The sequence below is a fragment of the Paraprevotella sp. genome, from assembly GCF_986071375.1.
Map to the genome: position 1 here is coordinate 1 of NZ_CFQRNQ010000011.1, position 57671 is coordinate 57671.

The 57671-nt window shown below is 47.7% G+C and carries 42 protein-coding genes and 1 tRNA gene (1 of these 43 running past the window's edge); 11 read left to right on the forward strand and 32 right to left on the reverse strand.

Features of this window, described 5'->3' with window-relative positions; translation table 11 throughout:
* Positions 1-137 precede the first annotated feature (137 nt).
* Positions 138-211, reverse strand: a tRNA-Met gene (locus tag AC5RDV_RS07305).
* A 278-nt stretch (positions 212-489) separates the two neighbouring features.
* Here AC5RDV_RS07305 and AC5RDV_RS07310 point away from each other — a divergent pair.
* The 8 genes from AC5RDV_RS07310 (at position 490) to AC5RDV_RS07345 (ending at position 14813) form a co-directional block, all read left to right on the forward strand.
* Positions 490-2391: an LptF/LptG family permease gene (locus tag AC5RDV_RS07310; RefSeq protein ID WP_282747953.1), complete on the forward strand. Its 1902-nt coding sequence runs from the start codon at positions 490-492 to the stop codon at positions 2389-2391.
* Between the two features lie 14 nt (positions 2392-2405).
* A complete protein-coding gene (locus tag AC5RDV_RS07315) occupies positions 2406-3620 on the forward strand; it encodes a bifunctional 3,4-dihydroxy-2-butanone-4-phosphate synthase/GTP cyclohydrolase II (RefSeq protein WP_282747952.1) in 1215 nt (404 codons plus the stop codon).
* 25 nt (positions 3621-3645) lie between these two features.
* Entirely contained in the window at positions 3646-4359 is a 714-nt protein-coding gene (locus AC5RDV_RS07320) for a Bax inhibitor-1/YccA family protein (protein WP_008628386.1), read from the forward strand.
* A gap of 137 nt (positions 4360-4496) precedes the next feature.
* Positions 4497-5690, forward strand: coding sequence for a pyridoxal phosphate-dependent aminotransferase (locus AC5RDV_RS07325; protein ID WP_021981455.1), 1194 nt, complete (start codon positions 4497-4499; stop codon positions 5688-5690).
* Positions 5691-5827: 137 nt separating this feature from the next.
* Entirely contained in the window at positions 5828-8431 is a 2604-nt protein-coding gene (locus tag AC5RDV_RS07330; protein WP_282747951.1) for a zinc-dependent metalloprotease, read from the forward strand.
* Positions 8432-8451: 20 nt separating this feature from the next.
* Positions 8452-11709 carry a SusC/RagA family TonB-linked outer membrane protein gene (locus tag AC5RDV_RS07335; RefSeq protein WP_282747950.1) on the forward strand — a complete coding sequence of 1086 codons (3258 nt, stop codon included), beginning with the start codon at positions 8452-8454 and terminating at the stop codon, positions 11707-11709.
* Positions 11710-11724: 15 nt separating this feature from the next.
* Entirely contained in the window at positions 11725-13065 is a 1341-nt protein-coding gene (locus AC5RDV_RS07340) for a RagB/SusD family nutrient uptake outer membrane protein (RefSeq protein ID WP_282747949.1), read from the forward strand.
* 56 nt (positions 13066-13121) lie between these two features.
* Entirely contained in the window at positions 13122-14813 is a 1692-nt protein-coding gene (locus AC5RDV_RS07345; RefSeq protein WP_282747948.1) for a T9SS type A sorting domain-containing protein, read from the forward strand.
* A 223-nt stretch (positions 14814-15036) separates the two neighbouring features.
* Here the strand turns inward: AC5RDV_RS07345 and AC5RDV_RS07350 are convergent, their stop codons facing one another.
* The 3 genes from AC5RDV_RS07350 to fdxA all read right to left on the reverse strand — a co-directional run bounded on the left by AC5RDV_RS07350 (position 15037) and on the right by fdxA (position 17080).
* Positions 15037-15255 carry a DUF6722 family protein gene (locus AC5RDV_RS07350; RefSeq protein ID WP_494222147.1) on the reverse strand — a complete coding sequence of 73 codons (219 nt, stop codon included), beginning with the start codon at positions 15253-15255 and terminating at the stop codon, positions 15037-15039.
* A 716-nt stretch (positions 15256-15971) separates the two neighbouring features.
* The gene (locus AC5RDV_RS07355) at positions 15972-16820 is read right to left on the reverse strand and encodes an urea transporter (protein WP_282747946.1); all 849 of its coding nucleotides are present in this window, start codon (positions 16818-16820) and stop codon (positions 15972-15974) included.
* Positions 16821-16915: 95 nt separating this feature from the next.
* The gene (gene fdxA, locus AC5RDV_RS07360) at positions 16916-17080 is read right to left on the reverse strand and encodes a 4Fe-4S ferredoxin (protein WP_008628372.1); all 165 of its coding nucleotides are present in this window, start codon (positions 17078-17080) and stop codon (positions 16916-16918) included.
* Positions 17081-17262: 182 nt separating this feature from the next.
* On the opposite strand from fdxA, the gene porT reads away from it, so the two are divergent.
* Positions 17263-17967 carry a type IX secretion/gliding motility protein PorT/SprT gene (gene porT / locus AC5RDV_RS07365; RefSeq protein WP_008617315.1) on the forward strand — a complete coding sequence of 235 codons (705 nt, stop codon included), beginning with the start codon at positions 17263-17265 and terminating at the stop codon, positions 17965-17967.
* 3 nt (positions 17968-17970) lie between these two features.
* Here the strand turns inward: porT and AC5RDV_RS07370 are convergent, their stop codons facing one another.
* Complete coding sequence (locus AC5RDV_RS07370) at positions 17971-18846, reverse strand: bifunctional metallophosphatase/5'-nucleotidase (protein WP_282747945.1); 876 nt, start codon at positions 18844-18846, stop codon at positions 17971-17973.
* The gene (locus AC5RDV_RS07375; protein ID WP_282747944.1) at positions 18843-19598 is read right to left on the reverse strand and encodes a 5'-nucleotidase C-terminal domain-containing protein; all 756 of its coding nucleotides are present in this window, start codon (positions 19596-19598) and stop codon (positions 18843-18845) included. The genes AC5RDV_RS07370 and AC5RDV_RS07375 overlap by 4 nt, the downstream gene beginning before the upstream one ends.
* Before the next feature lie 200 nt (positions 19599-19798).
* Between AC5RDV_RS07375 and rplS the strand changes: the two genes are divergently transcribed.
* Positions 19799-20164: a 50S ribosomal protein L19 gene (rplS, locus tag AC5RDV_RS07380; protein WP_008628369.1), complete on the forward strand. Its 366-nt coding sequence runs from the start codon at positions 19799-19801 to the stop codon at positions 20162-20164.
* 95 nt (positions 20165-20259) lie between these two features.
* On the opposite strand, the gene AC5RDV_RS07385 is transcribed toward rplS, so the two are convergent.
* Genes AC5RDV_RS07385 through AC5RDV_RS07400 form a run of 4 tightly spaced genes read right to left on the reverse strand, consistent with a single transcriptional unit; the run spans position 20260 to position 24722 of the window.
* Positions 20260-21093, reverse strand: coding sequence for a CvfB family protein (locus AC5RDV_RS07385; RefSeq protein WP_130893960.1), 834 nt, complete (start codon positions 21091-21093; stop codon positions 20260-20262).
* On the reverse strand, positions 21090-21761 hold the full coding sequence (locus AC5RDV_RS07390) for an ABC transporter ATP-binding protein (protein WP_130893959.1): 672 nt from the start codon (positions 21759-21761) through the stop codon (positions 21090-21092). Before AC5RDV_RS07390 ends, AC5RDV_RS07385 begins: the two co-directional genes overlap by 4 nt.
* A 7-nt stretch (positions 21762-21768) precedes the next feature.
* A complete protein-coding gene (locus AC5RDV_RS07395; RefSeq protein ID WP_282747943.1) occupies positions 21769-22485 on the reverse strand; it encodes a tRNA threonylcarbamoyladenosine dehydratase in 717 nt (238 codons plus the stop codon).
* The gene (locus tag AC5RDV_RS07400) at positions 22482-24722 is read right to left on the reverse strand and encodes a cation:proton antiporter (RefSeq protein ID WP_302442613.1); all 2241 of its coding nucleotides are present in this window, start codon (positions 24720-24722) and stop codon (positions 22482-22484) included. The genes AC5RDV_RS07395 and AC5RDV_RS07400 overlap by 4 nt, the downstream gene beginning before the upstream one ends.
* A 24-nt stretch (positions 24723-24746) precedes the next feature.
* Here AC5RDV_RS07400 and AC5RDV_RS07405 point away from each other — a divergent pair, with 24 nt between their 5' ends.
* A complete protein-coding gene (locus AC5RDV_RS07405; RefSeq protein ID WP_008628364.1) occupies positions 24747-25757 on the forward strand; it encodes an aspartate-semialdehyde dehydrogenase in 1011 nt (336 codons plus the stop codon).
* Positions 25758-25850: 93 nt separating this feature from the next.
* Here the strand turns inward: AC5RDV_RS07405 and AC5RDV_RS07410 are convergent, their stop codons facing one another.
* The 22 genes from AC5RDV_RS07410 to AC5RDV_RS07515 all read right to left on the reverse strand — a co-directional run.
* Complete coding sequence (locus tag AC5RDV_RS07410; protein WP_494222148.1) at positions 25851-27248, reverse strand: family 43 glycosylhydrolase; 1398 nt, start codon at positions 27246-27248, stop codon at positions 25851-25853.
* Between the two features lie 52 nt (positions 27249-27300).
* Positions 27301-28701: a glycoside hydrolase family 28 protein gene (locus tag AC5RDV_RS07415; protein ID WP_008625836.1), complete on the reverse strand. Its 1401-nt coding sequence runs from the start codon at positions 28699-28701 to the stop codon at positions 27301-27303.
* Between the two features lie 35 nt (positions 28702-28736).
* A complete protein-coding gene (locus tag AC5RDV_RS07420) occupies positions 28737-30326 on the reverse strand; it encodes an MGH1-like glycoside hydrolase domain-containing protein (protein WP_232038446.1) in 1590 nt (529 codons plus the stop codon).
* A 53-nt stretch (positions 30327-30379) separates the two neighbouring features.
* Positions 30380-31966 (reverse strand): hypothetical protein, encoded by a 1587-nt coding sequence (locus AC5RDV_RS07425; RefSeq protein ID WP_008625843.1) that lies wholly within the window; start codon positions 31964-31966, stop codon positions 30380-30382.
* Positions 31944-32369 carry an ExbD/TolR family protein gene (locus AC5RDV_RS07430; protein ID WP_008625844.1) on the reverse strand — a complete coding sequence of 142 codons (426 nt, stop codon included), beginning with the start codon at positions 32367-32369 and terminating at the stop codon, positions 31944-31946. The genes AC5RDV_RS07425 and AC5RDV_RS07430 overlap by 23 nt, the downstream gene beginning before the upstream one ends.
* On the reverse strand, positions 32347-32811 hold the full coding sequence (locus tag AC5RDV_RS07435) for an ExbD/TolR family protein (protein WP_276787132.1): 465 nt from the start codon (positions 32809-32811) through the stop codon (positions 32347-32349). Before AC5RDV_RS07435 ends, AC5RDV_RS07430 begins: the two co-directional genes overlap by 23 nt.
* A 2-nt stretch (positions 32812-32813) precedes the next feature.
* Positions 32814-34151 (reverse strand): MotA/TolQ/ExbB proton channel family protein, encoded by a 1338-nt coding sequence (locus AC5RDV_RS07440; protein WP_282747940.1) that lies wholly within the window; start codon positions 34149-34151, stop codon positions 32814-32816.
* A 107-nt stretch (positions 34152-34258) separates the two neighbouring features.
* Complete coding sequence (locus AC5RDV_RS07445; protein ID WP_494222149.1) at positions 34259-34555, reverse strand: hypothetical protein; 297 nt, start codon at positions 34553-34555, stop codon at positions 34259-34261.
* 213 nt (positions 34556-34768) lie between these two features.
* Entirely contained in the window at positions 34769-35431 is a 663-nt protein-coding gene (locus tag AC5RDV_RS07450; RefSeq protein ID WP_197730276.1) for a hypothetical protein, read from the reverse strand.
* 35 nt (positions 35432-35466) lie between these two features.
* Positions 35467-36042 carry a hypothetical protein gene (locus tag AC5RDV_RS07455; protein ID WP_282747939.1) on the reverse strand — a complete coding sequence of 192 codons (576 nt, stop codon included), beginning with the start codon at positions 36040-36042 and terminating at the stop codon, positions 35467-35469.
* Between the two features lie 139 nt (positions 36043-36181).
* Positions 36182-37894, reverse strand: coding sequence for an alkaline phosphatase family protein (locus AC5RDV_RS07460; RefSeq protein WP_282747938.1), 1713 nt, complete (start codon positions 37892-37894; stop codon positions 36182-36184).
* A gap of 13 nt (positions 37895-37907) precedes the next feature.
* Positions 37908-40028, reverse strand: coding sequence for a M60 family metallopeptidase (locus AC5RDV_RS07465; protein WP_282747937.1), 2121 nt, complete (start codon positions 40026-40028; stop codon positions 37908-37910).
* 12 nt (positions 40029-40040) lie between these two features.
* Positions 40041-41849 carry a hypothetical protein gene (locus AC5RDV_RS07470; RefSeq protein ID WP_130893949.1) on the reverse strand — a complete coding sequence of 603 codons (1809 nt, stop codon included), beginning with the start codon at positions 41847-41849 and terminating at the stop codon, positions 40041-40043.
* Positions 41850-41866: 17 nt separating this feature from the next.
* On the reverse strand, positions 41867-43588 hold the full coding sequence (locus AC5RDV_RS07475) for a DUF5124 domain-containing protein (protein WP_282747936.1): 1722 nt from the start codon (positions 43586-43588) through the stop codon (positions 41867-41869).
* Positions 43585-44367, reverse strand: coding sequence for a fasciclin domain-containing protein (locus AC5RDV_RS07480; protein WP_282747935.1), 783 nt, complete (start codon positions 44365-44367; stop codon positions 43585-43587). The genes AC5RDV_RS07475 and AC5RDV_RS07480 overlap by 4 nt, the downstream gene beginning before the upstream one ends.
* Before the next feature lie 25 nt (positions 44368-44392).
* Positions 44393-45910 carry a RagB/SusD family nutrient uptake outer membrane protein gene (locus AC5RDV_RS07485; protein WP_282747934.1) on the reverse strand — a complete coding sequence of 506 codons (1518 nt, stop codon included), beginning with the start codon at positions 45908-45910 and terminating at the stop codon, positions 44393-44395.
* Positions 45911-45947: 37 nt separating this feature from the next.
* Positions 45948-49157, reverse strand: a complete 3210-nt coding sequence (locus AC5RDV_RS07490; RefSeq protein WP_282747933.1) for a SusC/RagA family TonB-linked outer membrane protein — start codon at positions 49155-49157, stop codon at positions 45948-45950.
* Positions 49158-49177: 20 nt separating this feature from the next.
* Positions 49178-50230 (reverse strand): DUF5007 domain-containing protein, encoded by a 1053-nt coding sequence (locus AC5RDV_RS07495; RefSeq protein WP_282747932.1) that lies wholly within the window; start codon positions 50228-50230, stop codon positions 49178-49180.
* On the reverse strand, positions 50211-51005 hold the full coding sequence (locus AC5RDV_RS07500; RefSeq protein ID WP_130893944.1) for a hypothetical protein: 795 nt from the start codon (positions 51003-51005) through the stop codon (positions 50211-50213). The genes AC5RDV_RS07495 and AC5RDV_RS07500 overlap by 20 nt, the downstream gene beginning before the upstream one ends.
* A 12-nt stretch (positions 51006-51017) precedes the next feature.
* On the reverse strand, positions 51018-52565 hold the full coding sequence (locus AC5RDV_RS07505; RefSeq protein WP_276787123.1) for a RagB/SusD family nutrient uptake outer membrane protein: 1548 nt from the start codon (positions 52563-52565) through the stop codon (positions 51018-51020).
* Positions 52566-52603: 38 nt separating this feature from the next.
* The gene (locus AC5RDV_RS07510) at positions 52604-55576 is read right to left on the reverse strand and encodes a SusC/RagA family TonB-linked outer membrane protein (protein ID WP_282747931.1); all 2973 of its coding nucleotides are present in this window, start codon (positions 55574-55576) and stop codon (positions 52604-52606) included.
* 297 nt (positions 55577-55873) lie between these two features.
* Positions 55874-57671, reverse strand: partial view of a hybrid sensor histidine kinase/response regulator transcription factor gene (locus tag AC5RDV_RS07515; protein WP_276787127.1) — the 3' portion only. It continues 938 nt past the right edge of the window; the window shows 1798 of its 2736 coding nt (coding positions 939-2736); the start codon falls outside the window, past its right edge; it ends in the stop codon at positions 55874-55876.

Here is a 57671-nt window from a genome sequence, read left to right on the forward strand (position 1 = left end):
AATACTGTATTACCTTACGATTTCATTGATTATCCGTTATTTATCGGGAAAACCATGCAAAATCTGTGCAAATACCCATAAAAATAAAAAAAGCACTCAAGAGTGGAAGCCTCTCAAATGCCCATAAACTTTAGAAGTAGCGGGACCCGGGATTGAACCGGGGACCTCATGATTATGAATCATGCGCTCTAACCAGCTGAGCTATCCCGCCATCCTTGCGTTTGCGGTTGCAAAGGTACGCATTATTTTCATTTCACCAAAAGAAAATTCTACTTTTTTTCATTTTATCTTCAAAGAGCCTTTTAAAAAGCACTTTGTACAGTCAGATTCCATTCTGTTTTCTCTCAGCACAGTAAAGTTTAACCCACTTGTAGGAGCCACCGAAAAGTCTCTTTTATAGAACACTGTTCCATAAAAACATCTAAAATATAAGGCTACAATATTTTTTTATACTAACTTTGTCCGTTAATTCGTACGAACAACAATGGGATGAAGTTCATTAAGAAAATAGACATATTCGTATTCAAAGCCTATTCTTTGCTCTTCGTTGGCACGTTTTTCATCTGCCTTTTCATTTTCCTGATGCAATTCATGTGGCGATACGTGGACGAGCTCATCGGGAAAGGTTTGACATTGGACGTCCTCGCACACTTCTTTTATTATGCCAGCCTGACACTCATCCCCATGTCCTTACCTTTGGCCATTCTTTTAGCCTCGCTCATTACTTTCGGTAACCTCGGCGAGCGTTTCGAACTGCTTTCCATGAAAGCTGCCGGCATTCCGCTCGTCCGCATACTGCAGCCCATTATCATCTTTAATATCCTACTTTGTATCGGTTCATTTTATTTCCAGAACATAACCGGCCCGGAAGCCCAAAAGAAGTTTTATACGCTCATCTATTCCATGAAACAAAAATCGCCTGAACTGGAAATCCCGGAAGGTATTTTCTACAGTGAGATTCCTGGATATAACATTTTCGTGGAGAAGAAAGGAAAGGAAAACGGTATGCTCTACGGAGTCATGATTTATAGTACGACCGACGGGTATGAAGATGCACAAATCGTATTGGCCGACTCCGCAGAACTCAAAACGACGGCTGACGAAAAGCATCTTATGCTGACGATGTACGCCGGAGAACGTTTTCGTAACATGCAAGCCCAAGGCAACATGATGGCTCGTGCCAACGTGCCTTACATGAGGGAGACATTCATCCAAGAAACCGACCTGATTCCGTTCGACAACAATTTCAACATGATGGATGCCAACGTATTCAGCGGAAGCGCACAAACCAAAAATTTGCGGGAGATTGAAACCGGACTCGATTCTTTGGCACATAAAAGCGACAGTATCGGCCGCTCGCTTTTTGCCTATTTGCAGAATACGACTTATCGGAGGAAAGTAAACATAGCCTCACAAGACTCCGTCAAGATAGCCCGCCAGACGTTGAACTTCGACACCTTATACAGCAAACTGACCGTCAGCCAACAACAGGGCGTATTACGGAACGCCATGCAAAAAAGTACGATAGCCACTAACGAATATGAATTTCGCGGTTTGATTTCGAAAGATATAGACCAGTCCACCCGGACACACTGGGTGGAATGGCACAAGAAGTTCACACTCTCATTAGCCTGCCTGTTCTTCTTCTTTATCGGTGCCCCTCTTGGAGCCATCATCCGTAAAGGTGGTTTGGGTGTACCGGTTGTCATATCCGTCACCATTTTCATCTTCTATTATATCATCAACGTGTCAGGAGAGAAAATGGCAAAAAGCGGGGAATGGATTCCTTGGTTCGGCGAATGGCTTAGCTCCATGGTACTCTGCCCTATCGGCATTTTCCTGACTTACAAAGCCAATAAAGACTCGGCCGTATTCAATATCGAAGCATATATCAATGTGATACGCAAGATTCTGGGACTCCGCATATCCCGTCATATCGCCCGTAAAGAAGTCATCATACACGACCCGGATTATCCCGTTGTAAAAACGGAACTCACGGCCTTGTCGCAAGAATGGCAAGCATACGCACAAAAGAGCAGGTTACGTCTGCCGCCCAACTACCTGCACATTTTCTTCCATAATATAGATGACCATGAGGTTATCAGCCTGAGCCGAAAAATGGAAAACCTCATCACCATACTGTCCAACAGCTGGGACGCGGCAATCTTGGATGCCCTGAACAAGCTTCCTATCGTGCCTACACATGCACATACGCGCCCCTTCCATAATTATAAATGGAATATGGTGTTAGGCATCATATTCCCTGTGGGCATATTCTTTTATTTCCGAATCTGGCGATACAGGTTGCGTCTTTACAAGGATATACAACAAATAAAAAAATACAGCGCGTTTATCGCCAAACGAATCGAGAAAATATCAGAAATCGAATAAAACATCATAAAGTCATGGATACATTTAAACTGAACACAATAGAAGAAGCCATTGCCGACTTCAAAGAAGGCAAGTTCATAATAGTAGTGGATGACGAAGACCGTGAGAATGAAGGCGACTTCATCACGGCTGCGGAAATGATTACGCCTGAAAAAGTAAATTTCATGCTTCAGGAAGGAAGAGGCGTGCTCTGTGCACCGATTACCATTTCACGTAGTGAAGAACTGGACTTACCTCATCAGGTCAGCACCAATACTTCTATCTTAGGAACCCCTTTCACCATAACCATAGACAAACTGGAAGGCTGTACCACCGGGGTTTCCGCACATGACAGGGCCGCCACCATCCGCGCATTGGCCGACCCGTCTTCCCGCCCGGAAACCTTTGGCCGCCCGGGACATATCAACCCGCTGTATGCGCAAGACAAAGGCGTACTGCGCCGTGCCGGACATACAGAAGCCGCTGTCGACCTGGCACGTCTGGCCGGCCTGCAACCGGCTGCCGCCCTCATCGAAATCCTGAACCCGGACGGTACCATGGCCCGCATGCCTGAATTACAAAAGGTGTCCACACGCTTCGGAATCAAAATCATAGCCATACGCGACTTGATTGCCTATCGGCTCAAACAGGAATCGATGGTGGAACGAGGCCCGGAAGTAGACATGCCTACCGACTACGGGCACTTCCGCGACATCACTTTCCGCCAGATCAGCAACGGACTGGAACACGTGGCGCTTATCAAAGGAGAATGGGAACCGGACGAACCGATTTTAGTGCGTGTACATTCCTCGTGCGTCACCGGAGACATATTCGGCAGCCAGCGTTGTGATTGCGGAGCACAACTCCACAAAGCCATGCGCATGGTAGAAGAAGCAGGAAAGGGCGTTATCCTCTACATGAACCAGGAAGGGCGCGGCATAGGTCTTTTCAACAAGATGAAAGCCTATAAATTGCAAGAAGAAGGTATGGACACCGTAGATGCCAACGTACATCTCGGTTTCTTGCCCGATGAACGCGAATACGGCGTCGGAGCTCAAATCCTGCATGAATTGGGCGTACATAAAATGCGCCTGTTGACGAACAATCCGGTCAAACGTGTAGGTTTGGAGGCCTACGGACTCGAAATCGTGGAAAATGTTCCCATCGAAGTTCCGGTCACCCCTTACGACGAAAAATACATGCGAACCAAAAAAGAACGCATGGGACACACATTGCATTTCAATAAATAACCCTACTCTCAACAACAACGACATAATGGAAACTAAAAACATATATGCTTATAACCCGGAAGAGACGGTACAGGCTTCCGTGTTTTCCAAACTCATGCGCAATGTCTATCGGTGGATGACATTCGCTTTGGCCATTACCGGACTGACAGCCGCATGCGTGGCAGGCAATGCCACACTGATGCAATTCATATTGGGGAATCAGGCCGTTTTCCTCGGACTTATCATTGCCGAACTCGTCGTAGCCTTTACCCTGATAGGCCGTGTCAGCAAGTTGTCATTCACCAACGCCTCTCTATTGTTTATTCTGTATTCCATCCTTACCGGTGTTACTCTGTCTACCATTTTTCTGGTATACGAAATAGGTTCCATCGCCTCTACTTTCTTTGTCACGGCCGGCACATTCGGAACCATGTCCTTAGTAGGATATTTCACTCATAAAGACTTAAGCAAAATGGGAACATATCTCATCATGGCACTTATCGGACTTATCATCGCGACCATTGCGAACTGGTTTATAGCCAGCACTACGCTCGACTGGGGCATCACGTATGCCCTTGTACTCGTTTTTGTCGGACTGACGGCATACGACACCCAGAAAATCAAGGCCATGTTGCGTGAACACGGAATGGGACTGGACGAAAGCACGCAAAAGTTGGCTTTAATGGGTAGTTTCACTTTGTATCTGGATTTCCTGAATTTGTTTCTCCAACTGCTGAAAATCCTTGGAAAAAGAAAATAACAGCAGGGAATAAGATTGATTTTACACCAAAAAGTCACCTTTTTCATCGAAAAGGAGTTAAAAGTGTAGCACATATCCGCAGAATTGCCTAACTTTGCAACATCAAGCCACGAGAATCAATAAATTAAGAAACATATATGAATCAACTATCAGACCGTTTGAACAGACTTTCTCCCTCTGCAACTTTAGCTATGTCTCAAAAAAGCAGCGAGCTGAAAGCACAAGGTGTAGATGTAATCAATTTAAGTGTCGGCGAACCGGATTTCAACACCCCGGACCATATCAAAGCGGCTGCCATCAAAGCCGTAGAAGAGAATTATTCACGCTATTCTCCCGTACCGGGCTATCCCGCACTGCGCGAAGCCATCTCTGCCAAGCTGAAAAACGAAAACGGCTTGGACTATGCACCGGCACAGATTCTTTGCTCCAACGGCGCCAAACAATCTGTATGTAATGCCATCATGGCATTGGTCAATGCCGGCGATGAGGTGATCATTCCGGCTCCTTATTGGGTCAGCTATCCCCAAATGGTCAAATTGGCCGAAGGAGAACCCGTCATTGTAGAAGCGGGCATAGAACAAGATTTCAAGATTACACCCGAACAGCTGGAAGCGGCCATCACGCCGAAAACACGTGCGTTGATTCTCTGCTCTCCCAGCAATCCTACGGGTTCGGTATATTCCAAAGAAGAGTTGGCCGGTCTGGCTCGCGTCCTCGCACGACATGAACGCGTGATTGTCATTGCCGACGAGATTTACGAGCACATCAATTATATCGGCAAACATGAAAGCATCGCCCAGTTCGCGGAAATAAAAGACCGCGTAGTCATCGTCAACGGAGTATCGAAAGCATACGCCATGACGGGATGGAGAATCGGTTTCATTGCTGCTCCCGAATGGATTGTAAAAGGCTGTAACAAGCTACAGGGCCAGTACACTAGCGGTCCTTGTTCCGTTTCGCAAAAGGCAGCCGAAGCCGCTTATACGGGTTCACAACAGTGCGTAGAAGATATGCGCCAGGCTTTTGAACGCCGTAAAAACCTGATTGTCAAATTGGCTAAAGAAATCCCCGGATTGGAGGTGAACAGCCCGGAAGGCGCATTCTATCTGTTCCCCAAATGCAGCTCGTATTTCGGTAAGAAAGACGGTGAACGTGTAATCAACAACTCCACCGATTTTGCCATGTACCTGCTTGAGGTGGGTCATGTGGCTACAGTGGGCGGTGACGCTTTCGGCTCTCCCGAATGTTTCCGCATGAGCTATGCCACCAGTGACGAAAACATTGTCGAGGCCATGAAACGGATTAAAGAAACTCTGGCCCGTCTGAGATAAAAAGAAGTACGTCTTTAAATAATCTAATGCAAAGTATCTCGTCGGAAAACACTGTCGGGGTACTTTTCTTTTTGCACAAAAAATGAATAGTATTTTGGATTAAGACATAATTATAAGTATTATATAGAACACAAGGAATGAGAAAAAACATAATATGGATAAGCCTGTTTTCTTTCGCTATGACCACGATAGCGGAATCTTCTATTGCATCTGCAAATACAGGCATTTTTCCCCTTCTGGCAAAAAACAGAAAGAAAGCAGAGCCCAAAGACTCGGTTGCATCTGATTATAAAAAGCTGACAGGAAGAGACTCGGTTGCCCTCAAAGGAATTGCCAATATCATAAAGAAAAACGGCAGTTTCTATCTGGAATTCCCGACCCGACTGTTAGGACGTGAATTTCTGGTTACCAACCGCTTGCAGAAAGTGCCTTTGGAATTGAACGAGGCCGGAGTGAACAAAGGCATCAATTATGAGAATCAAACCGTCACTTTCGAATGGCAACGCGAAGGGAAGAAATTATGTATCCGCCAACAACGTCTCACTCCTGAAGTTCCTGCGACGGATGCTTTAGCCTCATCTGTAGCGGACAACTATATCAACCCGCTTATTGCCAGTTTGAAAATAGAGGCCGTAGCACCGGACTCCAGTACAGTGGTGGTCAAAATAGACGAGTTGTTCAATGGGAAACAGACCGGTCTTAATGATGTATTCAACAATATCAATCTTGGCACATCCGCTAATTCCGACCTTTCGCGCATTCTGGACATCAAAGCATTTGAAAGCAATATCACGGCCACTTCGGAACTGACTACCATCGTAAGGGAAGGCATGAGTAAAGTAAACGTGACCGTAGTGGTCAGTTCATCACTCAGCCTTTTGCCTGAAATCCCGATGAGAGGACGCAAAGAGAGCAAAAAGGTCGGATATTTCACGAGCCACCGCCTCAGCTATTCCGACCGCCAACAAGAACTTGAAACCCGCCACTACATCACGCGTTGGCGTTTGGAGCCAACAGACGAAGCGGCTTATTTACGCGGTGAGTTGACCTCCCCGAAGAAACCGATTACATTCTATATCGACCCGGCTACGCCGAAGCAACTGCGTCCCTATATCCGTAAGGGTATTTTGGATTGGAACACGGCTTTTGAACAAGCCGGTTTCAAAGATGCCGTACGGGTGGAGGAATATACCGACAGTATGGCAGCAGAAGGAGACGATTTGAAATATTCCTTGTTCACCTACGCTGCCTCGGAAAAATCCAATGCCATGGGGCCGTCGGTCATCGACCCACGTACAGGCGAAATCATCGAAGCCGACATCATCTGGTGGCACAACGTCGTATCTTTATTGCGCGAATGGATTGTCATACAGACCGGTGCTGTCAATCCGGCCGTACGGAACCCGGAACTGCCCGACAGCCTGATGGGAGATGCAGCCCGTTTCGTGGCTTGCCATGAAGTTGGACATTCTTTGGGTCTCAAGCATAACATGATTGCATCCTGGGCCTACCCGACCGACTCCTTGCGTTCCCCCGGATTCATGTCACGGGTCGGAGGCACGGCATCTTCCATCATGGACTATGCCCGCTTCAACTATGTGGCCCAACCGGAAGACCACGTACCTTACGTCTCCCCACACATCGGTCCCTACGACCGCTTTGCCATCGAATGGGGATACCGTTGGTATCCGGACGAGGAAACGGAAAAAAGACAGCTCCGTGCACTGTTGGACAGCCATACGGAGAAAATATACAAATATGGAGAGGAACAATCGGCACGCGAAGCGGTGGATCCCCGTTCCCTCAGCGAAGATTTGGGCGACGACGCCATGAAATCGGCAGGCTACGGTATAGAGAACCTGAAACGTATCGTTCCGGATATCGTCAAATGGACCACCACCGGAGAAGAAGGGCAGACCTATAAAGACGCGGCCAAGCTTTACGCCGGAGCCGTCTTCCAATGGGGTCTATATCCTTATCATGTCATGGCCAATGTAGGTGGAATCTATTTGGAAAATACGGAAGTCGGTGACGGCCAAAAGACTTATACTTTTGTGGAAAAGGAAAAGCAGAAAGAAGCCGTACAATTCCTAATCGATCAGTATATCACCTATCCGGCTTGGTTGTTCGACACCTCTATCTCGGACTATACCTATATATTAAAAGAGACTCCGCTCGGCACATTGGAACAAAGCCCTAACGCCATGTACAAGAACACGCTGAACTACTTGTTGTGGGACTTGCTGGACAACAAACGTATGGTTCGCATGTTTGAAAATGAATTCCAGAACGGCGAGAAAGCCTTTACCCCCGTGGAAATGGTAGGCATGTTGCACAAACACATCTTCAAGCCCACCATAGCCGGACAAAAACTCGACGTAATGACCCGAAATCTGCAAAAGTCGTTCGTCGATGCACTCATCACGGCTGCCGCCGAAGAGGAAGGTGTGAAAATCAACAAACGCCTCCACGCCCCCCTGCCGGCTTTGAATACCACGGCCTTACCCTGTGCCCACGGATGCTCTTCTGCCATGAACGGCGATAATCGCAATGCCCGCCTCATCGACATGTATAGTACGCAAATCAACCGTGTCAGCGACGCTATCAGTGTCAAACGCGGAGAATTGATGAGCATCCTGCAATTGCTGAAAAACAAACGAAACATTTCCGACCCCGCCACCCGTTTCCATTACGAGGACATGATCCTGCGTATCCAAACGGCACTTGGGTTGACTAAATAAAAACAACGAAAGGAATGAATATGAGAAGAATTGAATGTATCCTCTTGTGTCTGTTCATCGGGATTCTGTCCATGGCGGCACAGACCCGCACCGTCACCGGCTCTGTCTTCGACAAGGCAGACAACCAACCGGTTATCGGTGCCACCATAGCGGTCATGAGCGCACAAGGTACTGTGGCGCATGGCACGACAACCGACTTGGACGGTAAGTTCAAACTGGAAGTACCCTCAGGAACCCAAAACCTGACTTGCCGATTCATGGGTTATACAACGGCCACGATTCATCTTCAGGCCGGAAAAGACAACTATACAGTCTACATGGAAAATGATTCCAAACAGCTGAATGAACTGGTCGTCACGGGTTATCAGGCCATTGACCGCCGCAAGCTGACCTCGGCCGTCACAACGATAAAGATGTCCGATGAGATTATCGGTGGAGTCAACAACATAGACCAGGCTTTGGCCGGACAGATTGCCGGACTGTCCAGCGTGACCTCTTCCGGCTCACCCGGCGCACCGGTCAAGTTACGTATCCGCGGTACGTCCTCCATCAACGGGACGCAAGACCCGCTCTGGGTGCTCGACGGCATTCCATTGGAGGGCACAGACATCCCGTCCATGGAAGATTTACAAGACATAGACAACATCTATCAGACTTCCATCGCAGGTATTAACCCACAGGACATTGAAAGCATCACGGTACTGAAGGATGCAGCAGCCACGGCCATTTATGGTGCCCGGGCCGCAAACGGCGTGATAGTTATCACCACCAAAAAAGGGAAAGCAGGCAAGCCACAAATCAACTTCTCCATGAAGTTAACGTACAACCCCAAGACAGACATAGACCGCCTCAACCTTTTGAACTCAGATGAAAAGGTTGACCTTGAATTAGGCCTGTTGCAGTCCGATTATACCTACCGCGAAAACAAAGGCGACGTAGCCCGCATCATTGCAGGCTACGGGCTGACCGATGCCTACAAGGCCGGAGGATGGAACGCCCTCTCGCCCGAGGCACAGGCCGACATCAATGCCCTGCGGGCTGTCAATACGGATTGGAACGACATCCTCTTCCGGGACGTGTTCAACCAAGAATACAACGTAAGCCTGTCCGGCGGTTCGGAAAAGGCCACCTACTACTCCGCCTTAGGCTACTATGTGGAACAAGGCAATGTGGAAAGCGTAAAGAACGACCGCTTCAACCTGACGCTGAAAACCGACTACCGCATCAACAACAAACTGAAAGTGGGTGCCTCCGTATTTGCCAACCGCCGCAAACAAAGGTCGTACCTGACCTACGGTGATGGGTTCACTAATCCTGTTTATTATTCACGCATCGCCAACCCCTACCTGCGCCCGTTCGATGATGAAGGGGATTATATCTATGATGTCAACGTACAACATAGCAAAGGCGACATCGTATCAGACTTCAACATTTTCGAGGAACGCGCCAACACATCCAACATCAACACAACGACATCTTTAATGTCCATCTTCGACGCAGAACTCAAACTGGACGAACATTTTAAAATTACGTCCCAATTCGGTTTGCAATGGGACGAAGGCACTATCGAAAAATATGCCGGGGAAAACAGCTACGCCATGCGACGGGAGAAAGAACAAAACACATATTCTTACAGCGATGGCAAACGTACCTTCCTTCCCGATGGAGGAAGCAACAAAATTACGGACAGCCACCAAACCCAATGGACATGGAAAGCCATGGCCGAATATGACAACCGTTTCAAGGATATCCATGAATTGGAAGTGATGTTGGGTACGGAAATCCGTCATAATGAATACAAATCCTTGTTTTCTGCCGCATACGGATATGATAACCGGACACTGACTTCCGTACCAGTCATATTCCCCACGGAAAACTCGGCAGAAGCCCTGCCTCTTCATACCGAAACATTCACAGAAAATGCATTCGTCTCATGGTTTGCCACCGGTTCCTATACGCTACTCCACCGCTACACACTCGGAGGAAGCATCCGCTTTGACGGATCGGATATTTTCGGTGTAGCAAAGAAGTACCGTTACCTTCCGCTCTATTCCGTCAGCGGATTATGGCGTATCAGCGACGAACCGTTCATGAAGAATGTCACGGCCATAGACAATTTGGGCCTCCGTGCATCATACGGTCTGCAGGGTAACATTGACAAGAACACTTCCCCTTATCTTATCGGAAAATATGTGCAAGCCACTATTCTGCCGAACAACCCTGAAGATGCATTGCGTCCGCAGAATGCTCCTAACCCTGACTTGCGTTGGGAAAAGACACAAAACGTGAATGTCGGAATGGACTTGTCACTTTGGGACAATGCCATCTCATTGAGCGTGGACTACTATTATCGTAAAGGGACAGACCTTATCGGCATGCGTATGCTGCCCTTGGAAACCGGTTATTCTTCCACCACGGTCAACTGGGCCAGCATGGAGAACCAAGGCGTGGAAGTGGCTTTGACCACACGGAACATCCACACCAAAGATTTCACATGGTTCACCAATCTGAATTTCGGTTTCAACGACAATACTGTCTTACAGGAAACCGTAGCCGAAAACTCCACCACGCCGAGCCGCGAAGGTTACCCGGTGGGAGCCATCTTCGCTTACAAGACCACCGGACTGGACGATGAAGGCTACCCCTTATACCTTACAAAAGACGGGCAAAAGCTTTCTGCTAAAGACTTTTTCCAACTTAATAACGCCGGTGCCAGTTCTCTGAGCGCAGAAGAACAACGTAACCTGTTGACCTACATGGGCAGCACTGACCCGAAAGTTTCTGGCGGATTCACGAATACATTCAAATACCAACGCGTGACATTGAGCGTCAACTGTATCTTCAACTTCGGGATGCACGTGCAGACCACGCCAAGCTACAGCCTGACCACTTATGACCGCGGTCTGAACACAAACCGCGACATCTTGGACCGTTGGACACCGGATAACCCTGACGGGAAGTTCCCGAGGCTCATCAACAGCAGCGACAGGCCGGAGGAATATTCTTTTTATGACAACTATCCCATCCTGAACAATTTGGATATTTACGTCAAGAAACAGAACTACTTCCGTTTCCAAAGCATCCGCCTTGCTTACGACCTGCCTACACGTTGGTTGAAGCCTATCGGAGTGAAAAGTGCGTCTGTATCGTTGGAAGGACGTGACCTTTGGGTCATCGCCAGCAACTATCATAATTATCTTGACCCGGAAACGATGGGGAATCCGTACGCCTCCCCCATCCCTAAAAGTTTCATCTTCGGACTTAACGTGAATTTTTAATTAGGAGAATGAACAATGAAGAATAAATGTTTTAACATAGTGTGGCTCATAGCCATCTTACTTTCATTCACAGCTTGTAACGACTTCCTTGACATCCAACCCGTCGGCAAGGTCATGCCCAAAACCGGGCAAGAGTTTCGCGACTTGCTCACCGAAGCCTATTCAGCCATCCCCTCAGACCGCGGTATGGCCACATTCCGAAGCGATGAGTTAACCTTGGAAGGTGAACAAAACCAAGAATCACTAAACTCCTATCTGGATATTTGGTGTTGGAATGATGTCGCCCCCGACCAAACCACACTTTCGTTCGGTTGGCAAAGATACTATTACGTAAACTATATTGCCAATTCCGTCATAGAAAACAAAGACAATATCACTGAAGCTACACAAGCCGAACGCAACCAACTGGCCGGAGAAGCCTATATGTTACGCGCTTACATGCACTTCATTTTGGTGAACCTCTACGCAGCCCCTTACACACATTGTAATCCGGCAGCCACCAAAGGCATCCCGTTGAAACTGAACAGCGATGTCCGCGAAGTGCTGTCGCGCAATACCGTGGCAGAGGTCTATGCCTCCATCTTGTCTGACATAAACGAGGCCGAAAAACTGCTCAACGTAGAGAATTGGCCAGAAGGCGAGACCTACCGGTTCAACACGCTTTCGGCCAACGCTTTCCGCGCCCGAGTGTATTTGTACATGGGAGACTGGGCTAACGCCTATGACTATGCGACAGATGTCGTGAACAGGCATGGTGAATTGGAAGACCTCACCACATCCTCCACATTGCCCAACCACTACCAGTCTGTGGAAGCCATCCTTTCCATGGAACGCCTTTTCATTGCCTCGTCCCTCGGAGTGGGATACGTGAATCCGGAATTGATGTCCCTTTACCGTAGCGGTGACATGCGCCGAAGCAAATTCTACCGGCAGATTTCCGCCAGTGCGACAGAAGTTCTCAAAGCCGGAACCAATGAGTTCCGCTGCACATTCCGCTCTGCCGAGTTCTACCTGACCGCCGCAGAAGCCGCCTTGGAACTGAACGACATGGACAATGCCCGCCATTACCTGACGGAACTGATGAAGAAACGTTACCTTGCAGCCATCTACCCCACATACGAGACGGAAGTCCTGGCCATGACACAAGATGAGTTGCGGGAAGAAATCTACAACGAACGTTTCCGCGAACTGGCTTTCGAAGGCCATCGTTGGTTTGACCTGCGTCGTACCACTCGCCAGGAACTGACCAAGACCTATAAGGGAGAAACTTACGTATTGCAAAAGGATGACTCACGCTATACGTTACGTATCCCCTCCGAAGCCATTGCAGCCAATCCGGGACTGGAGGAAGAGTAACCTCCTCCCGGACCCAATATGACAATACTTAATATTCATTTTTTAAATTATCCATTATGAAAAGAACATTACTTATCGCAGCTTGTAGCCTGTTCTTGGCGGGCACGCAAGCATTTGCAGCCGACCAACAGAAGTGGTCCAAGTCGGTAGAAAATACCGTGTCGAAATGGGAAGAACTCAACCTCCAAGCCCCCACGGCTGTGGACAATGCAGGCAACACCTACGCCACGGGAGCATTCACGCAACCGATTGTCATCGGAAGCACCGTTCTTGACCCGATTGCCAACAGTGCCTATCTGGCCAAATACGATGCCAACGGCAACGCTCTTTGGGCTGTCGGTCTGCGCGGTGCAGCCACCATTACGGCCATCACCACCGATGAGCAGAACAACGTCTACGTGGCCGGGACTTTGGCCGATGCCGTGGAAGTGGGAAGCACGGATGGCAAAGCGCAAACCGTCAACGGCAAGGCCGGAGAAGTGGAAAACCAAGTGTCCAGTTTCATTGCGGCATACAGTGCCGAAGGTGCGTTGAAAGCTACAAAAGTCATTTGGCCGGAAGCCAATGCAGAAATAGCTTCCAGTGGGCTTTACTTTCCCCAAGAAGGATTTCCATATATAAAAATCAACCACATAGAAGCAAACAACGGAAAGTTGTACGCTTCAGCCATGTATACTGGCGACGTAACTATAGACAATGTACAATGGAAAGGCATATACATGAATATATTTGATTTCATGTATGATGACCTCATCAGTGCCGGTATTTTCTCATTGGATGCATCTGCACTAGACAATGCAGAATCCGTAGCGCAAGTCGGTGTTAAAACCCAATTGGGAGGTGATCAAATGGGAGTAGAAAGTATCAACTTCACGACAGAAAGCAATTCCGTATATTTGTGTTTTGCGGCCCAAGGCACACTGACATTCACTTATCCGAATGGAAGCGAAGACATTACTTTGGCGTTCGATAACACGAATGGAATGGTGGAACATGCTTTCATCACGGCTGCCATCCAAGATGGCAAGGCCACAACAAAAATATTCCATGCAGACTCCCATAGTAATGGAGCGTCTTATAACAACATCGGTAAAATGCAAATAGCAGACAATACCCTCTACATTGGCGGTACGTTCCATCAAATGATGCCTTTCGACAACAAGCTCACCCATGTAGGCGGATGCGACTTGTTTGCCACGGCATTGGACAAGAACTCATTAGAAGTACAATGGACTGCTAAAAGCGGTCTTGACGAGGGTAATGGAGACACCCAACATTTCAACGAGAACTTCACAAGCATGGCAGTAAACAACGGGGAGGTTTCTTTATATGGTTATGTCATTCAAGACCAAAACAGCGAGAAAACCATTACCCAATCATTGGCTTATACCTGCTCAAACGGTACGGCCACAAACAATGATGTCCCCCTGTTGGTAACCGGGGCCGCCACGAACGGCACAACCAAGGCCCTTCTCTCTGCCAACATCACAGACTTCTCCACAACCCTTGCCGCATACACTGTTAGCGGAGGCGACGGTATCAACGGTGTGAAGACTTTGTCTGCCCAACGTGTAGGCAATACGTTCTACTTCGCAGAACCAAACGACATTGCTGTCTACGACCTGCAAGGCCGCATGTTGAAACAAGCGAACCATGCGACTTCCGTCAGCATCGACGACCTGAACCAAGGCATTTACATCCTTTCAAGCGGAAAGAACACACTGAAAGTCCAAAAAACAAGTTTCTAAAAACAGATACTTTTCACACAAGCAAAACCCATCATTCCCGGCACATTCCGGAATGGTGGGTTTCTTTTTACAAAGCCGCACAAGTAAAATCAAGACCGAACCATTTACGGCTAAACACCTTATCTTTTTGAAGCGTCTTTCCGCAATTCATGCGTTCCCCAAATAATGACGGCCAAAGCGACCAATCCCACAAATGAAAGAAAAATCAATAATCCCATAACAATTATCTTTTAGACATCCTATATAAAATATACCCAGCGTACGCTGTCAAAGCGACAATGACCGTTCCCACAACAAACAACCATACGGCATCAATATCTAATTGCATAATGGCTGCCAATATGACACCACCGAATATCAATTTGGACAAGTCCAGACAGTAATCCCCGAACTTCTCACACAGCATACTTTTCTTTTCCGGACTCAGTTTCTCCATTTTCATAAAGGCAAAGATATATGTTTTCCCCGAACCCGTCAACAAAACAAAGGATTTTGTATCTCAGGGCGTTCCCATCTTTTTCAAGTGGCATTCCGACAAACTGTCAAAACGACAGTTCCACCCTCACGAGAATGTTTTATTCCGAACAGGCACGAGGCTTCGATGAAAAGAAACGATTCTCACTCATCGGACGAAAACTCTTCTGTCAGTCATTCCACGCCTCCCGCTAACCTTTTGCACACCGGAAAGGCAAGCCGTACGCAGGCCGAAGAGACATGGGAAAGCCAAAGGCGGCATTTGCTTGTTATCGTGTCATCCGGATTTTGACAACAACCGTCTTCCATTTAGAGAAAAAAAGGGCCATAAACGTCGTTTTTCGTACCCCTTTCAGTCGGCTTTTCCACCGGAAAACGGACTTTCCTGCCCAAACATGAGGAGAAAAAAATGTTTTTCTGCGCCGAACGAAAAATCATTCTCATGCGATTGATTCTTAAAATCCATCAACAAAACCCGTAAACAAGGGCACAATGTGAAAATATGTGTTTAAACGACAAGCAAAACCCGTATACATTGCCTTTTTCAAAGGTCTTTTTCCATCCACAAAAACGGCTGTGACCTTACACCCTGCCTCCCCAATAAGCATTTTAGCGTCAAAAAGACAAAACAAGCCTCTGCCAATAGGACAGGCAACGGTAAGATTCAGCGCATTAAAAAAACACCTATTTCCTGCACAAGGTACGCCGCATCCCTGAAACAATCCAAACGGACACGACGAACGGGGCCGTCAGCGTAGTCATTCCCAAACTCATCCCCCAAACCTGCAAAAGGACTGAGAGCGTGACGGACAATGTAGCCCACGCTGCCCCTGCCCAGGAACGGTCGCCCAAAGCAATGGCGCAAAGCACAGCGTTATATCCCAACAGACCTGCATTGAAAGCTGCATAATCGGAACCGACCATCCAGACCATGCCCAAAGGCAACAAGGCACCCCACACCGTATACAAGGCATGGACGCGGGAATTGAGCAATATGCCGGCCAAAAAGAAAAGTCCGGAAAGCACCGTGCCGCCTTGGAACATCACCTGACCGATATTCAGGCTAAAGGCCCGGAACCAGTCGGCTGCCGTTTCTTCCGGCATCACAGAAGATGACAACAATGAGGGGAACCACCCACGGCAAAGGGCCTGCAACAACCATACGGCAAGGATGAAAGGAGCCGTGAAACCGGGCAGAAGTTTCTGATAAGCGAACACGCGGGCTATCCATGTGGAGAGCATGGAACCCGCCACCAACAAAAGGAGGGAAGCCACCCCCGGCTCCATAAACACGCCGACGGCAATGCCCACCAACGTACCGTTGAAACCATACAAACCATCCTCTATATCTTCTTTTGAATATCCGGAAAAGAATGCCGTCACCGTACCGACAAAATTCCCCAAGAGGGCCAAAAGAGCCAATAGCCACGAGTTGCAAGCTATTCCCACTAACATCAACAAACCCGAAACCGCATTGTTCTGGAACATGACCTGCCCCAACCCTCTGCCTACAATCAAAAATCCCTCTTGCATACCTCTTGTCCTTATAAACGGAAAACCTTCTCCCCCTTTCGGAAGAGAAGGCCTTTCTTGTCTAACTTTTTAAAGATTATGTAATCTCCCCTGTCTTAGAGAGAAATTGCACCCGAAGGACAAACATCAGCGCAAGTACCGCACTCCGTGCAAGCGTCAGCGTTGATTACATATTTTTCACCTTCAGAAATTGCGCCTACCGGACACTCGTCGATGCAAGTACCGCAAGCTACACAATCATCACCAATTACGTAAGCCATATTGATTAGAATTTAAATTATTAATGCCTTGTTTTATTCAAACGATACCGCAAAGTTAGTATTTAAATAGAATCCCCCAAAATATTTTCTCACTATTTTTAGTGATTTTCATCCGAAAAGCCACGGCCAAATGCAATAAGCTGCGTATCTTTGCGTTGTTTTCTAATAAATATCAATGATTCATGAAAAGAATTCTGGCCGTCCTCCTTTGCCTATTGTCCGCGTATGGCATGATGGCACAGGAGCGTAAACTCCAGCATCGTCCGTACATCGACCAAAGGAGATTCCACTATGGGTTCCTCTTCGGCGTACACATGCAGGACCTGGAACTGAAAAACAACGGCTATGTAGACCCGGAAACCGGCGAGCAATGGTATGCCGATGTGGACAACTACAGTCCGGGATTCAGTGTGGGCGTATTAGGTGAAATGCGCCTGAACACCTATTTGTCCCTGCGCCTCGTCCCTACCCTGCATTTCGGACAGAAGCACGTGTCTTTCCATGAACAAAGAACGGGGCAGGACAGTACGCAAAACATCAAATCGACTTATATTTCCGTCCCGTTGGACTTGAAGTTCGCCGCCCCACGCTATAACAACTTCCGCCCTTATTTCATTGCAGGCGTGAACCCGATGGTAGACCTGACTACCAAGAAACAAAAAGCCCTGCTCATGAAACCTTTCGACTGTTATATCGAAGTGGGCATGGGCTGCGACATCTACCTGCCCTTTTTCAAGCTCATCCCCGAACTGAAGTTCTGTTTCGGATTGGCGGACATTCTACAAAAAAACCGCAACGATTTGATAGACAATTCGCTGCGAAAATTCACCAATTCTTTGGATGGGGCATCGTCGAAAATGATTGTACTGACGCTCTATTTTGAATAAGGGTCAGTCTTCTGTCGGCGACATTTCCAACAGCAACATGCCGACATAACGCCCGTGCTTGCCCATCTGGTTGCAATACACATCCTTCCCCTCGGCATTTTTCAATACTTCGGGATGCTCGAAATAAGTATGCGAATGGCCGCCCAGCACAATGTCGATATGGCGCGTGGCCGGCACTAATTCCGTGTCGTCCAGACCGTCGATGTCCCACCCTAAATGGGAGAGGCACACCACAAGGTCGCAGTGCTCCTTATTCTTCAGTTCATCGGCCACGCGATTGGCTGCCGTAACCGGATCTTCATACGTCACCCCTTTGTAATTCTCTGAAGCAACCATTCCCTCCAACTGCGTGCCCAATCCGAACACTCCGACCTTCACTCCCTTACGTTCCAATATGACATACGGGCGTACCAATCCCTCCAACACCGTGCCTTCGACATGATAATTCGCACAAACGATAGGGAAATCAGCCTCGCGGAATATGCGCGCCATGTTGTTCAACCCGAAATCAAACTCATGATTCCCGATGGTGGCCGCATCATAACGCATTTCGTTCATCAACTTTACTTCCACATCCCCTTTATACAAATTGTAATAAGCAGAACCTTGTGAAAAGTCACCGCTGTCAAAAAGCAGCAAGTCCGGGTCTTCTGCACGCAAATCGCGCACCAGTGCCGCACGGCGCACAAAACCGCCTTTATCCGCCAATGCCGTATCGGACGAATTAGGGTTGACCGGCATCACACAACTGTGCGTGTCATTGGTGTGCACGATACGTAATTCCACTTCACCGCCTTGCACCGCAAACACGGTGCTTGCCAGTCCGCACAAGACCGACCACATCATAATCTTCACCTTTTTCATTGTCCGGTTTCTCATTGTTTGACGATTCTACCCTCCATACGGGCCGTGATTTTATCCCCTTGCGCAGCCGTCCGGCGAATGGACTCCATGATCAAATCGCGTACGGCTATATCCGTGACATTCTTCGACAAATTATCTTTCAGGGCATACATTTTGTCATTTCCCTCGGCCAGATAGTCCAACGTGGAAATCACATATATACCATTGGGGTCAATCGGTTTTCCCCCGACCTCGGCACTCAACAAGCGTCCGTCTGCGGTAATGACCAGACGCGCACCGCTGATCCCCTCGCCCCCTACGGCAGCTATCTGTTCCATCAGCTCCGTCAGTTTACGCCCGTCCAAAGAGAGGATGCACAGGTGATTCTCGAACGGGGCTATTTCCAACACATCTCCATACGTCACCTTGCCCTTAGGCATCGTGCTCCGCAGCCCGCCGATATTGCATAGGCCGATATCGGCCATCTTCCCCACCCGGAGCGACCCCTCACGCAACACGTCGGCCACAAAATTCGACAAAAGGCTCTCGGGACGGTCTGCTCGCATAGCCACTTCGCTTTCTCCCAACACCGGCGACATCATGCTGTCTACGGCATGACGATAAGGAGCCACCACGCGCAAAGCCCCGCTATCGGGATTGGCGTCCAGACAACGGGTCACCTCATAACGCCCGGCTTTCACGTCTCCCAATTCGTAACGTTGGGCAAACGTTGCCGCAGACCACCCGCAACATACGTATAAAAACAAAATTCTGAATGTTCTCATCATATTTGGTTTGTATTCCACGGCCAAATTTACGAAAAAAAAGTCCATGCCCTGTCAATCAGGCTGAAAAAACACATAAGCCTTTGGTTATTCCATAAAATAGCCGTACCTTTGCACCGCTTTCCGTACAATCGCTGGCAGGATGCAGAGTTCCCTGTTATGTTGTATTGGGACGACAAACAATTTAATGATTAAAACAAACAATGGCAGATTTAATTAAAATTGCAGAAGAAGCGTTTGCTACCGGTAAGGAACATCCCCAATTCAAAGCAGGCGACACCGTTACCGTGGCATATAAAATCGTCGAAGGTAACAAAGAGCGTATCCAGCAGTACCGTGGTGTGGTCATCAAGATTTCAGGCCACCAGAACAAAAAACGTTTCACGGTTCGCAAAATGTCCGGAACGGTGGGAGTAGAACGTATATTCCCGATTGACAGCCCGAACATTGACAGCATCGTAGTGAACAAGATTGGTAAAGTTCGCCGCGCCAAATTGTATTACCTGCGCAAACTTACCGGCAAAAAGGCCCGTATCGCAGAAAAGCGCACAATCGGCGGCGACAAATAAGCCTCATACGTTTCAAAACCACACAGCGTCGGAAAGCATATCCCATGAAGGGAACTTTCCGACGCTGATTTTTTATGCCCAATCTTTCCGGAAGGTCAGACCAGACGCAAGCCCTCGTCCGTGATTTCGATAAGCCTTTTCTTATAAAGGTCGCCCACGGCTTTCTTGAAAACTTTCTTGCTGACACCGAACATCGCGTAAATTTCTTCTGCCGGACTCTTATCACACAAAGAGGTACGGCCGGCATTATGCTGCAAGTGTTCCAAAAGCACTTGCGAAAAATCGTCCACCGCTTCCCTGCCCTGTTTCTGCAAGGTGACATCCAGTTTACCGTCCGGACGGACTTGCTTTATATAAGCCTGCATACGGTCTCCCGTATGTAAAGGCCGGAACAAGTCATTGTCGTAAACCAAGCCGGAAAAACGGTTGTCCACAATGACCTTGAAACCCAAATCCGTTTTTTGCCAGACTAAAACCTGCACCTCATCGCCTTCGCTGTAAGGAGGCATCTCGTCCGACAAATAATGTTCCACTTTGGCCGAAGCCATCAGGCGGTAGCTTTCCTCGTCGATATGCAGATGCACGATATAACTCCGCCCCTTCTGCATCTTGAGCTTCTGCTCACGGAATGGCACGAACAAATCTTTCATCAGCCCCCAATCGAGGAACGCCCCGTAATTGTTTACCCACGCAACCTGCAAATAAGCAAAATCTCCGACTTGGGCCAAAGGCGTCTGCGTGGTAGCGACCAAACGTTCTTCACTATCCAAGTACAAGAAGACATCCAACTCGTCTCCCACGCTGCAACCTTCCGGCACATAACGTGCCGGAAGAAGAATCTCTCCTGCATCGCCTCCATCCAAATACATGCCGAAATCCACGGCCTTAACCACCCTGAGGCGGTTCATCTTTCCTAATTCTATGTTCATAGGGATATATTTTTATCATCGGTTATCAAACCGTCTTTCATGTGAATGGTACGGTCTGTCAAACGTGCCAACCCGTCATCGTGGGTCACAATGACGAACGTTTGCCCGAACCGTTCCCGTAAATCGAAGAACAGCTGATGTAGCTCTCCCTTGTTTTTCGTATCCAGACTCCCCGAAGGTTCGTCGGCAAAGACTACGGAAGGATGGTTGACCAAAGCGCGTGCCACAGCCACCCGCTGCTTTTCTCCTCCCGAAAGCTCGTTAGGCTTGTGGGAAGCCCTGCCGGACAGTCCCATGAAGTCCAACAGTTCTTGTGCCCTCGCCTTGGCCTCGCTTGTGGAAGCACGCCCGATGTATGCCGGAATCATCACGTTCTCGAGTGCAGTGAACTCGGGTAACAACTGATGGAACTGAAACACGAATCCGATGCGCCGGTTACGGAAATTCGCCATTTCCTTGCGGTCCAAGCTTTCCATGGCAACCCCGTCGAGCCGGACACTTCCGCTGTCCGGCTTATCCAACGTCCCCATAATCTGCAACAACGTGGTCTTTCCGGCCCCACTCGGCCCCACGATGCTCACCACCTCGCCCTTACTGATATCGAGGTCGATTCCTTTGAGCACTTCAAGCGAACCGAAACTTTTCCTTATACTCCTGACTTCTATCATAATCCTTCTATAACCTGCTTATCACGTATTGTGCCAAGTAACAGCCGAACACGGCCGGCATATAACTCACCGTGCCCGTCGTGGTCTTCTTGTTCCGTTCTCCCTCTACCTGGACCAAAGCGGCCGGGTCTGCCTGCTGGGCGCAAAACACCACCGGTAACGGACGACGCATGCCGTCTCTTTTCAGCCGGGTCCGCACAGCTTTGCTCAACCCGCAATGAAACGTCTCCCACAAGTCGGCAAAACGGATTTGGGTAATATCCGTTTTCGCCCCGGCCCCCATGCTGCTCACGATCCTGACGCGTCTTTTCATCGCCTCTTCTATCAAAGCACATTTCGGTGCTATCGTGTCGATGGCATCAACGATAAAGTCAAACTTCGCGCTGTCCAGTAAAGCACCGACCGACTGCTCTTCCAGAAATTCATCCCGCACGGTCAAGCCGAGTTCCGGATTGATATCCTTAAAGCGCTGCTCCAACACGCGGACTTTTTCCTCCCCGACCGTCGAATGCAGGGCACACAACTGGCGGTTGATATTGCTTGGTTGCACCCGGTCGGCATCCAACAACGTCAACCGGCCGACTCCGGCACGTACCAACATCTCGGCGGCATACGCTCCTACGCCCCCCGTACCGACCACCAAGACATGTGCCCGGCGGAAACGTTCCATCTTGTCTGGCCCCATCAGAAGCGACGTACGCTCTAACCAATCCGGTGTTGTCATTGGCCATCCTCCTTTCCGTTGCTACGCGACAACCAATTCTTATACCACTCCTTGGCCGCCTCGTAGCGCAAATCGGTTGTCAACGGCTCGTTCACGCTCACATCCTTCGTCGCAGCCTCGGCATACACGTCCGGGAAAATCAACATTAACCCCGTATTCATATAGTACTTTTTGATTTGGCGGGGAATGTGGTCGAACGACGGACGGAAAGAAATAGACCCTCTACGCGCTAACACGACCACCAACATGTGGTCTTCCCTGACCTCCCGCGAAATACGTTTCAACTCATTTCCACCATCGGTCTGGACATATTCCGCACGGATAGACGCGTGGTAAGTTTCCAGATAACGTTGTAAAATCCGGATAGTGTCGGGATGGGCGTGATAAATAATCCTACAGCCCAGTCCTACAGCCAAACGGGCCACACGCTCTACCCAATGATAAAAACCGGCCTCAAACTGGGCCTTGGCCGGTACGGCTACATGAATGCGGCGAATCGTATTGACCGGCACCGTACAGCGTATCATCGTAATCTGACGGTTCAGGCGGTTCAACAAACTGATCAGCACCGGCCCGAAAAACGACTCAGAAGGAGAATTCTGCATGTGCAAGCCTACCACTAATTCGGAATAATCGTTCTCCTTCATGCAATGGATAATACCATTTGACAAGTTAGTAGCCAGACGCACTTTGGTCTGCATCTGCACGTTGGCAGCCGAAGCGATGGCAGATGCAGCCTCCAACAGTTTCATCCCCTGTTCACGTGCCTTGTCATCATTGTCCAACACCACATTGACAGCACTCATCGGAGCCTCCGACTTGTCCTTCCGCATCAACAAAGCCATGTTGACCAAATAATCCACCGTGTCGGGATAGGCCAAGGCAATCAAAGCCGACTCTTCGTCCAACGGACGCGGTTCACTGATATTACCATCCTGTAAAGCCAACCTTCGTGCCGCCACATCCGTAATCAACGAACTGACCACACATGTCACTAATATCAATAATATCGTACCGTTCAGCACATCTTCATTCAACAGCCTCCCGCCGGAAGGCAAAATGATATTATAGCCCACCAATACCGCAGCAAGCGTAGCCGCCGCCTGGGCGTTACTCAGACCGAACATCAGTTCCCGCTCCAATACCGACATCTTAAAGACCTTCTGAGTCACCCACGAAGCGATCCATTTTCCGGCCAACGCCATGGTTATCATCACACCGGCTACTTTCAATGCCTCACCTGACCCGAACAACACACGCAGGTCGATAATCATGCCGACCCCGATAAGGAAATAAGGAATAAACAAAGCATTGCCCACAAATTCCAAATGGTGCATCAGCGGTGCGCTATGCGGAATAAGCCGGTTTAATACCAGTCCGGCCAAAAAGGCCCCTAATATTCCTTCCATCCCAATGAGTTCCATCAAGCCGGCACTCAAAAAGACCATGGCCAACACAAAGATGAACTGAATGACCGGATCGTTGTACCGACGGAAAAACCACCGGGCAATACGGGGAAAAGAATATACGATGAAGAGGGAAAGCAAGATGACTTTCAACAAAAGTACAACGCCGAACCAACCTCCGTGCACCTCCTCACGGAACATGCCCGAGATGAAAGCCAATACCAACAAGGTCAGCGTATCGGTCACAATAGTTCCCCCCACCGCAATACTCACACTGCGGTTACGCGACACCCCGTATCGAATCACGATAGGATAGGCTATCAAGGTATGCGAGGCATACATACTGGCCAACAGAACGGAAGTCACCAGGCTGTATTTCAGGAGGAACACATTGCTGACGACACCCATCGTCAGGGGAAAAACAAATGCCGCCAACCCCAACGTCAACGCCTGCCAACGAATCCGTTTCATGTGCTGCATATCCATCTCCAAACTGGCCAAAAACATGATGTAATACAAGCCCACGTTCCCGAACAGTTCAAAACTGCTGTCCTTGTCCAACACATGCAAACCGTATGGCCCAATCAACACACCGGCCAAAATCATGCCGACAATGTGGGGTATCTTCAGTTTACCCAATAAGATAGGTGCAAACAGAATGATGCTCAACACTAAAAAGAATATCCACGTGGGATCCGTGACGGGAAAATATGTAGACAAGTCGGGCATCTGCATGAGTATCTGTATTAATTTAAGATGCAAAGTAACGAAAAAGTTTCCATTTTGTATGTCCAATCGTAATAAATTATCTATTTTTGCAACCGGAATCATCACAACTTTTAAAAATTATATGAAATGAAAGTAGCTATTGTAGGTGCGAGCGGCGCGGTGGGTCAGGAATTCCTGCGTGTGCTCGAAGAGAGAAACTTCCCATTGGACGAACTCGTTTTATTTGGTTCAACACGCAGTGCAGGTTCCAAATACAAATTCCGTGGCAAAGAAATCGAAGTGAAGCTTCTTCAGCACAACGATGATTTTAAAGACATCGACATCGCTTTCACCTCGGCCGGTGCCGGCACATCCAAAGAATTTGCCGAAGACATCACCCGTTACGGTGCAGTCATGATAGATAATTCAAGTGCATTCCGCATGGACAAGGACGTGCCTCTCGTCGTGCCCGAATGTAACGCAGCAGATGCCTTGGAGCGTCCGCGCGGCATCATCGCCAACCCGAACTGTACGACCATCATGATGGTCACGGCCCTGCAACCTATCGAAAACCTGAGCCATATCAAACGTATCCACGTGGCCAGCTATCAGGCTGCCAGCGGAGCGGGTGCCGCTGCCATGGCCGAACTGGAACAGCAGTACCGTGAAGTATTGGAAGGCAAACCCGTCACCGTGAAGAAGTTTGCCTATCAGTTGGCTTATAACGTTATCCCCCAAATTGACGTATTCCAAGACAACGGGTATACCAAAGAAGAAATGAAGATGTTCAACGAGACACAGAAGATCATGCACAGCGACGTGCAATGTTCGGCCATGTGTGTGCGCGTACCGGCCCTGCGTTCCCATTCGGAAGCCATCTGGTTGGAAACGGAACGTCCGCTCACGGTAGAGGAAGTGCGTGAAGCCATCACCCACGGCGAAGGCGTGCAACTGATGGACGACCCGTCCACACAGACTTACCCCATGCCGCTCTTCCTGGCCGGAAAAGACGATGTATACGTAGGCCGTATCCGTAAGGACCTGGCCAACGAAAACGGCATGACGCTTTGGCTCGTAGGCGACCAAATCAAGAAAGGTGCCGCACTGAATGCAGTGCAGATTGCCGAATACCTGATTAAAGTGGGAAATGTGAAGTAACAACGACAATCTCATATAAAAAGCGGATAAGATTGATAAAGAATGAATCTTATCCGCTTTATTTTATGATACAACAATATCTTGTACTTAACCTTATTCTTCAAAGATGCAGGCTTGCCTGATGCCGATGCGGCATCCCTTGCTGCCGTAAATCCTCTTCGACTTGTCGGTCCACACGGGACTGATGCCGGTCACTTCCACGCAAAGCGTGTATTTGCCCCGAGGTTTGCAGGGCGTAATGATGCGGATGGCCGTTTCGGGGTATTTGCTGTAATAATCCACGAGCGAGGAATATACCGTATCTCGTTGGGAATCTAACACGCTGACACGGGCATATCCGCCCAACGGGCCGGCTTCCCCGATGAGTGCCGCATGGGTGCCCTCGAAGCCCATCTCCATTTTGCCGCCCGGGGTGTCCGACACGAGCGCGCCGTCCTCCCTTCTCCAATGTGCGGGGCACCTGATTTTCCCGGAGGGAAGCATCTTGCCCCCTTTCAGGGCATCCGTGGGGCGGAGCGTGCGCATGTCCCATGCCTGCCAGTATTCGGGAATGGATATTCTTGTGCCTTCCGCCTGCAGGGGCATCCACACGTATGTGGCGGCAGAAGCCTGACGGGGATACGACCAACGGTCGCCCATGAACATGGGAACGGTGTCGTTGCCGTGCCGAAGGGGGAAAACGAAAGTGGTTTGCGAGTTGTAGGTGAGTCGGCCTTCCGGGCAGAACAGGCCGCGTCGTGTCCACGGACCTTCTATCCGTGGGGCGGTAAAGTAGAAATTGTCGTTCTTCTCCCAACTGGTCAGGTTCGAATAGAGCAAGTAGTATATGCCATCCTTTTTGAACATGGCAGGGGATTCGCCGGAGTCCTTGACGTGGGCCACTTCCGTTTCCACGGAGCGGTAATCGTCGCTCAGGCGGTAGATGGGGCCGTGGTGGATGAGCAGGTAACCCTTGCCGTCGGTGTCTTGGAACGTGCCCATGTCCCAACGCTTGACAGGTTTCCCTTGATAGAGCAACGGGCCTTGCAACTGGTAGTCCCCGTCGATGGTCTTGCATGTGGCGTAACCGATATACGGGTCTTTGTATCCCATGTCGTCGGCGTGCATGAACATGACGTATTCCCCCGTCTTGGGGCATTTCATGACCTTGACACGCTCGCCCACGCGGTTGGGGCCGAGGATGCCGTCCGGTTGCACCCGCAAGACCACGTTCTCGAATTTCCAGTTGACCAGGTCATCGGAAGAGTAGCAGGAAAAGCCCGGGAAGGCATTGCTCTTGTCCGACTTCCATTCGCCGAACAGGTAATAACGCCCGTCCTCTTCCACGATGCAGGCACCATGGGCGTTGACGATGCCGCCCCGGTCGTCGAACCACGGGATGCCGTTGACTATCACCGCCTGTTTTTCTGAATTTAAACAAAAATCCTTGCCTAAGACGAAAACAGGAGAGCAGAAAAGAACTATGAACGATAAAAATATCCTATATTGCATTCCAAGTAAAATTATCTGTTGATATTAAAAGACTCCGGCTATTTCAACGCAGCTATTCAGACACCACATCCGGCCGGATTTGCGAATAGTGTATGTTGTCCAACATCAGATTGATGACATTACGGCTTCGGTTGGATGCCCCCTTCGCTTTATCAACATAGACATCCCTAACAAATATATCTTTAGGCTTCAACCGTTTATCACCAGAAAATTCATAGACATAATCAGCAGAGCCACATTTTATGCCCCTTACGTGAATGCCTTTTATGGAAGTGAGGCGCTCTTCATAAGTAGGCACCAAATCCCTCCATTGGTACATGACATCCATATCCAACCCCACAAGGTAGCCTGTCTTATTACAGGTTATATCTTCCAAATGAATGTTTTCAACAAAACCTCCTCTTCGGCAATTGGTTTTAATGAAGAATAAACACCGTACAGAGCCAAGCACATCACAATGATGCATAAAGATGTTACGTATCCCTCCCGACAGTTCACTGCCTATTCCCAACAATGTATGTCCGGCCAGAATCTTACAATTCCTGATAACGATATTTTCACTGGGCGTATCCAACCTCCACGCGTCCCGGTTCCGTCCCGACTTGATGACTACCGCATCATCCCCTTGGTCAAACGTACAGTTCTCAATCAGGAAATCACGGCTCATTTCCAAATCTATTCCGTCATTGTTATGCCCATTAGCCTTTACATCAAGCCGACGCACAATACCTCCTTTGCACATATAAAGATGAATGGTCCAAAAAGGGCTCTCCCTGATGCTGAAGTCTTCAAGAAGCACATTCCGACAACGATTCAAATGTATCAGATGGGGACGGAGGTTATTCTCCCCTTCAGCCATTTGCCGTTTTTCCACCGCAATATCAGTGGATGCCATCTCATACAGTTTTTTCAATGCATCCATGTGGGCTTGAGGCCGGGCAAACCACTTTTTCCATGTCTCCATTCGCGGAGCCAAGGTCCCGCTGCCCGTAATGGCTATATTTTCACAATCATAGGCATAAACCAACGGAGAATAATTATAACACTCCATACCCTCCCATGAAGTCATGACAGCCGGAAGGTAATCTAAAGGAGTGTCCGTAAAACTCAGCACCGCCCCCTTCTCCAAATGCAGGTTCACATTGCTTTTCAAATGGACAGGCCCGGTCAACCATTCTCCTGCAGGAACGACCACACGTCCTCCACCAGCCCGATGACAAGCATCCACAGCCCGTGCTATAGCTTTTGTATTCAATACCTTTCCCCCTTCTTTTGCCCCATACCGGGTTATCGGGAAATCTTTTTGGGGAAATACGCATAAGTACACAGAATCCATAGGAAACGGCGCTTCCACTTCCACTTTCTGATGCTTTACGCCACCAACCCCTGCATACAACGGAAAAAACGACACGAGATATGCAGCTATAAACAAAATTCTCAAAATCATGGCCATATTATTCAAATCAAATTAAAGAACATAATAAACTTCTACCATGAAACCCTTAGTTCCTGTAATCGGGCCGCTTGTGCCCTTACTTCTCCGTCCACAAGGACAAAAAAGCCCTTGCCCCGTCCATACCGTTTGCCCGTACGGTCGTAAAACACAGTCAAGACACGCCCTTGGTAACTCACGCCGTCAAGACAAAACCACTCCCAAGCTTGTGCCGGCACAAGAGGATGGACGACCACATTATCACCGGTTTGCGGACGGATACCGACCAGTCCGGAAATCAACAAATCGCAATACGTCGAATGGTTATAGTCTTTTCCTCTTTCCACACCTCCTTTTTCCGCAGACCATCCGCCATCCTTCCAAGAGGCCAGTCTCGTACGGGAAATCCAATCACCCGTATAAGGATTCTGGTTTTCGTCTATCCACGGTATGATACGGCCGTCCTCGCAAACCCTCCTTTGAGAACGGCTATATTTCAGGAACTGGTCAAAATAATCCTTCTCGGAAACGACATCCTGGCTATAATTGTTCAACACATTTGCCAATGCCGTCAACGTGACAGAAGTGGCAAAAGGCCAAACCGGTCCGTTCCATTGGCACTCGTGCCCTTCGTAAGACAACCTGAAACGGGGATGCGACTGTTCTGCCGTAGTCAACCCGTAAGGGGCATTGAAACCACTGTCTGACTTCATGAACTTCCACGCCTCTTCAAACCCCTTCCCTTTTTCAGGAAGATTCATGTACCAAGGCGTATATCCTTGAAGTTCGCGCACATCCACAAACGTCCCCTTCCTTTCCGAACGAGTCTTGAAAAAACAGCCCTCTTCATCCCACAAACTGTCCTCGACCAACTTTCTGAGATGCCCGGCTTTCTCGTTATATGCCTTAGCCATATTCCCGTCGCCTAAACATCCGGCCATCTCAGCCAATGCTTTAGCCTCCCCATACATGTAAGCATTGATAGAAGGGCGTTTTCCGCTTCCGCCTATTTGCATCTCCATCCCATCCCGGTCATCATAAGTACTAAACAAGCCATCCGGATTCCGGCCTATAAAATGTCCGCCATTGTTCCACCCCCTTTCCCAAGCCGCGTAATTCTTCACCAGTTCCGGAAACAAATCCAAGACTACATTTTGACGGCGCAATTTATAATACTCCCACAGTGCATTGGAAACCCAAAAGCTATACATTCTCGGATTCCCTTCCGAAAACCAGAAACGGGCATAAGCATTCACGTACCCGGTGTCCCTCAACCAACGGCCTTCATAAATATGATGCGCCGCCGCACAGGCAATCGAGTTATATTTTCCGGACCAATACACTTTCGGAAGGAACTCTGTAAAAATGAATCCATGGGGTATCTTCTTGATATGTTTCCTAAAAGTCCACCAACGAAAATAGTATGTCGTCATCACCTCCTTGTCCGGACAATCAAAAAAGGGAATGTTTTCTTGGAGAAAAGCCCAAGACGAATCGTTAGGAACATGCTGAACATACAATTCATTGTCTTCCTGGTTAAAACGATCTATATAACACTTGTAGTCAGAAGGACGCAAGACATAAAAATCCCTATCCCCGGCATGGGCATAAAGAAGCCCCACGATGACAGCACTTGCCACTGCCATAAACCTTTTTTTCTTCATCTCATTCTTCTTTAAATCACACAAAATATTGCCACTCAGTCCGTAGCCACGGCATAGTCCTGAGGAATAATCAGGAAACTGAAGCCGGCAGCTCCTCCACCCCCGTTCTCCAAGCGGAGCAGGATGCGGTTCCACCCTTGGCGGAACGTGAAAGGTTCGATATGCTCGTCTATATGGTACCAACTCGTACCCTTGTCCTGCCAGACGTCTTTCCCGTTAATCCACACCCGGCCGCTATCGTCCGTCCCGATGGCCACAAGCATGGTCGTAGCCTCATCGAAATACAATTCGGTATAGGCATAATAAGTGGAATGCCCCGTCGTGACAGGCACGGTATTGTGCATGGACTCGCTCTGCATGAATTTCCAACGCAAAGTCCCGTCCAACTGGACTTTCTCGCCTATCATCTTGACCGGGTGTGAATCGGTTTCTTCCGTTCCGACACCGACCTGCCCGTCCGTATAGACGGCATCAAAATCCACTGCGATTTCAGGTTGGTGGACAATGGCAAAATCATCACGACCGTAATTTTCCCATGGCCCTATCATATACCACGTGTTCACATACAGCCATCCCTTACGTTCCGCGTCTTTTGAAAAACGTCTGCCGGGCAAAGCTTGGGCTTTGACCATCATCTCATTCAAACGCGGACCACGATACTCGCTATAAGGTGTCTTTACTTCATCATTGGCATAGTTCACTCCGCCTAAGCCTCCGTCTCCCCATCCTCCGCCGGGACTTCCGAATCCACCGGGCTGGCCTTGTCCGTTCCCAAGTCCACCGCCGGGCTTACCGATGTTTCGCGGAACACCGAAAAGGTTCTCCAGACGCGAACCTGCCAAGCCAACCTGCCGCGAAGCCTGTCCCAACAGCCCCCGGTAATTGTTCAGGTCTGCCGTGCTCCTCACGGACAACCCCGCACTGGCATTACTGCCCGCAGAACGTTTCCACTCCATTCCTCCGGTCTGCATCCGTATCAGTTTCTCAAAATCCGGCATGCGCGTCGCACTTTGTTGCATGGAACTGTATACTTCCGGAAAAGACAATCCCTTCTGCAACGTCTGCTTGGCCGCATTCACTGCCAAGTGGTTTTGTTGGATTTCCCGTTCATACTGCCGTAACATTTCATAGAGTTCCTGCACCGACGGCCGGTTGCCCAACGGAGGTTCGCCGGCCTGCAAGATGGCACGGGCCATGGAAACGTCGTTGGCATCCCTTGGAGCCGACGGCGGAAGCTTACGAGACTCTACTTGAGACAGCAACCGGTTCTTTTGGTTCCTCATCTTTTCCGCCATTTTTTGAAAATGCGACAACTGTGTTTTCAAATTCTTCTTCACGGATATTTCCGACTGCTCCACCAGTTCCTTCGCATACTGGGAAGGCAAAGCCCGGTGTGCCTGCTCCATCTTCATTTTCTCGTTCAATTTGGCCGGTCTCGCCGCACGAGGTTTCAGTGCGCCGTGATGTTTCTCCACCGCATGTCCCTCCGGCAGTTTCATCGTACCCTGCGTGGAAGATGGAGGGGCAGACAGGATGCCCCATGCCAATGCCGCACAGGCCACAAGCGCTATTCCCCAAGCCACGACGGTGACCTTCCAATCAGTTTTCGTTGTAGTGTTCATCGTATGTTCGTATACCTATATTCGTTAAATTATAAAACTGGCAGGCATCCATCACCTCCACAAAACGTCCGAAAGGCGTATTCTTGTCCATGTCAATGCGTATCCGGCGGTCCGGAGTGGCAATACAGACATCCCGCAACTGCTCATGCAGGAAATTGGCCGTGCAAGGTTGGCCGTCCCAGTAAAAGTTACCTTCACTGTCCAACCCCACAATCGCCTGTTTGTCATCGGGCTTCAGCTTCACTGCAGCCTGCGATGCCGGCAAGTCCACCGGAATATCCCTGTTCTTGACCTTGGTCATAGTAGACACCAAGAAAAAGATAAGCAGCAGGAACACACAGTCTATCAATGGAGACATGGAGACTTCTGGCTCCTCTTCGTTATTTCCCAAAGGTAGTTTCATAAGGCTTTCCTCCTAAACGGACCCGCGTATGCGTGAATCCTTCCAACTGACATTGATCGAAAATCTCTATTACCGTATTGACCGGAACCGACCGGTAAGCCGCCACCTCTATGGCCACATCCGTCCCCACCTTCTCACGCAAAGCATTCAGATAGGCATTCAAATCCCCGATGGGCAGATAATCGTTCTCCCCGGTATAGGCGTCATGGTTCGCCACCTCATAGACCTGCTTGTCCTCGTCCACGGCTATAATCACGGTATTTTCACCCGAACGGGTCGTAGACAAACTGGAAGTCATCGCAGGCAACGACAGCGGTATCTGCATCTCCCATTTCTTCATCATGGTCGTGACCAGGAAAAAAATCAGCAACAGGAACACGCAGTCTATCAAAGGCGACATCTGGATGTCCACCTTTTCGTCTTCATCCAAAGGCAGTCTCATGCTCACACGGTTTTCTTATTCAAATAAATCGTATTCACCACTTGTTCCACGCCCGTCTCGATTTGTGCCCCCAAATTGGATATCCGGCTTTTGAGGATGAAATATACGGCAATGGAGGGCATGGCCACTATCAAACCGGCAGCCGTCGTAATCAACGCCTTGGAAATGGAGTCGGACAAGATGGAGGCTCCCCCCTCGTCGCCGAACAAAGCCACAAGACCAAACGCCTCAATCATGCCCACAATCGTGCCGAACAACCCTAAAAGGGGAGACAGGGAAGAAATGACGGAAAGAGGATAAATGCGTGACAAATGGCCACGGATGTCACGGGCCGCCATGTCACCGGCCGTCTGGCACACTGCTTCCCAGTCTGCATCACGATGCTCTACTATAAAGCCAAGGGCATTACCTAAAGTGGAAGGTTTCTTCCGGCAAAGGGCTACAGCCGCGTCGTAATCTTGCTTCTCGATGCATGCACAAACCTTCTCGGCCAGGCCTTTCGGTGCCAAACGCCCGCGAGTGGAAGTAAAGAAACGCTGAATCGTAATGACCAATGCCAAAATGCCCAATAAGTAAAGAGGATACATGATGAAACCTCCGGCCTTGATCTGGGCCACCCAGTCAATTTGCACCTTCTGCTCCGCCTCTTCATCCGTTTCAACGGGCACATCCTCCAAAGCCACAGAGTCCATTGCCGCATCGTCTATCTCCTCTACGGCCGCCACCTTGCCCGGCAGAATCTTGGGAGCCACATCCGCAAAAGCGTCCTGGGTAGCCCCTAAAATGATGTTGTCGAAACCGGCATCCCGACGGGTCGGACAAAGGAAGGATATATCGGTCAGTGTAAAATCGCCAAAGTCCTTCCATAAGTCCCGGGTCACAACCGTCCAACCACCGGTCACTTTGTCGTCCACCTTCAGGCCCGACAGTTCCTTTCCCGGGCCGGCCATATAAGTATAACCGTATTTCTTCCCCGGCGCACGGCCTTTCGCGTTTTTCGCGCCCAATTTCAGTCCGATTTCCTCCCCGCCCCATTTAATCCAAGAAAACGTGATATAACGGTATTGTCCCGGTCCGGGATTCTCGCGGATAGGAATGGACAGTCCGGAAATCCGTGTAGGAGTTTCGGAGGGCTTCACATAAATATAATGCGTACTCCCTTCCCGGCATCCTCCTTCCCGGACAGCCTTGGGTTCGGAAATCTGTGCCCCCGCCGGCACTTTGTCCTTGAACACTTCATAACGCCCTTTTGCCCCGGCATGGGATGCCCCTAAAAAACAAGAGAGCAACAAAGCCCACACCACCGAATACTTTCTCTTCTTCTGCAATAAAATTCCCATGATTGATAATATTTATATGATTACATGATTCCACATCGGCAAAGATACCGAATGCAGCCCTAAAACCGTTCCATTTTTCATTCAATTATATGGCATAAATGTGGAAATCACACTTGATGCCGAAATTGATTCACTTTTGCCCATTTTCGTTCAGACAGGCATACCCGGTAAAAACCGCTGCAAGACTCCCTTCTCCATGCCGCCCCCGTCAGCCCCACACCTCCAGAAAGTTTTCCAAAACATGTTTCATCCTTCAGGAATCCCAATAAAACATTTGTAATTAACCGTTTAAGCCCTGAAAGATGAATAGGCGATGTTTCAGGCTGAAAAGCCCCACCCCTACAGGGAGGTTGGAAAAGCCCTTCTTCAGGACATCTTTTTTTCTGCGCCAAACGATTTTTCATTCTCCTGAGACTGATTTTCCGTTCTGCGCCAAACGATTTCACCACTTACGACAGGACGGATACATGCCACAACCTGACAAAAAGCTGAAAGATGGAATTATATCCTTCAGTCGCCAAACACGCTGGAATACAAACACTTGAAATCCATCCTGAAAGATAAACCCATTTTTCTGAAAATCCCTTGGTGTATAGACGGGCCATAACGGAGGATACTCATTCAAACAAGACTATGCTGTCCCAATCGAAATCCTTGTTCCAAATCATATAGGGGTAAGGAATCCACTTCCTATCCACATATAAACCGATACGGATATTATCCACGCTCCCGGCACTTCCATCATCCACATTAAGTATGGGCAAAGAGAGATAACGCCCCTGAGCATCCCCTGCATTAATCGCCACATGAACCAACTCCACTTTGAATTTCAAGTCCAACGGACTTCCAGTCGCTTCTTTCGTACGGTCATAATAATAAGTCAAAAGAAAATAAGGTCCCATAAAATCATGCCCATAACGCCGAATCTCAGGCACAGCATAAGCCCGGTAATAATCCGGTTGGAACTGGAGAATGATTTGAGTGGACTTGGCACGGAGATAAGCCTCACAATCCGACTTGGACCAAGTGTCGAGATTATGGTCGGGATATTTCTCCAAATACGTCCGGCAGACGTACGCCACACTGTCTAAAAGTTTCTCCTTCTCGTATGCAGACAAGGGGAATGGATTCTCGGCCACCGTCTTAGTACCCGGCAAAACCACCGGACGGTACCCCTCCATGGCGTAATAATGCCCTTGTACAGATAGAGGCTTCCGTGCGCACGAAACAAATATCAGAGCTACACACGCTATTAACAAATAAAATCTTGTATTCATCATATTCCAACTATTTTTAAATTCCCCTTATTATTCTGTCACTTCCGACCATCATTCATATTCCAAATCATATAGGGATAAGGTATCCAATCTTCCAACAACCCGTCCTCATAATCAGGCGCATGGAAACCATAGCCCAAGTTTCCCAAAATCGGCAGATAGAACCCGGAAGCCTGCGCATTCCCAATATTGACGGATACCACAATAAGCCCCGGAACCACACGTGTTCCTCTACCCATTCCATATTCTTCCATGGAAGGATCATAATAATAGGTTAATGTATAATAAGGCACACCATACAAATTCCTGAAACGCCGAATCTCAGGCACGGCATAAGCCCGGTAATAATCCGGTTGGAACTGGAGAATGATTTGGGTGGACTTGGCACGGAGATAAGCCTCACAATCCGGCTTGGACCAAGTGTCGAGATTATGGTCGGGATATTTCTCCAAATACGTCCGGCAGACGTACGCCACACTGTCTAAAAGTTTCTCCTTCTCGTATGCAGACAAGGGGAATGGATTCTCGGCCCCTGTCTTCTTATCCGACAAGGCCACAGGGCGGTATCCCTGCACCAGATAATAGTGTCGCTTTTGCGCCCGATATTCTTTCAAGACCTTTCTTGAACTGCCGCACCCACAAAATAAGAATATGCCCAAAAGCAATAAAATATTTTTTTCCATCATGTCCATCTTCCTTAACTAATTTAAAAAAACGGAAAGGGTGTGGTGTTCACCCTTTCCGCCTTATGATTTATTGGTCACGCCATTGTTCTTCCATCATATAAGATGACAAGAAGCAATGCCCGTCCAACTCGTCCCCCACAGCATCAGCACCGCACAGCCAATAAATAACCTGAGGTGCAATCAAGATGTTTTCCATCGCCAAATCTCCTGAAGACCTCTTTCCAGGTAAAGTATTGGCCATTTTCACAAAAACAGGTTTTTCCCTAAATACCATGTCTGGCATACCTTTCACTTTATTGGGTATAATTGAATCCGATTTCAACTCATCCGGTGAAAAGTGCCACTCCCCTATCAAGTGTCCACGCTGAGCCGCCCCTTCCGGTAACACCCAATAGTTCATATACTCATTGATATCCTCATCCTTCAAGAAAGTATCCCATAAACGTACGGAACCAGCATAGAAATTTATGCCTGTATGCCCGACTTCCAAAGCCGTAGAATCATCTTCTACTCCCATATTTTGTGTTTCATCATATAACATCCTTTGCCCGTCATAAGACATAATATACATCCGTCCCCCCGAAGACAACGGCCCCAAGCCGGTATAAAAAGAATGCCACCTCGCATCATTAAAAGCATTGATTTCTTTCTCCAAAGCATTGCCTCCACTGATATATATTTTCACTTTCTCCCTTTGACGGAACAGCCCCCACTTGCCTTTCCCCACAAAACGGTCCCAATTGTTTCCATGATAGGATTGCTTATCAGTAGGAATATTCCTCATATTGATTTCTACGGCAAGTTCCCGGTTAGGCCCTATTCCATATAAGGCCGTAGAGTCCTCTACTGCCGCCCAATTCTCTTTCGAGAAATATGCAGCCCACACAACCTCCCCTTTCATCTCGTACGAAGTATAATGAGGATAATAGAATATGCCGAAAATATCCCGTTCCGGATCTGTGTTGCCGCCGTAGCGACCGTCAGGTGTCCCCCCGTGGTTCGATGTCACGCACACCAACCAGTCTTCATAATAAGCATCTTCGCGAGCCTCAATCGTGGCCAACAATTGTCCCAAGCCCGTATCTATCAACTTCAAGGCATTCAGGTACGATGTGTTTTCAGCCACGAATCCTCCTGATTTTCCAGCCTCCAAAACTCCTTTAAAGGCAGCCAATGTCAACTGGTTATCTCCCTTTTCAAGTTGCCCCTGCAACACCTCCAACGTTTCTTCATCCGAAGAACTGGTTATCACGGATTGCATCGCGCCGACATAACGGTTTAAGTTGGGCCAGGGAGAAACGCACGACATCAATAAGTTCGGCTCCTTATCCGACACATACTGCACGATGGTCTTGGCATAAGTAACCGCCGCATCCCCTATCATGAAATCAGGAGTATAAGAATAATCCTTGATACGATGCATACGGGAATTCATTCCTGTAAGCATAGTGGCCCAAGTCAAAGGATCTTCCTCATCATACGACTCACGCCCTTCCGTCAGCAAGGCGTGGTCATCGGCGACCCCCGTCCAAACATACTTGCTATGCCCAAGCATCTTCTGCATGACCGGGAGGGTTCCTTTCTCCACCTCCTGCTTCACCACAGAACCCACAGCCCCGTCTATGTTGAGCCAAAGCACGTAACGTTTCACACTTTTTTTGGATGCCGCCGTGTCTTCTATCCCTCCGGCAATCGACTCAGGTGTATCATACTTCGTGCACGAAACGTACAACCCGCACAGCAACACCAATACGTATTTGAATCGGTTTATTATATCCATATTTCAAATTGTTTTATCGTTTATAAAAAAATGTCCCAAACTCCGAAAACATTTGTTGCCTGTCCTTATGGAAGTTTTCAAAATTCTCTTCATCACCTTCATTCGGTATGAACAAATTGGGCTTGTCGAACACCAAACGCAGGTAACGTGCCGTGACAGGCTGCGGGAAATCTATGAACTGCTCGTTTTTCAACAAACCGTCCACGGTCTGTTCCAAAACATACACGGTGCTCCATTCCTGTTCGCCATGCTGTTCCAAACCGAAGCCTGAAGCATCAGTCGTCTGCAACGTAAATCCGGAAATACAGCGTGCGTCCCCATTCGCATAATAAAAACCATCCATCACCTGCTCCTTTCCCATGTCGATGACCACATAATATGGAAGTTCGCTCGGAGAATCCTGATACCCTCCACTCCAAGGGGAAAGGTAAGAGCTCCAGTAAGAGTAGGGATCGCCATCCAGAAGATTGTCCGCGGTCTTCCAATCCGACTCAGATTTATACTCCTTGTCCTCGTTTTCACGCCCTTCGCTGTCCCAAGCCGCAATCTTCCATGCGCTACGGTTGGCACGGTAACGGAAAGACGAGGTTTCATATTGCCCCACATCCTCAAACGGATCCTCCGCCAACGGGTTTATTTTCCAGATTTGCTTGTCCAATAGAGGATAGCGTGAAGCATATTCACGCTCCGATCCGGAAACAGACATGCCCCAATGTTCATAGAAAGGAGTAAAATCCACCTGATAACGGTCGCAAAATTCCCTGAAGAAACCCTCATAGTCGTTTCCGGCTCTTCTGTCATGGCTTAATTTATCATAGATGTCCCATTTCGGTTTATCCTGATAATGGTTTTCATATTCGGCAATTTGGACACGCGGTAAAAGATATAGGGACTTTTTTCGGTTCGCCTCTTCTTTAGCCGTATACAAATCCGATGACATCCACTTGGAAGTATCCGCCTCTGCATAGGACAAAGCAACCGGAACTGTAGACTTAAAATCTATCCCCATGTCTGACAATTCTTGTTCCAAACCAATCTCCTTGTTCCTCTCATTCATCCGATACAGAGGCACATAAAAATATTCATCCTCCCATCCCGTCACTCCATTATAAAAATAACTATACTTTTCCGCCACCATGGAATATACATTGATAAAATGCAAATCAGCCACAGAGTCAATATTCAACAGGTCATCATAAAGACTGGCCGTACGTACCAGCATCATCCCCTGTTCGTTATCGGAACGCCTCGATTTGTTTTCCCGCAATTGGACATCAAAGACAAAACGGTTGGGAAACATGGGTTGTGGATTTGCCGCATCGGATTCTTTGTCAAAGCCTTGGGTACGATAAATCGTCTCCAACATTTCATCCCACGTAGCCAAACATGCCTCCATTTCCATCGCAAAATCAGGACGTTGGGAGAAATACAAGTCCAACTGGCTTCGCTCTACGGAGAACGCCACGTTTTTTCCTCTCAATTCCAACCAAGGGACTGTCGTAGCTTTCACTTTCCGTTCCCACTCACGCACGTCGGTTTTCCCCAAGACAAAATCCGGAGCCGCATACACATTGCAGAATGCCAACGGGACATCAGCATCCCCTTCTACATCCTGATCGCGCAACACCCAAAGATAACCTCCCAACGAGAAGCGTACGGTATTCTTTCCGGGATACAACGCTTTCCGATAATAGGCAATAGGTTCACGCAAGCCGATATTGTCATTCGTCAAGTCTTCCGTGTGCATACCCACTTGGACGGTCAGTCCCCAAACATTATCCGGCACATAAACCGTCACCAATTCCCCTGCACCCGCATACAACCCACTGCTATAAATGGATTGTGGGCCTTCTTGCATAATCCCCAACTGGATATATTTACGGGATAAATCCAAATAAACCACAGTATCTGCGATACGACGTTCTGAAGCCGTGTCCACCAATCCCGGAAACAAACGGGCTTTCTCGTACATGCTTACATCGATGCCCTGCACCGTATCCACTGTCACACGGGAGGAATCCGCCGCATTATCATCCCACCCGCTATCAAACTCGAAGTCACTGGCTTCACACCCTGAGAACAAAAAAGACATCCCCAAGAAAGCCACTAATATATAGTTCACTAAATATCTCATATTCCTTATGCTTTAATCATTCGTTGTTAAATCCTTATAGGGAAGCGTACGCCCTATCCCCGTCCATCCCCATGCATCAGGCACGGTAAATCCCAACCATTGGAAAGTTTGGAATGGTATATCGACCAGATTAATGGACGTTTGGAAATAGGTCTTGCTATAAGGCGGTTTGACATTGGTCTCTTCCGACATGCCCTGTTGCCACAAAACATTGGAAGAAAGTGTCATATCCGATTTCCCTGCATTCGGCCCACCGTAAATGGAACCATATTGGGAATAGTCAGGCAACACCTCCCCTTCATAATCCTCTTCCCTGTCGCAAGGCCAGTAACCAATCAAATTATCCCAATAAGGATAATCTTTTCCCAGTTCATCCAATCCCGACAGTTTATAATTCTCAGCTATGAAATCAGCCGGCAATGCCACATCGTAGACTTGCACATTGGTCACATAAATCTGTACTGTCGTGGAAGTATTTGAACGGAATATCTGCCCAATGGTAAGGGGAACTTTGTCTCCTGTAGAAACATCCACGGTCAAAGGTTCAAACTCTGCATTCCCATGAAGATCCAAATGCCCGTCTGTATATTGACGGAACTGTTGTTTCTTATAATCAAAAACTACCGTCAATACATGCCATTTTTTATCGTTCAACACCGAAGCCTGGTCTTGAATCGTCCAAATCCGTTTTCCATCGAACCTGGACAAAAGCCTGAAATATTCCGCTCCGGTTTCCCAACCTTCCCCCCCTCGGGGTTCTGTTTGGATGGCCTTAGACACAAAATCCAACCAGTTCTCTCCTCCATTGGGATAGCAGACCATGAATTGGACGGTATAAGATGTGGTGTCTTCCCCCTCTGCCGGCAATTTGAAATCGAACAAAGACGGGTCATTGACTTTGGCATAATCGGTAGCCCCCGTTCCGGAATAGGCCGGAGTGAAATACTTATATACCAATCCCTCATCCGAAGAAGGAGCCAAAATGCGCTCTTCACCGAAACGTTCATTATACATCAAGGTAAATGTGTTGCGGTCTTTCATCTCATACACACTTTCGCCCGTATTGTCCGTGACACCTCCATAATTGGACGTTACTACCACCAACCAATCCTCGGCAGCATAATCCGGACGTGCTTGCAAAGCCGCCATGACCCGTCCTATACGTTGATCCGTTTCGGAAAGAGCGACTATGACTTCATCCGTAGGCCACCCGGCACGCTCGCCTTCAGGAACAATGAAACCGGCTTCCAATCCTGCCTGCTGCACTCCATTGTATTCTATAATGGTCAATGAGGGTACCTCGCCCGTAGCCGACAATATTGCCTCAGCATCTTCCGTGATTTGCTCATCCGTACCCCAACAAATCGTATCGGCCTCATCCTTGCATAAGTCGGAAAACTCACGTTCAGATGCCAATACCGCAATACGGCTTTCACCGTCAAGTCCTTTAAGGCGTTCCAAAACCGAAGGCGTATCGGAAGAGCGCTCCAACATTCCTGTCAGCAGATTATCCCATCCCAGACGACTTCCGACCAACGTATCGGAACGGGTATCAGCCAAACCGTCAAACGTATACAATGCCTTTTCCATCATGCCTTTCAGCGTCATCACCTTTCTGTCATTATTTGCCTCCCTTACGGCCGTACCGCTCGCCCCGTCCACCACAATCCAAAGCACATGTTTCTTATGGTAAGCGAAATCCTCATTCGGATAATCCGTCCGCAAACCATCCACCAAGTCATCGTTACAGGCACATAACGTAGCACCCATGCCACAAAAGACAGCCAATTTCCAAATGGTTCTTATCAAAATGTTTCTCATCTTTCTTCTTTTTTACATTAATGATCCAAGTTCACTTCCAACATCAAGACGTTATTGGCTTTCTGGCCATTGAAACGGTCAAAACTTCCCATCAACAACAGTCCATAAGAGCCCAAAGTCGTTTCCGTTTCGGCCACATGATAAAGTTGGCCGTTAAAAGTCCCGGGCACATTGAATTTCTGTTGCGCCATACCGTCCATTTCCAGAATGAGGAATCCCAATCTCGGCACACCTCCATAAGTAGAGAACGTTCCGGACACAATCACCTTTTCCTTGTCTATCAACTGGGCAAAATTAACCGTACCGCCCCCTATCTCACGAGGTACAAACGTTTCATCCAATGTCCCGTCAGGGTTCAACATGGCCATTTGCTGACGAGGCTGCCCGTTGACATGTTCGAAACCTCCAACCACCATCATTTTATCCAAAGCCTTGTTATAACGCACCATGGTAACATTACCATCCGGTCCCGCACCCAAATTCTCCAAGAAAGCATGGTCCACATTTCCACCCGCATCCAAACGGACCATTCCCGGCACGGGAACACCGTCGAATGAAGTAAAAGAACCAACCAAAACCACTCCATCGTCCTTATCCATGCACGCATCTGCTATGATTCCACCCCCCGCGCCGGAATAGTGCCCAACCTTATCCACCAAACGATAAGTGGAGTCCAACACTCCACAGTCATCCATGCGGAATGCCGATGCGACCGGTGAAATACGCTGTTTGCTATCGACATAAGAAGACGCATATTCATTACATACGTACTGCGTAAGATTACCCACCGCCACTATCTTCTGACCGGAAGTCACAAACGAACGTACAATGGGTTGCAGACTTCCGCCATTCAGTTTGCTAAACGAATAACGGATAGGCTTGCCATTGCTCTCTTTTCCAGCATCCTCGAATACATATTGCTGCGTGGTGTCGGGATGGGCATTGGAACGCAACACCATGATATTGTTAACATATACCCTATCTTTCAAATCATACAATCCACCATTTTTAGGATTATACACTTCAAAAGCAGAGAACATACCGGATACCAACATACGCCCGTCTTCAAAAGCAGATATGGAATTAATGTACGGAGGGGTATCCCCTTCAAAGGAGGAAGGTTTCACGCCATAGTCCGTACCAAAATCGGAAGAACTCCAACGGGTCACTACACCTTTGGAATTCACATGCCCGATGCACCAATGTTCATATTGGGCCAAATGCTGGAATCCTCCTACCAGATAGTTGTTTTGAGGCTTGCCATATTGGCTCACCGAACCATACACTATCCCATCCACCACTTTCGCAGACAAATCCCACGACTTATCTACCGAGATATTGCCTTCTATGGGAAAATAAGGGCCGTAAAACACTTGGTTTTCCATCACCAGATAAGTATTGCTCGACACGCACTCATCGGGAACCCTAACCGTCAACGTCGTATCGGTGGCTGCCAATATTTTGGTTTCCTGTTCCCCCAAATAGAATTTAAAAGCATATTCTCCCTTTTCCGGCACACAATAGTTCAATAACCCATCGGCCTTAAACACTACCGTATCTCCAGGATATCCCTTGGCCGGAACCGGATCTTCACTCAGCAACCTGAGGTCGAACTGCACTTTTCCACCTCCATAAGGATCTTCCGAAATGGAATGATCCAGTTCTTCACAACCGGAAAAACCGGTCAGCAAGGATAAAACCCCATATAAGCCCACGCCATATTTCATAACCAATTTCATAACCTATCCTCCTCTTTCTTCCGAATAAGACATTCCTTTTCCCTGCGCTTGACTTCCTCCAAAGGCAAAATACCTGCCCCAATCGCTTTCTGCGCAAAGACATCGCGGTCGAAACCAAAATTATGGTTCGTAAACCTTATGACATGAACCACGCCGTTAAAGGGCTGAATGTCACACGAAGCCACATAAGCATTAATCATATCCATACTGGCAAAATCGTTCACATAAGAATAAAGTATCTGGCGTGGACCGGCATATTTCACTCCAGAGGCATCATAGTACACGACTCCCATGTTCATAGGCTTGCCTGCCAACGAGTAATAAGCTCCACCCGGATAAGCTGAAACGGCTGCTGTATCCAACTGGGGGATATCTTTCAAGCAGTATTTCCCGGGAATGACATACATGGACAGGAACTCTTTCCATACTTCCGGTCTAATCTGCCGCAAATCTTTCACGCTGTCTTCTCCCATCGTGAAATACAACTTTCTACTCAGATAATCGACCGAAAAACTGATAGACCAGTCTGTCGGGGCAAAAAAGGTTATTTCACCATTTTGGAACACGGAATCCATTCCGGCATAATGGATCATTTCGACCAAGTCCGAAAAATAATGCTTGTCGGGATGCTGTTCCAAATAATCCAATACCGTACCGTTATAATACGGATTGTGTTTGCCCCCATCTTCCAAATAATCGTCATTCTGGCAACCTATGGCAGAAAAAGAGAGCACGACAGCCCCAACCCAAATCAGAAAATTTCTAAGTGAATATCTCATAAATAATAGTTTAAAGTACAACATTTTATTCCCAATAATTATTCAACGTAATCAACGTGTTATTCTCTTGTGCTTTCCTACTGATAGGCCACGTCCAAGCCCCTTCACGGAATTCACTCTTGGTCATGGGATGATAACAATATTGATTGTTATAAACCTTTCCAGTCCGCACCAAATCATAGAAATAATGCCCCTCACCCATTAATTCACGTACACGTTCCCAATAAATGGCATCTTTTAATTCGCTTCCGGACAGCGACAAAGTAGAAGCACCGGCACGTGCACGAATACGGTTGAGCAAACCGCAGGCTTTTCCATCATCCGTACCTAATTCCGCCAAAGCTTCTGCATACAACAAGATGGCATCTGCCAAACGGAATACAATCTGATTACCCGAATTGGAGGTCACGCTCTTTCCATCATACAAGTCCACATGTTCAAATTTCTTCACTTCTTTAGGGTCTGTGTCCATGGTAGAGTAAATATTCTCATTAAACCAATACGTCACACGCTCGTCCGGTTCAGAAGGAGGATAAATCCGGGTCAGGAAATCATAAGTGTACTGAACGTATGGTTGACTACGGAGATCAAATACAGAATACATGACTTCGTTGGAATAAATGGCATTTTGGTTAAAAACCTCATTCCCGTTAATGTAACTCAGATTCTGCACAATCTCGAAAATACCTTCATTGCTTCCCCCACGGAACAACGTAGCCGTCTGACTTAAAGGCAACAACGTGTAAGCCTCACCGCTTTTTTCCACCAACTGCTCTCCATAATCCACCACAGCTTCGTAATAAGCGTTCTTCTGCGACTCATCAAAACCAGCCAACCACATGTTCACATGCATCAATAGGGCCAAAACAGCCCCTCTTGAAGCCCGTATGGCTTTTTTGTCAGAGGAGTATTGTGTCCAGGGCAAACAGGTTACATCCGGATCATCCACTAAAATCTGGTTCAAATCCGCAGCAATGTTCTTCAGCACCGTTACCATATTGGTCCGCGGCAAAGGCTCTTGATGATAGGCATCCGTATAATAAGGCACATCTCCGAAATTACGCACTAAGAAGAAATAGGCCAAACCACGCATGAAAACAGCCTCAGCCTTATACGCCTTCTTTTCGTTTTCCGAGACACTCGTACGGTCAATCTCTTTCAAAAGGATATTGGCAGACTGGATAACTTTATAAAAGTTCTTCCATTGCATGATAGCCTCAGCCCGCTCATTATCATCATTCGGATAATGCTCCCTAAGCCCATTCAAATCATTAGATACCAAATCCTTAACATAATCTAAATTTCCATCCGTCTCTAACGGAGCACAACGCAAGTCCCCAGAGTAAAGGATATAACAGGATTTTTGCATCGTAGCGGCACGGAACTCCGTATAGATGCTGTTCACAAACCCTTCTACGGATTGCACGGATGCTTCATCCCACATTTCATCTCCTGACAGGTGTTCCTCACTCGTCGTATCCATCAGTCCACAGCTCCCCAACAAACAAGAAGACAGGGAAGCCACTGCTATTATATATTTCATTTTAAATAATCGTCTCATATTCATTTCTTATTCATTATCATAAACCGATAGTCAAACCCATGGAGAAAGTCCGGGCATTGGGATAACCTCCCGACTGGTCCCAACCGATAGAACTTACATTCTCCGGATTGATTCCTGAATATTTCGTAAAAGTGTAAAGGTTATTCAAACTCATCCGGATGCTGGCATGGCGGATGCGGATAAAGTTTGTCCACTTCTTAGGCAACGTGTAAGATAAGGTTATGGCATTAATCTTAAAATACGAACCATCTTCCAAAAACAATGTCTGGTCGGCACGGAACGGCTTTATCACGCTACTGTGTTGGTAATCGTATGGATTGGGATAATCCGCATGCGTATTGGTCGGAGTCCAAAAATCATACGCACTGATAGGAGTCAATGCCGCATTCTTGTACATCCCATCCTTACCTTCTATATTCGGGTCATTCAAAGATGCGAAATTATTAGCCAATACCTGATTTACAATATCACGACGAAGCGTGAACGAGCAACTGGTAAACAGAGCCAGATTCTTGTAACGCAGATTCACAGAAAGACCTCCGATAACACGCGGTTGGGAATTGCCGACAATCGCTTTATCTTTCTCATCTATCACATAATCCCCGTTCAAATCAGCCCAAATAGGGTCGCCTGCCTTGAAATACGCATTCGGATTGTCGGCAGAAACACCTTCACCCCCGACTCTCAAACGAAGTCCCGTGGCAGGATCGACCGGCACATCTTCGTCTGTGGCATACACACCTTTATATACGTATAAGAAATTAGACATGGCATTCGAACCCAACTTATTCACAACCTCCGCGTTAGAATTGATAATCATACGGGCTTCGTCCGGCAACTTTGTCATCACGTCCCGATTAATCGTAAAGTTCGTCATGATGTCCATGCTCCAGTTGCTTTTAGGACGGAAAGGACGAACCACCAAAGCCAACTCCATACCATAATTGACCAAACTCACCTCAGTAGTAGGCACCATATCAAAACCGTTATGGTCGGCCAGTTCAATCGAACTCAACTGATTGTCCACTTGCTTATAATACCAATCTCCCTGAAAAGACAAACGATTGTTCCATAATCCGAAATCCAAACCCACATTCCATTGCGTTGTTGTAATCGGGTCTATATTATTATTCGGCATATTCTTGAAATCAATGGGAATCACGGTATTACCATTATAAGTATCGCTTCCTAACAAGTAGTTTCCCCACACGTCATATTTCGTAGCCTTATATTTGACTACCCTACCCCATGATGCCCGGATGGCAGAATAATCCACCCAATTCCAATTCAGTTTTTTAAAGAATTTCTCCTCATCGAAGTTCCAACGCACGCTCACACCGGGATTGACGACCCATTTCACGCCCCGGCCGTAAGCTGAATTGGCTTCAGGACGTATGGTCGGCGTAATCACATACTTATCTTTTCCTCCTGTGGGATTTTTAAATCCTATAGTCGGAGCAATATTGAAAGACACGGTATTATCTTCCTCCGAAGTCACAGCCTCTGCCCATGAAGAAGCATAACCAAGCGGCCCCCATAAATAATCATTGACCAGTCCGGTCTGTCTGATTTCATTCCCGTTACTTCTATTGGAACTGATTTCTCCCGTCACGGTGAGGCCGTATTTAAGAATCCCCGTCGAACCGGAATAAGACAAACTGGTACGCCCATAAAGCCTGTCGCTATATTTGCTCAATCCGTAAAGTTGTGCTTGATTGCTGTTCAACATACCGGGAGTGAACTTCTCATTTTCCGTATTGTTATAAATATACCCGGCCGTAACATTCCACCGGATATTCCACGGCAACTGATAATTCATGTTTATATTGGCATCGTACGAAACACTTGTCGTATTTTGTTCCACCATCAAGGCTCCCAAAGCTGCATTCGAAGCACTATATATGGACGGAGGAGGCAGCAAGGAAGAAGCAGAAGCTCCACTGGCCACACCGGTCTGCTGCAGCGCGTTTCCACTTCCAGATCCCGTAATACCCAACGTGGCATTGACCCCGACATACAAATTGAACTTCTCTGTCGGCGCATATCCCATATTGGTACGGATTCCGTAACGGTTGAAGTCCGTATTGGTAATGATACCTTCTTCCGAATAATAGTTTCCGTTTATCTTATAATTGAATTTCGTACTTCCACCTTTTACCGACAAGTTGTAGGTCTGGTTTACCGTGCGACGATAATAATTCCCCTGCCAGTCCGTATTGTTATTGTAATAAGGATTCAAACTGTCTGTCAAAGCCTGATTCCCGTTCACATCATAATAACCATTCCAACGCGACGTGTCGTTTTGTAGAATTTGGTCGATACGGGACATTCGTTCTGCCCGTCCCACCAACACATCCCGAAGACGCGGAGGAATATTCACTTTCATATCCATTGAAAAATCAATCTGGGGTTTGGCTGAATTTCCACGTTTGGTGCGAATCAAAATCACACCGTATGCACCACGTGAGCCATACTGTGCCGTGGCTGCCGCGTCCTTCAATACTGTTATGTCCTCTATATCCTCGAAAGGCAGACTTGACAACGGGCTGACCCCAGAACCTGACAATAATCCATTAGCATCAAAATCACCTACATCTTCTTGCGGAATTCCATCAATAACAAATAGGGGAGCGGAAGAACCCAAAATATATTGTTGGTCATCTCCTTCACCTACACCCTGAATTGAAATATCAGATATACCCCGGATGGTATAAGTTCCGATTGAACCTGGCGCGCCATTGTTCTGCTGTACGTTCAAACCGGCTACCCGCCCTTGCAGCAGCTCCATGACATTGGAAACCGGAGCCGGTGGCAAATCTTTTGTATTCACGACCGTTACGGAAGCTCCCACGTCAGCCCGACTCTGTGACTGGTAAGCCACCACCACCGTCTCGTCCATCGCATTCACGCTCTCTTCCATAAATACGTCCATGTTCTTTTTGGCTTTCGCCACTTTCATTTCCACCGTCCGGAAACCCATATAAGAAAATATGAGAGTAGCATTACGGTCTGCCTTCAACCTGAAGCTTCCGTCCATTTTGGTTAATGCACCATTTCCCTTCTCGCCCTTTTCACCACGGACCATGACCGTCACGCCGGGAATAGGTTCACTACTCTCGGCCAACCTCTCGTATACATGTCCGGAAACCTCCACGACCTGCCCGTAAACCCGGTTCACGAATAAGGAAAACAGGCAAATCAAAGCCATGATATTTAGTTTCTTCATTTTTCAACTTCATTATAAGATTAATAATTATCCCTGAACTCAGGATTACCCCCAGAAAACACAAAGATGATATCCCAATGTCCTTCTTTATAAATGGCAAAATCAAAGGCCATGGATGCCCTTACACGATAAGTTCCTCTCATCAATCGGTCATAAGCAAAAACCACATGGACCTTGTCACCTTCTTTATTCGTATAACGAGTTGGCAATTCATTCAAAGGAATCGGATACGCCACCTTGTAACGTACATAATCGTCCGTCATTTCCATATCGAAGCCATGAAGCAAATTCGTCCAATCTGTCTTAGAGAATTTCCGGGGAGAAATCGGTTCGTAATCCTTTGTCATGAAACGAAAAGTCAACGTATTGTCCTTAGACGTATTCTCCAGATTTTCGCGAAAATAGACCTTGATGTCTTCTTCATTCATCACACCGAAGAAACCACTTGTACCCTCCTTATACATTCCTTGCACTGAAAGAGGATGTACAAAGTCCTCCGTGATGACTCCCGTCAGTTCATCCATGTTCGTCGGTTCATAATCCCGTTCACGTTTGGGTATTAAACGGAAACCCGTATATTCTTTCCAACCACCGGAATTTACCGCACGGATGTCAAATATGTAACCGGAATCCGGATCGCATTTGACGAACGACGAACGTGCATTGGCCCATAATATGACTTCTCCAGAATGCTTACGCACCTGCAACAGGCTACGATTCTCATATCCTCTTTTCGCCTCAATCTCCTCCAATGAAGTTTCGGTTCCCAAATAAGGGGATTTCCACACCCTCACAGGGAACTCATCCGTCAATTCCGGAGCCTCGCTACCATCGTGGCGTACCACCCTGGAAATCGTAAATGTAAGAGGCTGAGTGGAATTCCCTGCACTGAAATTGTCGGATGCCACATTGTCACGCCCTAATACGGGACGGTACATCGTTTGCGTAAAGGCAGCATCCTTGTCAAAAGAGTCCAAACTCTCCGGCAAGAAGTTATCCACACAAGACTGCAACACGCAGCCTCCCATAGCCACTGCCCACCAAGCGCATATATTATTTCTTTGTCTTTTCATTCCCATAATTATAAAATAATTGTTCCATTCCATTAAAACCAAACTCATGGCCGTCCGACAACACATGAACACAGCCATTATTTGCCATGATATCAAACGATTCCACTTCGGCCTTCACCCAAGTCGATGTAACTTTGGAATCCCACGTTTCTATCAGACGCATATAACGTGTCCCGACCTCTTCCGCACCGGAAGCCGCTCCCCGGCCTACTTCCATACGCATCAAATGGCCATACGACATACAGGGCACTTCCGTTGCACCTACGTTCAACACATCCTCCATGGAATACCGTCCATCAAACAGGTAACAGTACAACATGGAATCCAATTGGTGGCGATAATCATAATGCCGCGTAATATAAATAGTATCGTTATCTTCAGTGGACACTTGGTGCACAATCGTATCCACCACGGTAAAAGGTTCTATCAACAAATCTTCCAACCCCAAATGCTTGCCTTTCCCATAAGCTTCACGATACCGGTTCAGACCGTCGAATGCCAATCTGAACGATTGGTCCGTTACAGCAAATAAAGTTACCTCTTTACGTTTCTGCAATGAATCTTTCAATCCAGGAAGGCGCCCTGCCAGAAAAAGCAAAGAATCATACGTTACATCAGGATGAGCCGCCTTATCCGCAAGATAATCATACAACGTTCCCTCATAACGCACCGTGGATTCTTCCAAGGGATAAGTGCCAGACTCATACTCCTGACAAGAAACCCATCCGAGCATCAAAGCTCCAAATACCAATACATTAAAAACAAACAGTCTCATGGTACCATAAATTTAATTATTCCAATATTCATTTTGCCGAATCAAATTATTCTGCCGGATAACCTCTTCGGATACCGGCCAGTAAATGCCTCCATTCTCCATCCTTGCTAAAAAATCCGGGTCATCCTGAAGAATACGCTGCCGACGAATCAAATCATACCAACGGTGCCCTTCACCTATCAGTTCCCGACGACGTTCTGCAAAGATATTGTCTATCAGCTTGTTCACGTCCTCCCCGAAATTTTTCTTGAACGACACTTGAGAAAGCCCACGCTTTACCCGTAACAGGTTCAGTTGTTCCACAGCATCATCCACCCGGTTCAAAACCGCCAAAGCCTCCGCACGCAACAACAGCATATCCTCCATACGGGACAAAAGGATGGAAGAACCGAATACCGCAAAATCGCCATCCTTACCGGCTCCATTCTGCACCACATTAATCTTCCTGAAAACGGGCTTTGCATAAGTCATATCAATATAAGCCGAACGGTATTTCGATCCGGCAACCGTGTCTATGCCAAAACGTAAGTCTTTCCAATCGTCATATATACGGAAAAGAGAGTCCTTCGTTACATATAAGTCAGGATGTACCTTCCGGATGTAAGGTTCGCACAAGGTCCATTGTTCCAAATGCCCGCTCTGTGTCACATCTTTATTATCCATAAAATTAAAAGCCACTAAACGGTAAGGTGCATAAGTAGTATACGAAGCGTTGAAAAGACCTTTCGTATCCACAATATTATCCACTTCCAAAATATTCTGTAACGACCCGGTCATGCCTATCGCCTCATAGTTTTCCAATACGTAAGTGGCATAAGCCTCTGTATCGGCATAGTTCCCTTCCCAAGCCGACAAATGGGCCAGAATGGCATAGACCGAAAGTTTATTGAGCAATTTGCCTCTCCAAAAGGTAGGGTCTTGCCAATAATACTTATTATTGCTCGAACCGAACTCGAACGGAAGTTCGGCAGCTGCTGCCAACAGCTCATTCTTGGCATATTGCAAGACCTTGGCAGAAGAAGAACGGCCGATTTTCGGAAAAGAGCCATTGTCGTAAGAATAAGTGACCAAAGGGACATCCCCCCAAATCCGTACCATATAAAAATAGGCCAGTCCGCGCAAGGCATGTGCTTGCGCCACATCCCACTTCAAAGTCTGTTCGGAATAGGCTTTGTCCTGTCCTAACACGTTTCCTACATTTTCTATAAATACGGAAGCCGCATTGACCACGGCATAAAACCTCCGCCAATCCGAAATTTCATCTATCATGGGAATATTACGGTTCAAATCATTATGAATGATGGCATCCAAATCAGCTCTTCCGTATGCCGTAAAATCACCGCTGCGCAACTCTCCGCAAGCCCAATGGGTGTTATTATCAGCTAATGCCGCGCGCATCAAACCATACATACCCATTAATCCGGCACGGGCATCCTCCAACGTATTCCAATTATGCTCATCGGGCAACGTGTGATGCGACTCGTTCTCAAGGAAATCCGAACATGCGGACATTCCGGAAACAACCACCAACGCACATATTCCCCATAAGAGTTCTCTCATGTATAAAACTATTTTTTTCATTTGTTTTCCTTGAATGGTTAAAAACTACAACGGACACCCAACGTCACAGAACGCGGTATGCCCATACCGTAACCTCTATAATATCCATCGAAATCCACTAACTCAGGATCGTCGCCACTGAATTTCGAGACGGTAAACAGATTGTTTCCTGACACATACACATATACATCATGTTTTGGCGTAGGAACAGAATACCCCAAGGTAACCGACCGCAACTTCAAGTAAGAAACCTTTTCCAAATACAAATCCTGATCTGCCCGGTAAGGATGCACCTCACTCAATGCATTGTAACGAGGATAATCCATCGGGACATTACCGCTTTGCCAGAAGAAGATTTCCTTCACACCTGCCAGATTATCTCCTTTGTCAAGGGTTGTGAAATCATACTGTTGATAGGCCCTGTAATTCATGGCCGACTGTCCCGCCGCAAAAAAGAACGAAGCCCCCAAATCAAAACGTTTAAACTTCAGTTGAGTCGAGAACCCTCCAGTGTATTTCGGCAAAGAATGGCCTTTCAGGACTTTGTCCTCATCCGTTATCTTATTATCACCATTCCTGTCTACCCATTTCGGGTCACCGGCTTTCATTTCCACTCCATTTACCGTCATCTTTTTCCCGTCTTTCACCGGGACTTCTGCATCGGATTGGTAAATCCCGTCATTCTGCAGGACATAAAAACGGTCTACGGCTTCTCCTACCCTCAACAACCGTCCGTCGACCTCCGTTTGCTGAAGCCCACCGGGAAGGGCTGACAATTCATTGTGGTTGAAAGCAAAATTGGCACCGACCGACCATTGCCACCCGTCACCAGGCTGTTCAATCAACTTTCCGGTAAGAGACAGTTCCACTCCCCGGTTCGTAATCTCCATACCTTGTTTATATTGCCCTGTATAACCAAACTCATGAGCCACCGGCACCTTTACCAACAAGTCCTTGTCGCGATTGGAATAAAAAGCAAAGTCCAACGTCAGACGGTCTTTCAACCAACTGGAACGCATCCCGACCTCTGCCTTGTCCGCATAAGGCCATTTCACGCCAAAACCGACCCATCCGAACGTATAAGGACGGGTAGCCGTGGCATATTGGTTATAAGAACTGGGAATCCAAGAACCGCTCCAACCGATGTTCTCTGATGTATATTGCGGCCCCATCCCATAACGGTCGGAAGGAAGATAACGCCCGACACGTGCCCATGAACCATATAAATCCAATCGGGACAACCAGGAAACATTTTCTAATAAAGAATGCTTGATACTCCATTGAGCCTGAGCTGCCGGAGTAAAGAGCCAACGATGATTGGATTGCACGGTCGTCGCACCGTCATAACGTAATACCACACCGGCAGAAAGATAATCCTTCCATCGGTAAGCGATGTTCAAAGATGAATTCATGAAATGCACTTCCTCCTGATCCAAGAAATTAAACAGTTCAAAACCTCCTCCCTTGGTACTATGCTTGTTATCGTCATCCCCGTCATAACCTTTGGAGTAATTATAATGATAACGGTCCTGATCCATGGAGCCGTTCACGTCGAAAGAAAGGCGATGGCCGTTTTCCATATCCCAATCATAACCCAAATAGAAGTCTCCTATAAAACGACGGTTGTATCCGGAGTAATTCGACACATAACTCATGGACTCCATCATCGTAGAAGGCCAAAACGCATTCCTGACATCCGTCTCATAGTCGAATTTTACGGACAAGCCAGCCCTTAGAGCCTTCCACACATAATTCAGAGATAGGCTTCCGTTTATCGCCATGTTGTCATTCTTGTCATCCGTACCACTCAAATAAGAGTCATAGATGCCTGCCCCTTCCGTCGTCGGAGGTACGGGCGTAGCCAAAGACGGAAAATACTCCATTTCTGCATAACGGTCACGCAAGGTATTGTTTCGCGAACGCGATGCCTTAACGGCTTGCAAGATTGTGCTCACCGTCAGTCCTTTTACGGGCATCATGTTCAGATAGAAATCGATATTGTATTTCGAGTAATCCGTATTGTCGGCCATCCCCTCATTGGTTGCCGTACCCACAGAAAACAAATAATTGGCAATCCCTTTACCTCCCCCGACAGAAGCATTCACGTTATATTGCAACTGGGGAGTGTTATAATAATCCTCAGCCCAACCCGGCGCCCCGAAAAACATGGGGTCGGTACGGTCTTTTAAATAAGCAGGAAGATAACGGTCCAAATCCGTGCCTTCGGGGTAAAATCCGGCACGGAAATTCCGCTCGTCGTTCGCGTTAGTCATCCGTACATCCCCGTTCGAAGCCATGGATGCCGTCAGACTGGCATCCACTGTCACGTTGGGTCCTCCCTTATATCCGTCACGGGTCACGATCCAAATGGCACCGTTGGCAGCCAACGGCCCTAATTTTGCCAACTCATAAGGATCTTTTACGACTTCTATCGACTCGATATTGGCCAAATGCAATCCGGCCAAAAGGTTGGTCGCCGTACCCAATGGATTCACGTCGTTATTCTTCACACTATAAGAATAGGCCCGGTTCTCTATCACCGGTACACCATTTATATATACGGCCGGCTGAGTGGACATGGCATCCACTTTAGAAAACAAAGGGACGGATGTTCCCCGCAAGAACATGGCTTGCTGCGTTCCGGGTTCCCCACTCGGCTCCTGTACATACAGTCCGGCCACCTTTCCTTTCAGGTTTTGCTGAAGGGAAATATAGGGCGAACGGTACACCTCCATCATCGCCACGGAATCAGGCGAACCTAACGCCGCGTTCCGCTTTTGCGCCTCATACCGGGAAAACCATCCTTTCTGCCCACCGGCACTATCTTGCCGCAAAGAATCCTTTTTCAGACTTCCTCTCTTGGCTACCGACACAAGCTCCCCGGAGCCTGCTGACGACATGGGATACTTGTTTCTCATGCCATACACATTTCCTACATAAAGCATGGAAAAGCAGCATGCCGTACAAACCGGATAGATGATTAGACGTATTGTCTTTCTCCTGTTTTTCATACATAATTTTAGTTAATTTGACAAGGCACAAATTTAAAGGCTTCTTAAAAAAAAGCGGGACTATTTTCAACCAACTTCATCCAATTTTAGACCAAATTTCAAATCCGGAGGACAATAATCATTCATTCATGGATGTTTTTTATTCAAAAACAAACGATAATACCTTCATAATCTGACATTTAAAAATCAGCCGAATCTTTCTATGAATCAAAGGCAAGATAAGAGGTTATACAAAGGGATGAAACCCATTTTAACCTTATTCCGAGTGGAATCCTTTTTCCATTTTCATCTTCGCCATCAATCCACAAGACCTCGCTTGCGCAGAAATTCCGTGGGAGTAATGCCGAACTGTTCCTTAAAACAGGTTGACAAGTACTTCGCACCGGAAAATCCGGTGGAATAAGCGATGGCATCCAATGAGGTTTCCCCGCCCTCCAAAAGTTCGTAAGCATGTTTCAGGCGGATGTTTTTCACAAATTCCACAGGAGAAAGATCCGTAATAAGCTTTATTTTACGGTAAAAGGAAGATTTGGACAGTCCGACTTCACGTGCAATGGTATTTATATCCACATCAATTCCTTTCTTCATATTATGTTCTATAATCGAAATCACCTTATCCAAAAACTTCTGGTCGAGGGCAGACATCTTCAGCATGGCCGTCTTCACTTCCCCCTCCTGCCTGAAGTCCCTTTGGGCACTGCGTTTATGTTCCAGAAAGTTTTCCACCCGTGCCTCAAGCACCCTTAATTCAAAAGGTTTGGCCACGTAACCGTCACACCCTGCCTTATAACATTCCACCCGGTCTTCCGGGGCATTTTTTGCCGTCAACAAGATTACCGGTATATGGCTCGTATTAATATCGGATTTCAGCCGACGGCAAAGCTCAAGGCCATCCATATTCGGCATCATCACATCACTGATAACCACATCCACGGCATGTTCTTCGATGACAGACAGGGCTTCCACCCCATCGTGTGCCAACAAGACCTTATGGCGACACATAAAGACGCGGTGCATCACGTCTAAAAGGTCAGCATTGTCATCCACCAATAACATGGTTCCATTCACCTCACCTTGACCGCCTTTTTCTTCCAGTACGGCATATCCCGTAATTCCACCCTCTTCCTGCGGCAGCTCAAGTTCTTCTGCCGCAGTTATTTCCTCGCGGGGAGCAATTTCTTCCGGTAAATAGGCTGACTTGTCCACGGGTAAGAGGATTGTAAACTCCGTTCCCTCTCCCACCTTGCTTTTTAAGGAAATCTGTGCGTGGTGGATTTCCAACAGTTCTTTCACCAAAGACAGGCCTATGCCGTTGGCTTCGGTGGCCGCATCGGTAGCGGCGGTATAGAACCGGTTGAATACAAAAGGCTGTTTCTCCACGGGAATACCCACTCCCGTGTCCTTGACCCGAATCAGCGCTGAACATACACCGTCATGCTCCATAACGGAAAGAGAAACTGAAACCTCACCGCCCTCGTGAGTATATTTATAGGCATTGAACAACAGATTATACAAGACTTTTTCCAATATGTCCCGATCGAAATATGCCGATTCAACACCTTGCTCTACCCGCACGGCAAAATACAAGTGCTTCTTGTCCATCAGCACGGAGAAATTCATCCGGCACAGTTCTTCCACAAAGGCAGAAAGATTCCCTTCGGACACCTGCAACTTCATTTTGCCGTTCTCAATCTTGCGGAAATCCAACACCTGTTGGATGAGATGTTTCAGTTGCCGCAAACTATTCCTCATCTTGTCCAGTTGGGGAATCTTGTTCTTGTACGTCATGGCCATATCATCTATCAGGCAGGATATGATGGTGATAGGCGTAAGGAAATCGTGGGATATGTTCGTGAAGTAACGCAACTTGGCTTGTGTCAGTTCCTCACTCTTCTCCTTTTCTATCTGTACGATTTTCAATTCATTGCGCAGCCTGACACGATAAACGGCCCATCGGTAACATCCCAACAAGGCCGCAGCCACAGCCAATATATATAAGGTGTAGGCCCACCACGTCTCATACCACGCAGGCTGACGTATAATAGTATAGGATACCGTGTTCGGACTCCATCGGCCTTCGCTGTCGGTAGCCCGT

Bases quoted from the DNA above. Each gene is read 5' to 3' on its own strand.
- AC5RDV_RS07350 (WP_494222147.1), bottom strand. From the start codon at position 15,255: ATGAAAATGGAGAAACTGAGTCCGGAAAAGAAAAGTATGCTGTGTGAG.
- AC5RDV_RS07400 (WP_302442613.1), bottom strand. From the start codon at position 24,722: ATGATTCCGGTTGCAAAAATAGATAATTTATTACGATTGGACATACAA.
- AC5RDV_RS07410 (WP_494222148.1), bottom strand. From the start codon at position 27,248: ATGCAATATAGGATATTTTTATCGTTCATAGTTCTTTTCTGCTCTCCT.
- AC5RDV_RS07315 (WP_282747952.1), top strand. From the start codon at position 2,406: ATGGATACATTTAAACTGAACACAATAGAAGAAGCCATTGCCGACTTC.
- AC5RDV_RS07420 (WP_232038446.1), bottom strand. From the start codon at position 30,326: ATGGCAGTGGCAAGTGCTGTCATCGTGGGGCTTCTTTATGCCCATGCC.
- AC5RDV_RS07440 (WP_282747940.1), bottom strand. From the start codon at position 34,151: ATGGGAATTTTATTGCAGAAGAAGAGAAAGTATTCGGTGGTGTGGGCT.
- AC5RDV_RS07425 (WP_008625843.1), bottom strand. From the start codon at position 31,966: ATGAACACTACAACGAAAACTGATTGGAAGGTCACCGTCGTGGCTTGG.
- AC5RDV_RS07450 (WP_197730276.1), bottom strand. From the start codon at position 35,431: ATGATGAATACAAGATTTTATTTGTTAATAGCGTGTGTAGCTCTGATA.
- AC5RDV_RS07490 (WP_282747933.1), bottom strand. From the start codon at position 49,157: ATGAAGAAACTAAATATCATGGCTTTGATTTGCCTGTTTTCCTTATTC.
- AC5RDV_RS07335 (WP_282747950.1), top strand. From the start codon at position 8,452: ATGAGAAGAATTGAATGTATCCTCTTGTGTCTGTTCATCGGGATTCTG.
- AC5RDV_RS07320 (WP_008628386.1), top strand. From the start codon at position 3,646: ATGGAAACTAAAAACATATATGCTTATAACCCGGAAGAGACGGTACAG.
- AC5RDV_RS07505 (WP_276787123.1), bottom strand. From the start codon at position 52,565: ATGAGAGAACTCTTATGGGGAATATGTGCGTTGGTGGTTGTTTCCGGA.
- AC5RDV_RS07310 (WP_282747953.1), top strand. From the start codon at position 490: ATGAAGTTCATTAAGAAAATAGACATATTCGTATTCAAAGCCTATTCT.
- AC5RDV_RS07340 (WP_282747949.1), top strand. From the start codon at position 11,725: ATGAAGAATAAATGTTTTAACATAGTGTGGCTCATAGCCATCTTACTT.
- AC5RDV_RS07485 (WP_282747934.1), bottom strand. From the start codon at position 45,910: ATGAAATATATAATAGCAGTGGCTTCCCTGTCTTCTTGTTTGTTGGGG.
- AC5RDV_RS07415 (WP_008625836.1), bottom strand. From the start codon at position 28,701: ATGGCCATGATTTTGAGAATTTTGTTTATAGCTGCATATCTCGTGTCG.
- AC5RDV_RS07500 (WP_130893944.1), bottom strand. From the start codon at position 51,005: ATGAGACTGTTTGTTTTTAATGTATTGGTATTTGGAGCTTTGATGCTC.
- AC5RDV_RS07510 (WP_282747931.1), bottom strand. From the start codon at position 55,576: ATGAAAAACAGGAGAAAGACAATACGTCTAATCATCTATCCGGTTTGT.
- AC5RDV_RS07370 (WP_282747945.1), bottom strand. From the start codon at position 18,846: ATGAGAAACCGGACAATGAAAAAGGTGAAGATTATGATGTGGTCGGTC.
- AC5RDV_RS07465 (WP_282747937.1), bottom strand. From the start codon at position 40,028: ATGAGATATTTAGTGAACTATATATTAGTGGCTTTCTTGGGGATGTCT.
- AC5RDV_RS07430 (WP_008625844.1), bottom strand. From the start codon at position 32,369: ATGAAACTACCTTTGGGAAATAACGAAGAGGAGCCAGAAGTCTCCATG.
- AC5RDV_RS07330 (WP_282747951.1), top strand. From the start codon at position 5,828: ATGAGAAAAAACATAATATGGATAAGCCTGTTTTCTTTCGCTATGACC.
- porT (WP_008617315.1), top strand. From the start codon at position 17,263: ATGAAAAGAATTCTGGCCGTCCTCCTTTGCCTATTGTCCGCGTATGGC.
- AC5RDV_RS07385 (WP_130893960.1), bottom strand. From the start codon at position 21,093: ATGAACATAGAATTAGGAAAGATGAACCGCCTCAGGGTGGTTAAGGCC.
- AC5RDV_RS07405 (WP_008628364.1), top strand. From the start codon at position 24,747: ATGAAAGTAGCTATTGTAGGTGCGAGCGGCGCGGTGGGTCAGGAATTC.
- AC5RDV_RS07470 (WP_130893949.1), bottom strand. From the start codon at position 41,849: ATGAGAAACATTTTGATAAGAACCATTTGGAAATTGGCTGTCTTTTGT.
- AC5RDV_RS07395 (WP_282747943.1), bottom strand. From the start codon at position 22,485: ATGACAACACCGGATTGGTTAGAGCGTACGTCGCTTCTGATGGGGCCA.
- AC5RDV_RS07390 (WP_130893959.1), bottom strand. From the start codon at position 21,761: ATGATAGAAGTCAGGAGTATAAGGAAAAGTTTCGGTTCGCTTGAAGTG.
- AC5RDV_RS07355 (WP_282747946.1), bottom strand. From the start codon at position 16,820: ATGCAAGAGGGATTTTTGATTGTAGGCAGAGGGTTGGGGCAGGTCATG.
- AC5RDV_RS07445 (WP_494222149.1), bottom strand. From the start codon at position 34,555: ATGAAAAATCGTTTGGCGCAGAAAAAAAGATGTCCTGAAGAAGGGCTT.
- AC5RDV_RS07435 (WP_276787132.1), bottom strand. From the start codon at position 32,811: ATGAGACTGCCTTTGGATGAAGACGAAAAGGTGGACATCCAGATGTCG.
- AC5RDV_RS07460 (WP_282747938.1), bottom strand. From the start codon at position 37,894: ATGGATATAATAAACCGATTCAAATACGTATTGGTGTTGCTGTGCGGG.
- fdxA (WP_008628372.1), bottom strand. From the start codon at position 17,080: ATGGCTTACGTAATTGGTGATGATTGTGTAGCTTGCGGTACTTGCATC.
- AC5RDV_RS07475 (WP_282747936.1), bottom strand. From the start codon at position 43,588: ATGAAATTGGTTATGAAATATGGCGTGGGCTTATATGGGGTTTTATCC.
- AC5RDV_RS07345 (WP_282747948.1), top strand. From the start codon at position 13,122: ATGAAAAGAACATTACTTATCGCAGCTTGTAGCCTGTTCTTGGCGGGC.
- AC5RDV_RS07325 (WP_021981455.1), top strand. From the start codon at position 4,497: ATGAATCAACTATCAGACCGTTTGAACAGACTTTCTCCCTCTGCAACT.
- rplS (WP_008628369.1), top strand. From the start codon at position 19,799: ATGGCAGATTTAATTAAAATTGCAGAAGAAGCGTTTGCTACCGGTAAG.
- AC5RDV_RS07495 (WP_282747932.1), bottom strand. From the start codon at position 50,230: ATGAAAAGACAAAGAAATAATATATGCGCTTGGTGGGCAGTGGCTATG.
- AC5RDV_RS07375 (WP_282747944.1), bottom strand. From the start codon at position 19,598: ATGATGAGAACATTCAGAATTTTGTTTTTATACGTATGTTGCGGGTGG.
- AC5RDV_RS07480 (WP_282747935.1), bottom strand. From the start codon at position 44,367: ATGAGATATTCACTTAGAAATTTTCTGATTTGGGTTGGGGCTGTCGTG.